We start from the raw sequence: 53,099 nt of genomic DNA on the forward strand, positions 1-53,099 counted from the left end.
CGCCTACGTCGGCGACGGCGCCAACCGCTGGCCGGCCGTGCACCGGCTGGACGCGGCCCGGCTGTACCGGCTGGCACTGGAGTCGGCCCCGGCGGGCGCCTCCCTGCACGCGATGGCCGAGGAGGGTGTGCCGTTCCGGGACATCGCCGAGGTCATCGGGCGGCACCTGGACGTGCCCGTGACCGGCGTGCCCGCGGACCGGGCCGAGGACCACTTCGGCTGGCTCGGCCGGTTCGCGGCGGTCGACGCCCCCACGTCCAGCGCGCTGACCCGCAAGCTGCTGGGCTGGGAGCCGAGCGGGCCGACCCTCCTCGAGGACCTGGACGCGGGGCACTACTTCGCCGCACAGGCGGCCCCTGAGGGCTCCTGACGTCTTCCGGTCAGCTCAGCAGACGGTCCAGGAAGCCGTTCCCGAGGACGCGGTGCGGGTCCAGGCGGTCCAGGGTGTCGACCGCCCGGACCCACGCCGCCCGGCCGAGGGAAGCGGGTACGGCGGTGCCGAGCACCTCCTCGTCGCTCCACACCGCCTCCCGTGTGTACGCCCAGCCCTTGGACCACTCGACGCGGGTGAGGGCGTACCCGCCGTCGTAGGTGTCGAACAGGAACCGCTCCAGCTCGCGCAGGAACGCCTCGGCGTACGGGGTGCCGGGCAGGGTGAGGACGTCCAGCCACACGGCCGTGTCCCACTCCGGGTGCCCCTCGCCGGGCCGGAGCGCGGACAGCAACGGGGCGCGGGCGCCGGGTACTTGACTGTCGGCGGGGTCGTCGAGCCCGGTCACCCGGATCTCGACCGAGCCGTTCACCGGGAAGCGGCCCAGGGCCGCGTAGGCGGCCTGACGCTCGCGGTAGTGGGCGGTGAACTCGTGCACCACGCGCTGCACCTGGTCCCGCCGGGTCAGCACGGCGTAGCCGTTCGCGGTCACCCGGAGCGTGGTCGGTCTGATGTACAGCAGCGTGTTCTTGGACGGCCCCCAGATGTCCGCGGACAGCGTGGCCGCCAGTCCGACGGTGGCCGCTTCGAGCTGCGCGTTGCCCAGCACCGGCGCCAGGTACCAGGCCGCCTCCGCCGCCATCCGCCCCGCCAGGTCGGCCACGAGGGTGGGGACGTTGTCCGAGAACGGGTAGTTGTACGGCGAGGTGACGTGCCGTGCGGTGAGCGGTCTGACCGGGGCGACGCTCCACTCCTTCAGCCAGGGGAACTCGGTGAAGGCGAACCAGATCGCCTCCACCCGCCCGGACCGCCGCAGGAAGGTGTCGAGGGCACGTCCGCCGGAACCGGGGGCGGCGAACAGTTCGGCGGCCGGGATGTCGGTGCGGCTGACGCAGCGCAGGTCGCTGTTGGCCCCCACCCGCAGCACGACCTCGGTGACGAGCGAGCGGCCCAGGTGGGTGAGGAGGGCGGCACAGTCCGCCTCCTCGCGGTGGAACGTCCGCAGCACATACCTCCCGCTGCCCTCGTCCCACACCACCGCCGTCAGGGACAGCACCAGATTGCTCAGTGAGCCGTAGGTGTGCCCGGGCAGCGGCTCCTCGCCCTCGGCGGGCACGGCGGTGCCGTGCGCGTCGACCGCCAGCGCGCCGCCGAGCGTGAGGTCGCCGGGCGCCGGGCAGGCGGTCAGGCCGAGGCCGTGCTCCTCCAGGAAGGTGAGCAGGGCCTCCAGCGTGACGCCGGTGCCGGCCCGGACCTCGGACGGGGAGTCCAGGCTCACCGAGGTCAGATGGGCCGCGGTGTCGACCAGCAGGACCGGCGCGTCGGCCGGCGTCCCCTCGGTGACCGTCAGCGGCGACCAGCCGTGCGAGCTGCCCCGCGCGCGCACCCGACGGCCGCCGCGCCAGGCCCAGTCGACGACTTCGAGCACCTGGTCCGGGCCGGTCGGCGCGCAGGCCCACAGCCCGTCGGCGGTGATCTCGCCGACCCAGTTGCGATACGCCGAACGGTAGAGCGGAACGTCCGTGGGAAAGCCGGGGAGTTCGGCCGCGGCGAGGGCAGGATCCGCCGACAGCAGGACCGGCACGGCGGCCAGCGCGGCGGCCCCGCGCAGGAAACCCCGGCGGCTGTAGTTGCCTATTGAACGTTCAGTCACGGGCTCACGCTAGGGGCCGGTTGACGTGCACAGCTCGTCTGTCCACTGAATTCACCCGTGTGGGTGATGAATGCTCAGGGGGCAACCGGACGGACCCCTTCCGCGCACGCCGGCGCCGGATGGCAGACTGACGCCATGGACGAACGCGTGATCGGCAGGTCCGGGCAGCGGGCATCGGTGATCGGCCTCGGCACATGGCAGCTGGGCGCCGACTGGGGCGACGTGGACGACAAGGAGGCCCTCTCCGTCCTGGAGACGGCGGCCGAGGCGGGGGTCACCTTCTTCGACACGGCCGACGTCTACGGCGACGGCCGCAGCGAGCGGACCATCGCCGCCTTCCTCAGCGGCCGGCCCGATCTGCATGTGCTGGTGGCCACCAAGATGGGCCGGCGCGCCGACCAGATCCCGGAGAACTACGTCCTGGACAACTTCCGCGCCTGGAACGACCGTTCCCGCCGAAACCTCGGCGTCGACCGTGTCGACCTGGTCCAGCTGCACTGCCCGCCGACGCCCGTGTACTCCCGCGACGAGGTGTTCGACGCCCTGGACACGCTCGTCGAGGAGGAGCGCGTCGCGGCCTACGGGGTCAGCGTGGAGACCTGCGCCGAGGCCCTGACCGCGATCGCCCGGCCGAACGTGGCCAGCGTCCAGATCATCCTCAACCCGTTCCGGATGAAGCCCCTGCGGGAGGTGCTGCCGGCCGCCGAGGCGGCGGGTGTCGGCATCATCGCGCGGGTGCCGCTGGCCTCCGGTCTGCTCTCGGGCAAGTACACCGCGGACACCGTCTTCCCGGCCGACGACCACCGCACCTACAACCGGCACGGCGAGGCCTTCGACCAGGGCGAGACCTTCTCCGGCGTCGACTACGCGACGGGAGTGGAGGCCGCCGCCGAGTTCGCCGCCCTCGCTCCCGAGGGCTACACCCCGGCCCAGCTGGCCCTGCGCTGGATCGTCGCGCAGCCCGGCGTCACCACGGTGATCCCGGGCGCCCGCAACCCCGGGCAGGCCCGCGCCAACGCGGCCGCCGCCAAGCTTCCCGAGCCCGGCGCGCGGACCTTCGCCGCGATCCGGGAGCTGTACGAACGCCGGATCAAGGACCAGGTCGAGCAGCGCTGGTAGCCCCGCCGGGGCTCCTGCCGGTCGTTTGAACGGCCGGCAGGAGGGTTACACGCACCGCATGGAGCAGGAGGCGCGGCGCACAGGGCGCGACGAGTCCAAGGAGGAGCGGGCCGACCGGATGTGGGTCGAACTCATCCAGGAGGTCCGGGTCGCCCAGACGGGTGTTCAGATCCTGTTCGGCTTCCTGCTGACCGTCGTCTTCACCCCCAAGTACGACAAGCTCGCCCACACCGACCAGGTCATCTACATCGTGACCGTCCTGCTCGGCGCCTGTGCGACCGGTGCCCTCATCGGGCCGGTGTCCCTGCACCGGCTCGTCGCCGGACGCCAGGTCAAGCCCCAGGCGGTGCGGCTGGCGTCCCGGCTGACGTTCGTCGGCCTGGTGCTGCTGCTCGCCACCATGACCGCCTCCCTGCTGCTGATCCTGCGGGTCGCCACCCACAACGGCTACGTGCCCTGGCTGGTCGTGGCCGTCGTCGCCTGGTACCTGCTGTGCTGGTACGCGCTGCCGCTGTGGTCCCGCCGCCGGCACATGTCCCGCTGAACCGGCCGCCCCCCGCCGGGCCGCTGGGCGCCCAGCCCCCCGGTCAGCCCGTGGAGAGGATCTCCGCCAGCAGCTCGTCCACCCGGACCTCCTCCCGGCCCGGAGCCACCAGCTCGTACGACTCCCGGAGGAACGCGGCGACCGCGGGCGCCCAGGCGAACACCACCGCGTGGTGCCGGCTCCCGTCCGGCCGGAGGTCGCCGAGGAAGTCCATGCGCAGCTCCTGCCACATCCCGGTCGACACCGGACACAGCCGTACGTCCCCGATGCCCACCGACCGGTCCAGGCCCTCGGCGAGCATCTCCCGGTCCAGCCGCCAGCGGGCCAGCACATGGCCGTCGTGGCCGAACACGGCGGTGACGGCGAAGGGATCGTCGGAGTCGTAGCAGAGGTGGGCCAGCACCGGACAGCGCCCCGTGCCGTCCGTCCGGAGCTGCACCACCAGGCTCTTGCACACGAGGGAGTTCACGCGAGGGCCTCCGAGAATCGACGTAGTGCCCTCTAGTACCCCTCCCGGGCCCAAGATGCTCACCCGTGCGGATGATTCCCCTGTGCACCGCTCCGTCGGCGGCGCTCCGGGCCGGTTCTCCCCGTTCAGCCCAGCGCGTCGCGCAGCGCGGGCAGCAGGGTCTTCGCCGACCAGTCCAGGTAGTCCGGCTGCGACTCGCCGCCTATCTGCACCAGCGCGATCTCCTCGAACCCGGCCTCGGCGTACGGGCGTACGGCCTCGACGAAGTCGTCCGGGTCGTCACCGCACGGCACCGACGCGGCCACGTCGTCAGGGGTGACGAACTGGGTCGCGGACTCGAAGGAGTCGGGGTGCGGCAGTTCGGAGTTCACCTTCCAGCCGAGCCCGAACCAGCGGAACTGGGCGTGCGCCCGCTTGACCGCTGCGTCCCGGTCGGGGTCGTAGCACACCGGCAGCTGGCCCACCCGCGGCTTGCCCGTGCCGCCGTGCCGGTCGAAGGCCTCCAGCAGGCCCTTCTTCGGCTCGGTGGCGATGACCAGGTCGGCCAGGTGCCCGGCGAGCCGGCAGGACTGCTCGCCGGAGACGGCGATGCCGATCGGCGGCGCGGTCTCCGGCAGGTCCCACAGCCGGGCCGACTCCACCTCGAAGTGCCTGCCGTGGTGGGTGACATGGCCGCCCTCGAACAGCGCGCGGATGATCTCCACCGCCTCTTCGAGCATCTCGTGGCGCACGTCCACCGGCGGCCAGCCACCGCCCACCACATGCTCGTTGAGGTTCTCCCCGGCGCCCAGCCCGAGCCGGAACCTGCCGTCCGACAGCAGCTGCATGGTCGCCGCCTTCTGCGCCACCACCGCCGGGTGGTAGCGGACGGTCGGACAGGTCACGTAGGTCATCAGCGGGATCCGCGAGGTGGCCTGGGCGGCGGCGCCGAGCACGCTCCACGCGTAGGGGGAGTGGCCCTGCGACCGTAGCCACGGAGAGTAGTGGTCCGAGGTCACCGAGAAGTCGAAGCCCGCCTCCTCGGCCCGCACCACATGGTCCACCAGGTCACGGGGACCTGCCTGCTCGGTCATCATCGTGTATCCGATTTGCACCATGCGCGCCGAGTCCCCGCCCTGGCGGACGGAAAACGGGTCTCACTCGCCCGGCACCCGGAAGGTCTGCAGGAACGTCTTCAGCTCCAGCCGGTCGGCCGTGTCGTCGAAGGAGTCCGCGGGGGTCACGAAGCGCAGGGAGAAGCCGCGGTGGCCGCCGAGCAGGAAACCGCGCCCGAAGGTGTGCACCCGGGCGTCACCGGTTCCGTTGAGCCACTCCATGTCGGCGGCCTTGTGGCCCTGGTAGGTGGTCGCCCGGATGTCGCCGACGCGCCGGTAGCCGTCGAGCCGTTCCAGGCCCGGCTCGACGTCGTCCCGCCAGACGGCGACCGGGTCAGGCCCGACCCGGTCGCTGTAGGTCACGGCCAGGGTGGGGGCACCGTCGCGGGTGCCGAAGGTGACCCGGTAGGCGAGGTCGCCCTGGCGCTGGGTGGCCAGCCGCTTCCAGCCCGCCGGGAGCGCGACGGAGAAGCCCTCGGGGGCCGTGTAGCGGTGGAACCCCGCCGGGAGCGTCGCGGTGGCCGAGGCCGAGGCGGACGCGGACGGTGAGGGCGAGGCGCTCGCGGATCGGGTGGGCGAAGGAGTCGGGGTGGGGGAGGCGCCGGGGCCCGCGGGGTTGCCGTCCGTGCGGTCGGGCGGCTCGACGGCCGGGGTGGTCGTGGCGGCGGGCCGGGGCGCCGAGCCCGCCGAGGAGATGCCCGGCAGCCGGTGGGTCGCGGCGAGTACGGCGGCCGAGACGGTGACCACGGCCAGCGCGGTCCCGGCGACCATCGCCCGTCTGCTCCAGCCGGGGCCGGAGTGCCGGACGGCGGCGTAGGCACCGCGCAGCCGGGGCACGGGAGCGGCTTCCAGGCCGGCGTCGGCGTCCTCGGTCAGTACGCGGGTCAGGGCCGCGCGGACCACCGGCCGGCTCAGTCGTTCCCGGGAGTCCTTGCGCAGCAGTCCCTGCACGACCTGGGTGAGCGGGCCGGTGCGCACGGGTGTGCGCAACGGCAGCCGGTCCACCCCCTTCAGGGTGGCCTCCGGCCGGCCGCGGTCGCGGAACGGGGCCCGGCCCTCGACCATCGTGTAGAGGATCGCGCCCAGCGCCCACAGGTCGGCGGCCGGCCCGATGCGCTCGTCGCGGGCCTGCTCCGGCGAGGCGTACGACGGCGCGGTGACGCGTGGCACCAGGGTCGCGCCCGCCAGACCGAACCCCGTGACGACGACCGGGGCCTGCTCGCGCACGAACACCTGGCCGGGGCTCAGCTCGCCGTGCGTGATGCCCTGGCCGTGCGCGGCCTCCAGCACGTCGAGCAGCTCCAGGCCGATCCGCGCCGCGCGCACGTAGGTGAACGGGCCCTCCTGGGAGAGGAGTTCGCCGAGCGGTATGCCGTCGATCCACTCGGTGACCGTCCACAGGGTGCCCGCCTCCTCGACCGCGTCGATCACCGAGGCGATCCGGCCGGGGCGCAGCACACCCATGGTCTCGGAGGTGCGCAGGATGCGGGCGGTGGTCCGGCGTACCGTCTCCTCCTCGGATGCCGCCGGCAGCACGCTCTGGGTCACCAGACGGGGCCGTTCCGCCTGCACGTCCTCGGCGTACCAGCAGATGCGGTTGGTCTCGCGGTCGACGACCTCGAGGAGCCGGTACCGCCCGGCGACCAACTCATGTGCGGAGACGTGCGCCTTGACCATGGTCATCCCTCGCTGAAACCCCTGTCGAGTCTTTCCCAGAGGTACGCGGGGCGTGGCGCGGTCCGTTCAAAGAATCCGGAACTCCGAGGGCGTTTCTGCCTTTTATTCAACCCTCGGGGCGCGGCGGGAAGTTACGGAAAACGGGCGATGGCCGGGGCCCGACCTGCGGGTAACCGACGGTAAAGGGCCGGGTACGCCAGCCCGGGCCTGGTCGTATGGCGCGCGGGGCCGCCGCGACGCCCGCGCCCAGCCCCCCGCCGCCGATGCTGACGAGCACGTCCGTCTCGCCTTCACGTCGAGGACCGCCGCCATCAGCGCGAGGGCGCCCCCGTGGTTGCCGCCGTTGACCGCCACCACGCCCGCCGCCCGCTCGGCCTCGGTCAGGGCCAGCAGCTTCGCGCAACCGCGCCGCCGGCGCCCTGACCCGCGCGGACCGTGCCGGTCAACACGTGTGGGCGGGCCGCCTCCCGGAGGCCGCGGCCCATCGGGCGCGCCGCCCGCCGGGGGCGTCAGTGCTGCTGCGCCTTCTGCGGGGTCAGCTCGCTCGGGCGCACCACGACGTACCCGTCTCCCTGGAGCATCAGCTGGACGGCTTCGCCGGAACCGCCGCGCAGCATCGAGCCGATGGACTGGGAGCGGTGCAGCGAGGTCTGCAGATGCGCCGTCCAGCCGACCACCGCGTCCGTGTCGACGTACACCGGGTACTGCGGTGAGACCGGGATCACCAGCGGGTTGCCCTCACAGACCAGGCCGAGCCTGCCGTACCCGCTGAAGACGCTGTTGAACAGGCCGCCGCCGGCTATGCCGGAACCCTTGACGGTCTTGATCTCGTACGACAGCGAGGCGTCGAAACACAGGACGTTGCGGCCGTTGACGGTGAACTGGTCGCCTGCTTCCACCTCCACGATGAAACAGTTCTGCGCCTCGTGCGCGAACCAGGCCTCGCCCTGCCCGCGCACCGCCATCAGCGCCAGCCCCTCGCCGGTGACGGCGCGCTTGAGCATGCCGCCCACGCCCTGGCCCCTGCGCTCGAACTGCAGATTGCCGCGGTAGGCGATCATCGCCCCCTGGCGGGCGTACATCTCGCCGTCCACCGCGTACCTGACGCACTTGGCGTTCTCGACGGACATCCCCGGCTCCACGGCCGGCTGCACCACATGCTGACTGGAAAAGAGATCACCCTTCATGCGGGGCATGGTGTCCCGGAGGCAGTCATTCCGCCAAGACCGGGCCAAGGGGGCCGGCGGAGGAGGCGGCTTCCGGGTGGCGGGCCGGCTTGCCGCAGAACGCCGGTTCAAGGGTGTCGGCCAGGGTGCCGAGCACGGTGTCGTTGTTGGAGGTGGTGGCGACGGCGGTGAGGCTGCGTCCGCCGTCCTTCGTGGTGAAGGCGTAGGTGTAGTAACCCTGGACGGCGCCCGTGTGGCCGTAGACCGACACTCCGCACGACAGGTCGCGGCGCCGCAGCCCGAGCCCGTAGGAGGTGGTGCCGGCGACCCGGGTGAAGCGCTCCATCTCCGCCAGCCGGGCCGCCGAGGTGAGCCGGCCGGCCAGCAGCGCGGAGTAGAAGGTGTTCAGGTCCCGGGTGCTGGAGATGATGGCGCCCGCGCTCTGGGCCCAGGACGCCGTCTGCTCGGTGGCGTCGACGAGCGGGGCGCCGGCCGTGTCGGGGGTCAGATAGCCGTGGGCGTACCGGCCGGGCATCCTGGTGTCGGGGTGGACGTAGAAGGTGTCGCGCAGCCGCAGCGGCTTGAAGATGCGGTTCTCGTACTCGGTGCGCACGGAGTGCCCGGTGAGCTGCTCGATGAGCAGGCCGGCCACCACGAAGTTGGTGTTGGAGTACGCGTAGGCGGCGCCGGGCGCGTTGGTGGGCGGCTTCCTCAGGGACAGGTCCACCAACTGGCGGTAGGTGAAGACCTTGTCCCGCACCGCCTCGAAGCCCTGGACGCTGTCGGCGAACATGTCGTCGGTGTAGTCGTACAGGCCGCTGCGGTGACTCAGCACGTGCCGGACCGTGATGCGGTCGTCCGGCAGCAGCCCGGGGAGATAGCGGTTGACCGGCGCGTCGAGCGCGAGCCGGTGCTCGTCGGCCAGTTGCAGCAGTACGACGGCCGAGAAGGTCTTGGTGACGCTGCCGACGCGGAAGTGGTCGTCGATGCCGAGGGCGCGTCCGGTGTCCCGGTCGGCGACGCCCCGCACCGCGCGGTGGACGGTGCCGTGGTCGTCGACGCGGGCCATGGCACCGGGCGCCCCCTGGCCCACCGCCGAGCGCAGCGCCTCCCCGAGGGCGGTCATGTCGGGTGCCGCGAGCGCGGGGGCCGGCCCCGCGGCCCGCTCCGCGGTCGCCGCCCGGGCCGGTACGGCGAGGAGCGAGAGGACGACCGCTCCGAGCGCCGTGCCGAGTACCGCTCCATGGCTCACCCTTGCCGAGACCATCCGGTTCCACTCCCATCGGGGGCCGTGTGTGATGCGAGATCGGTCACACTCCGGCGTCGGAACCTACTTCCATCTGGCGCTCTCTCCACAGTTGACACACAGTTGGTCGCCTGCCGATCACCCTGTGGAAGGCATATGTAAAGGATTGTCATAGAAGTTCGCGAAATGGATCATTCCGTCTTTACGTGAACATGACTGATCCGTAAGGGTTTCCCCGGGGCCCGACCAGCCCTCTGGCGCACAACCGCGCCATGTCTCAAGGCGGTTGGGGACCCCGGCCGCCTTCGAACGAAGGAACCCTCCTCAGTGCGTAGACCGCACATACGCAGCGTGGCGGTCGCCGTCGCGGTGACGACGGCTGCCACGGGCCTGGCCGGCACGGCCTTCGCCGGCCCCTCCACGGGGGCGGAGCGGTCCGCCGCGTCCGCCGCCACGACGGCCGCCGCGGTGGTGGAGGCGGCGCGCACCGCGGCCTTCGGCCACGCCTCGGCGACCGGAGTCTCCCAGGGCGACGAACTCCACGCCCAGGACGTCATGATCGACCCGGAGGGCGCCCGCCACGTCCGGTTCGCCCGGACCCACAACGGCCTGGCGGTGCTCGGCGGCGACCTCGTGGTCCACCTGTCCCGGCAGCTCGCCTACACAGGTGTCACCCGCGCGGCCGCCCATGCCGTCGAACCCACCGCCACCCGCGCCAAGCTGACGGCCGGCCAGGCCGAGGCGAAGGCCGCCGAGGCCGCCAAGGGCGACGTCGTCGCCAGCGAACTCGTGGTGGACGCCCGCGGCGGCGCCTCGGCCCTCGCCTACCAGGTGACCGTCACCGGCAGCTCCACCGCAGAAGGCGGCTCCCGGACCGTCGTCGTCGACGCCGTCACCGGCACGGTGCGCAGCAACACGCCCGACAACGACGAGTTCCTGTCGCCGAAGCTGCTCGACGCCCTGCGCCGCAAGGGCGAGAGCGCCGACCCGGCCACCGGCACCGGCGCGCCGAGCGAGAGCCTGCTCGCCGGGGCCTCGTCGGTGTCCGGCGTCACCCACTACCCGGCGACCGCGCACGGCACCGGCAGGACCCTCTTCGTGGGCAGCGTCGGCCTGACCACCACGCAGACCTCGCGCGGCCACTACCAGCTCAAGGACCCGACCCGCTACGGCACCGAGACCCGGGACGCCAAGGGCAGGTCCACGGAGAAGTTCAGCCAGGGCACCGCGTTCACCAGCACCACCGACGTCTGGGGCAACGGCGCGACCACCAACCGCGCCAGCGCCGCCGCCGACGCCCAGTACGGCATCACCAAGACCCTGGACTTCTACAAGAGCACCTTCGGGCGCAAGGGCATCGCCAACAACAGCAAGGCCGCCCAGGGCATGGTCCACTGGGGCAACAAGGTCGCCAACGCCTTCTGGGACCCGACCTGCAACTGCATGCTGTACGGCGACGGCGACGGCCAGACGTTCAAGAAGCCGCTCGTCGTCCTCGACGTCACCGGTCACGAGCTGACCCACGGCGTGGTGGACGCGACCGCCAAGCTGGAGCCGACCTACGTCGACTCCGACGGCAACCAGTACGGTGAGCCGGGCGCGCTCAACGAGTCGCTCGCGGACATCTTCGGCTCGAACGTCGAGTTCTACGCGAACAACGCGAAGGACACGCCGGACTACCTGATCGGCGAGAAGCTGGGCCTCGCCCAGAAGTTCCTGCGCCGCCTCGACCACCCCTCGCTCGACAAGCTCGAGGGCACGATCGACTACTGGTCGTCGGACACCTACTACACCGAGGTGCACGCCGGTTCCGGTGTCTCCTCGCACGCCTACTACCTCCTCGCGGAGGGCAGCGGCAAGAAGACGATCAACGGGGTCGACTACGACTCGCCGACCTACGACCACTCCACGGTCAAGGGCATCGGCCGGGCCAAGGCCACGGCGATCTTCTACCGTGCCCTGACCCGCTACATGGTCTCCACGACCGACTTCCACGACGCGCGCATCGCGACGCTGAAGGCGGCCAAGGACCTGTACGGCGCGACCAGCACCGAGTACAAGACGGTGGACAGGGCGTGGGCCGCGGTCAACGTCACCGCCGCGAACACCCCGGCCGCCCGTCACTGACGGCCGGCGCCCAGCGGTACCGGATGCCCCGCCCCCGCGCGGGGCATCCGCATGTCCGGCCCCGTCCGTCCACGGGTCGTCAACTGCCCCCGCAACAACCCCTGTTTCTTTTATTGACAGCGGAAAATAAAGGCCCTAGGTTCCCGGCCATGCGCTTCGCCCCGCGCGCCGAGACCTTCCCGGCGCACACGCCCGCCGCCTCCCAGGTCTTCACCACGGTCCTCTCCCACGGCCCCCTCACCCGGCTGGAGGCCGGCCGCCGGGCAGGCCTGTCACCGGCCGCCGTGACCAAGGCCGTGCGGCCGCTGCTCGAGGCCGGCTACCTGGTGGAGGACGCCGGTCTCCCGCAGGAGGAGGGCCGCCCCGCCCTCGGCCGGCCCGCCACCCTGGTCCGGGTGGACGGCACCCGGGCCCTGTTCATCGGCGTCAAGGCCACCGGCGACGAGCTGATCGCCGTCCTCACGGACCTGTGCTGCCGCGTCCTCCTCGCCCGCCGCACCCCCCTGCCGGACCGCACCCCCCGGAGCGTGCTCACCTCCCTCGCGGACCTCGTCCAGGAACTCCACGCCCACGCCGCCGGCCTCGGCGCCCCGGTGCTCGGCCTCGGCATCGCCGTCTCCGGAGACGTCGACCGTGCCGAGGGCGTGGTGCGCTACTCGCCCTTCCTGGAGTGGCGGGACGTGCCGCTGGCCGAACTCGCCGCGGCCACCACCGGGCTGCCGGTCACCGTCGACCACGACGTGCGCGCGCTGACCGTCGCCGAGCAGTGGTTCGGCGCCGGAGCGGGCCTGACCGACTTCGCCGTGGTGACCGTGGGCGCGGGCATCGGCTGCGGGCTCGTCGTCCACGGCCGGGTGGTGGCGGGCGCGCACGGCGTGGCGGGCGAGATGGGCCATGTGACCGCCGACCCGGCGGGCCCGCCGTGCCACTGCGGAAACCGAGGCTGCGTCGAGGCGATCGCCGGGGACGCCGCCATCCTCGCCCGCGTGAGCGAGGTGGCGGGCCGTCAGGTCACCGACACGGCCGAGGCCCTGGTCCTCGCCCGCCAGGGCCTGCCCGGAGTGCGGGAGGTCTACGCCCGCGCGGGCGAGGCCATCGGCCGGGGCATCGCCACCGTGGCCAACCTGCTCGGCCCCCAGCGCGTGATCATCTCCGGCGAGGGTCTGGCCGCCTACGACCTGTTCGCGGAGCACATCCGTGACTCGTTCACCGCGGCCGCCTTCGGCTCGGCCGCCCAGTGCGACGTACAGACCCGTCCGCTCCCCTTCGAGGAGTGGGCCCGCGGGGCCGCCGCGGCCGCGATCCAGTCCTTCATCACCTCAGCCCCCACGGGTAAGGGCTGAGCCGCCCCCCACCCCGAACCCCCAGGAGGTACGGCCCATGTGGTCACCCTCGTACGCCGTCCTGCCCGCCCGCGCGCTCAGAGCCGCCCTCGTGCCGGTCTTCGCCGCGGGACTCCTCACCACGGCCCCGGCCGCGCACGCCGGGGCACCCGCGCCGGTCGCCGCCACGCCCTACATGGGCTGGTCGAGCTGGAGCATGCAGTCCTCCAAGTACCCGGGCCTCAACCCGGACGGCGACTACAGCTACCTCACCGAGGCGAACGTCGACCGGCAGACCGACGCCCTGGCCGCCAAGCTGAAGAAGTACGGCTACCAGTACGTCAACATCGACGCAGGCTGGTGGCGCGACAACGCCTGGAAGCCCGAATACGACCGGTACGGCCGACAGAAGGCCGACCCGGTCCGCTTCCCCAGCGGAATGAAGGCGGTCGCCGACCGCATCCACGCCAAGGGCCTCAAGGCCGGCATCTACCTGCCCGCCGGCCTGGAGAAGGAGGCCTACGGCGACGGCAGAACCCCGATCAGCGGCGGCGACGGCTGCACCACCGCCGACATCGTCTACAGCGACCTGCGCACCACCAACGGCTGGGACAGCTCCTACAAACTCGACCTCTCCCGCCCCTGCGCCCAGAAGTACATAGACTCCCAGGCCGAGTCGATCGCCGGCTGGGGCTACGACTTCCTCAAGCTGGACGGCGTCGGCCCCGGCTCCGGCAAGAGCGGCGACCAGTACGACAACGTTGCCGACGTCGCCGCCTGGAACAAGGCCATCGCCGCCACCGGCCGGCCCATCCACCTGGAACTGTCCTGGTCCCTGGACATCGCACACGCCGCCGACTGGAAGAAGTACGCCAACGGCTGGCGCATCGACACCGACGTCGAGTGCTACTGCAACACCCTCGTCAGCTGGGAGAACTCCGTCGACGACCGCTTCGGCGACGCCCCCGGCTGGAGCCGCCACGGCGGCCCCGGCGGCTGGAACGACCTCGACTCCCTCGACGTCGGCAACGGCGCCATGGACGGCCTCACCAAGGCCGAACGGCAGACCTACGCCACCCTGTGGGCGATCTCCAAGTCGCCCCTCTACACCGGCGACGACCTCACCCGCCTCGACGACTACGGCGTCCGGCTCCTGACCAACCGCGAGGTCATCGCCGTGGACCAGGCCCCCGCCCCGCCCGCCCGTCCGGTCACCCCCTCCGACGCCCAGCAGGTGTGGGCCGCGCGCAACGCCGACGGCAGCCTCACCGTCGCCCTGTTCAACCTCGCCGACGCCCCCGCCCCCGTCACCGCCGACTTCTCCGCCCTCGGCTTCACCGGCAAGGCGGCCGTGCGCGACCTGTGGAACCAGGAGAACCTCGGCACCTACCGGAACCGGATCACCGAGGCACTGCCGGCACACGGCTCCCGCCTGTTCACCGTCACCCCGCACGGCACCGCCCCGGCCGCGACCGCCTACGAGGCCGAGTCGAGCGGCAACACGCTCGGCGGCAACGCCTCCGTGGCCGACTGCTCCGCCTGCTCCGGGCAGAAGAAGGTCGGCAACCTGTACCTGGGCGGCAGACTCCGCTTCAACGACGTGGTCGTCGACCGGCCCGGCACCTACCTGGTCGAGGTCGCCTACGTCAGCGGCGACGCCCGAGCGGTGGACATCTCCGCGGGTACCGGCCAAGCGGTCCGCCACCAGTTCCCCTCCACCGGCGACTGGGGAACCGTGGAGACGGTCAGCGTGCCCGTCGCCCTGAAGGCGGGAACCGACACGATCACCTTCGACAGCGGCTCCGGCTACGCCCCCGACATCGACCGCATCGACGTCCCCGAGTCCCCGCGGCCCACACCGGGGTCACCGCCGAGGACCTGATCGCCGGATACCGGGAGATCGCCGCCCGGGCGCACGCGGCCGGCAAGTGCGTCGTCGCGGCGACCGTCGACCCGTTCAAGGGCCGGCCGGAATGGGATCCGGCCGCCGAGGCCGTACGCCGGAAGGCCAATGAGTACATCCGCGGCGGTGTGGGGACTTCGACGCGGTCACCGACTTCGACCGGATCCTGCGCAGCCCCCACGACCCCGAGCGGATCCCGCCCTTCTTCGACGGTGGCGACCACCTCCATCCCGACGGCAAGGGCATGCGGGCCACGGCCGACGCCGTCGACCCCGGCCGCCCGGACCGCGCCCGCTGAACCCGCCCCCCGGCCGGGACCGCCCTCAGCCCGCGGACCCCGTCGGCTCCGGCGTGATCAGACCCTGCCGGTAGGCGATCGCCACCGCCTCCGTGCGGCCGGCCGCGCCCAGTTTGGCGAGGATGTTGGAGACATGGACGCTGGCCGTCTTGCCGGTGATGTACAGCTCCTCGCCGATCTGGCGGTTGCTGCGCCCGAGCGCGAGCAGGCGCAGCACCTCCTGCTCGCGGGCGGTCAGCGGCGGGGCCCCGTCCTCCCCGGCCCGGGCGCCGGCGTCCGAGAGCCGTCCTCGGCGGATCAGCGCGTCGATCCGCTCCAGCAGCGGTGTCGTGCCCAGAGCGGCCGCCGTCTCCCGCGCCGCACTCGCCCGCACCGCCGCCTCCGAGCGCCGTCCGGCCGCCAACAGAGCCTCGGCGCACCGCAGTTGGCAGCGCGCCCGCTCGTACCCGTCGCCGTCGGCGAACGCGGCGACGGCCCGTTCCCAGGCCTCCGGGTCCGGCCCCGACACCGCCCGCGTCCACTCCGCCTCGGCGCGGGCCCGCCAGGCCTGCCCCTCCGGCCCCTGCGGCCGGCCCTCCTCGCCCCGCTCCGCCATCGAGCGCGCCGCGTCCAGGAGTTCGGCGGCGGTCCGCGTCCAGCGGCGCAGCTCCCCCTCCTCGCCGGTGCGCCGCAGCTCCTCGGCCCGGTCGGCGACCGCCGCGAGAGCGAGCGCGGCGAGGCGGACCGTCGCGTCGGGCCGCCGCCCCGAGTCGTCGCTCAGCGCCGTCACCGTGGACCGCATCCGCTTCACGGCTGCCTCCGGGTCGCCGCGCAGGGCGGCGGCGTCCGTCAGGACGATCCCGGCGACGAGCGTTCCCATCCAGTCGAACGGCCCCTCCAGCAGCGCCCCGGCCCGCTCCGCCACCCCCGGCTCACCACGTGCCAGTGCCACGTACAGCGCGGGCCCCGCGGCGAATCCGGGCGCCGCCGACAGCACCGTCGCGCCGGCGGCGGCCTCGCGCGCGCACTCGTCCCAGCGGCCCAGGGTGTAGAGCACCAGCAGCTGGAGGTAGCGCATCTCCAGCGGATACGTCGAGGACAGCAGCCCCGCCCTTCGGGCCCGGTCCAGACCCTCGGTCAGCCAGTGCAGACACTCCCGCGGGTCGCCGGACTCGAAACAGCCGACGGCGAGGTTGAACAGCGCCCGCAGTTCCACCGGCGCGTGCCCGGCAGAGCGGGCCAGCTCCCGGGCCCGCCGCAGCCGCTCCCGGCCCTCCGGCGCGCGCCGGCCGCCGCCCTCCAGCCCCGCCAGCGAGATCAGGAGATCGGCCTGCGCGTCGGCGGCGCCCAGCTCCTCGGCGACCCGCAGGGCCTGCCGGGCCACCCGCAGCGCGGTCTCGTCCTCCCCGACGTGACGCGCCGCCATGACATGCGTGGCCGCCGCCCACAGCCAGGTGCGCGACGGCGGCTCCGCCGGGATCATCGCCAGCGCCTCGCTGCTGTAGCCGAACGCGGCCGTCAGACTGTCCACGCCCAGCAGGTTGCCCGCGAGGGTGTAGCGCACCCGGGCGGCCAGCTCGGAGTCGGCGTCCTGACCGACTCCCGCGAGCGCGGCCCGCGAGAGGGACACCGCCCGGTGCGCGTCACCGGCATGGGCCGCCGCGGCCGAGGCGCGCAGGGTGAGCGTGACCCGGTCCAGCCCCTCGCCCGAGGGCCGCAGGTCCGGGGCCACCGAGGCCCACAGGTCCAGGACGGTCTCCAGATGGCGCAGCTCCTCGGCGGGCGCGCCGATCCGCTGGGCGTGGCCGGCGGCCTCCAGCGAGGCGGCCAGCGCCTCGGGCAGGTCATGGCTCTCCCGGTAGTGGTGGGCGCGTTCGGCCGCGCCGCGGGCACCGCCGTCGCGTGCGGTCAGCAGCCGGGCGAACGCGCCGTGCAGCCGCGACCGCTCGCCCGGCAGCAGGTCCGCGTACACCGCCTCGCGGGTCAGGGCGTGCCGGAACGTGTACGTGTCCTCGTCCCCGGGGACCAGCAGCTGCCGTCCGACGGCCTCGCGCAGCGCCGACTCCAGCTCCTCCTCGGGCAGCGCGACCGCGTCCCGCAGCAGGCCGTGCCCGACCCGGCGCCCGGCCACCGCGGCGGTGCGCAGCACCTGCTGGGCCGTGTCGGACAGCTGCTCGACCCGGATGAGGAGCAGATCGGCCAGCCCGCTGGGCACCCCGCCGCTGTCCGTGCCGGTGGCCGCGACCAGCTCCTCCGCGTAGAAGGCGTTGCCCTCGGCCCGGGCGACGATGCCGCGCACGGCGGCGTCCGGCAACTGGCGGTCCGTCAGGGCCCGTACCAGCACGGTGACCTCGGTGTCGGGCAGCGGCCGCAGATCCAGGCGCTCCACGGCGGGCAGCCGGACCAGCTCGGCGAGCAGCGGGCGCAGGGGGTGGCGGCGGTGCAGGTCGTCGGCCCGGTAGGAGGCGAACACCGCGAGCCGCCCGCCGGTGCCGTCGCCGGCCGGCCGGTGCGGGATGCCGCGGCTGAGCAGGAACCGCAGCAGGTCCCGGGAGGACTGGTCGGCCCAGTGCAGGTCCTCCAGCACCAGCAGCAGCGGCGCCGAGCGGGCGAGGCCGGCCAGCAGTCCCGCGACGCCCTCGAACAGCCGCAGCCGCCCGTCCGGATCCCGTGTGGCGTCCGTCCCCGCGCCCAGCAGCCGCTCCACCACCGGGTGCGCGGCCAGCACCGGGGCGAACCGCTCGTCGCCGGCGAGCACGCCCAGGATCTCGGTGAACGGCAGATACGGCAGACCGACGTCACCGAGGTCGACACAGTGCCCGGTGACCACGGTCGTCCCGGCCCGTGCCGCCCGTCCGGCGGCCTCGTCCAGCAGCCGGGTCTTGCCGACCCCCGCGTCCCCGGCGATCAGCACGGCCCGCGCCGCACCGCTCCGGGCGCGCTCCAGCACGCCGGTGAGCCGGGCGAGTTCCTCGTCCCGGCCGATCAGTCGTGGCGTGCTGAAAGGGGTCTGCGACACGGCCCCATCCTCACACGGGGCACCGACAACGGGACCGCCGACCCAGGAGGGCTCAGCGCAGGGTCTCCGCCCAGTTCGCCGGCACCCGTCCGGCCGGCCCCGGTGCCGGCTGGTCCGCCGGACGGCTGGCCGGCCCGGCGAGTTCGGGCCCGGACTCGTACAGCTCGTCCTTGCCGAAGTCCCAGAACCACTCCTCGCCGGGCTCGAAGCTGCGGATCACCGGGTGCCCGGTCTCCCGGTAGTGTGCGGTGGCGTGCCGGGACGGTGAGTCGTCGCAGCAGCCGATGTGCCCGCACCGCGCACAGCGGCGCAGGTGGAACCACCACCCGCCGGCCGCCTCGCACTCCACGCAGCCGGTGCCGCTCGGCGGGACGCTCGGGTCGATGGGGGCGTCGCTGCTCATGCTGTCTCCTCGGGGCCCTCGGCGGGCGTCTCGTCAGGGCTCTCGGCGGTCAGGGGCAGCAGCACCTGGAAGCGGGTGTCGCCGGGCACCGACTCGACGCGGAGGCTGCCGTGGTGCTTGTTGACGACGATCCGCCAGGAGATGTCCAGGCCGAGTCCGGTGCCCTCGCCCACCGGCTTGGTGGTGAAGAAGGGATCGAAGATCCGGTCCTTGATCTCCGGGGCGATGCCGGGACCGGTGTCCCGGAACTCCACCAGCACCCGCTCGTGGTCGAGCGCGGTCCGCACGGTCAGCGTGCCCTCCCCGCCCGCGCCGGCGACCGCGGAGACCGCGTTGTCGACGAGGTTCGTCCACACCTGGTTCAGCTCCGCCGGATAGGCGGGGACCGGCGGGAGCGTACGGTCGTACTCCTTGACGACCCGGATGCGCGGGCCGATCTTGGCCGACAGCATCAGCAGGGTGCTGTCGAGGAGTTCGTGCACGTCGACCACCCGGTAGGGGGCCCGGTCCAGCTGCGAGTACTGCTTGGCCGCGTCGACCAGATGGGAGATGCGAGCCGTGGAGTCGTCGATCTCGTTCATCAACAGCTCGGTCTCGATCGTGTAGTTGAGCCAGCCGACCGCGCCGGGCAGGATCTCCTCGCCGACGGCCGCCGCGACCTGCTCCAGCCAGTCGATGTCGAGACCGGCCTGCACGAAGGTGGGCGCGAGCTGCCAGCCGTGGTCGATGCCGTGCTCGCCGAGCCAGTCGGCGAGCGTGTCCTCCCGGTCGGAGGCCTCCAGCGGGCTGAGCACCGGAGCCTTGGCGACCCGTTCGGCGGTGCGCTCCTGGATCTCGATCAGCTCCGCCAACGCCTCCCGGGAGAAGGGGCCTTCGGCGATCACGGCGAGCTTGTGGCGCATCTTCGCCACCCGCTCCCGCAGCGCCGAGGTGGCCCGCACGGCCGCCGCCGCGGGGTTGTTCAGCTCGTGTGTGAGCCCGGCCGAGAGCGAGCCCAGCGCCAGCAGCCGCTCCCGCTGCCCGATCGCGGCCTGGGTGTTCTTCGTACCGAAGAACAGGCCCTCCAGCAGGTGCGAGGCCATCGGGAACCACTCGCGCATCACGGCCGCGAAGGTGTCGGCCGGCAGCACGAAGAACCGCGTCGGCTCCGTCACCCGCATCGAGTTGGTGTACACCTGGCGCACCCGGTCCCCGAGGTGCGCCCGCATGGCGCCCGCGTACACCCCGCGCTGCGAGGTCCGGTTGACCTCCACGTCGTCCCCGCCGACCCGGCGGGAGAGCACCACCGTGCCCTCGATCATCACGTAGAAGCAGGTGGCGGGGTCGCCCTCGGCATACACCGGGCCGGGCCGGAACAGCTCCACCCGCCCCTCGCCGCACAGCCGCCCCAGTTGCTCGGGCGTCAGCTTCTCGAAGAGGAACAGCGAGCGGATCTCCCCCGGGCTGCACGGCATCAACTGCCCGCTCATGACTGCTCCAGGTACCGGTGGACGAGCATCACGGCCATGGCTCCCTCTCCGACGGCGGACGCGACCCGCTTGGCGGACTCGGCGCGCGCGTCGCCCGCCACGAACACCCCCGGAACACTGGTCTCCAGGTGGTACGGCGGCCGGTCCAGCTCCCACTCGGCCGGCGGGCGCCCGTCGACGCCCAGGTCCGGCCCGGCGAGGATGAAACCGCGCTCGTCGCGCAGCACCGTCCCGCCCAGCCAGTCGGTGAGCGGGGCCGCGCCGATGAACACGAACATCCACTGCGCGTCGACCTGTTCCGTCTCCCCGCTCAGTGTGTGACGCAGCGTCAGCCGCTCCAGCCTGCCCTCACCGTGCGCGGCCTCGACCTCGGTGTGACACCGCACCGAGATGTTCGGCGCCTCCTCGATCTGCTGGATCAGGTAGTGCGACATGGACGCCGACAGGTCCGGGCCGCGCACCAGCAGCGTCACCGACTTGGCGCCCCGGGCCAGGTACATCGCCGCCTGACCCGCCGAGTTGGCGCCGCCCACGATGTACACGTCGTGCCCCTGGCAGGAGGCGGCCTCGGTCAGCGCCGACCCGTAGAACACCCCGCAGCCCGTGAGGTCGTCGCAGCCCTGGGCGGCCAGCTGCCGGTACTGCACGCCCGTCGCCAGGATCACGCTGTGCGCCGCCACCGCCGACCCGTCGGCGAACCGGACGACCCGGGCCGCCCCGTTGACCTCCAGCGCCGTCACCTCGCGCGCGGAGAGGATCTCGGCGCCGAACTTGGCCGCCTGCCGCCGTGCCCGGTCGGTGAGCTGGGCGCCGGAGACGCCGTCGGGGAATCCGAGGTAGTTCTCGATGCGGGAACTCTGCCCGGCCTGCCCGCCGGTCGCCGACCGCTCCACCAGGACGGTCCTGAGCCCCTCCGAGGCCCCGTACACGGCCGCGCCCAGTCCGGCCGGACCGCCGCCGATGACGACGAGGTCGTAGAAGTCGGCCGTCGGCGTCGTGGCCAGGCCCACCCGCGCGGCCAGTTCGGGCGCCTCGGGCTCCACCAGGGGCGTACCGTCCGCGGTGATCACCACCGGCAGCCGCTCGCCGTCCTGCCCGGCGGCGGCCAGCAGCCGGCGCCCCTCGGGTTCCTCGGCCGAGTACCAGCGGTAGGGCACCTGGTTGCGGGCCAGGAACTCCCGCACGTCCGAGGAACGCGCCGAGAAGCGGTGTCCGACGACCTTCGTGCTCGGCACCGGCCGGTAGTCGCTGCCGCGCCAGGCCTGCAGCAGGTCGTCCAGCACCGGGTAGAGCTTCTCCTCCGGCGGGTCCCACGGCTTGAGCAGATAGTGGTCCAGGTCGACGACGTTGATCGCGTCGATCGCCGCGTTGGTGTCCGCGTACGCGGTCAGCAGCACCCGCCGGGCGCCCGGGTAGACGTCCAGGGCCTGTTCCAGGAACTCGATGCCGTTCATCTGCGGCATCCGGTAGTCCGCCAGGATCACGGCCACCAGGTCACCGCGCAGCTTCAGCTCGCGCAGCGCGTCGAGCGCCGACTCCCCGGACTCCGCGCGCACGATCCGGTACGACTCGCCGTAGCGGCGCCGCAGGTCCCGGGCGACGGCGCGGGAGACTCCCGGGTCGTCGTCCACGGTCAAGATGACGGTCCGCGCTGCGTCGGCGGCCTGTGCCATACGTCTCCCACCCCGTGTGATCGGACTCCCGCCCATCGTATGTTCGATCGCCCGGCTTCGCCCCGGGACCGCCGAACGGTGCGCCGGGAGTCGGGTGCGCGGTGCGCGGGGCCGGCTGGGGAAGACTGGTCCTCGGACGTGCGGCACGGCCTTCGGCCGGGGTCGCCGCCACGGTCCGGGACTACGAGGAGGACGTGCATGACCCGCCCGATCACGGCAGGTGTCGACGGGACCGAGGAGAGCCTCGCCGCTCTCGCCTGGGCGGCCCGGGAGGCCGTACGGCGGGGGCTGCCCCTGCGGGTGGTGCACGCCTGGCGGGCGCACGAGGCGCTCGCCGACCGGGACACCCAGCGCGGGTGGGTGGCGGACGGGGTGGCCGAGGCCGTGCGCACCGTCACCGGGGCGCATCCGGAGCTGACGGTGGCCACCGACGTCCTGGAGGGTGACGTCGTCGAGTCGCTGGTGGAGGCGGCGGCGACGGCCGAGACGCTGGTGCTGGGCTCGCGCGGGCACGGGGCGGTGGTCGGGTTCCTGCTGGGCTCCGTCGGCCGGCAGGTGATCGCCGAGGCCGTACGGCCCGTGGTGCTGGTGCGTGCCGGGGACCGCCCGGCGGCCGAGGCGGCCGGCCGGGACGTCGTGGTCGGCCAGCACGGCGGGCCCGAGGACAGCGAGGCCGCGCTCGGTTTCGCGTTCGAGGCGGCCGCGGCGCGGGGCGCGGCGGTCCGAGCCGTGCGGGCCTGGAACCTGCCGCCCGTCTTCGCCTACAGCCCCGCCTCGCTCCGGCTCCTCGACGACACCGGCGGCCTGGAGCCGTACGAGCGCAGGGCCCTCGCCGAGGCGCTGAAGCCGTGGCGGGAGCGGTTCCCCGAGGTGCCGGTCGCCGAACAGCTCGAGCTGGGCAGCGCCGGCCAGGTGCTGCTCTCGGCGGCCGGCCGCGCCCAGCTGATGGTCGTCGGGCGCCGCGCCCGCCGCACGGCCGTCGGAGCCCGCATCGGCTCGGTCGCGCACGGGGTGCTGCACCACGCCGACTGCCCGGTGGCCGTGGTCCCGCACGGGTGACCCGGCCGATGCCCGGCCAGGGGCAGGGAAGGAACCTCACCTCGGGGAAGGCCGCGCACGGCCCGTCGAGCAGGGTCCCCCGCCGGTGCCGCAGATGCCGGTCGAAGAAGGCGCGCGGGTAGGCCCGCTGGATCCGCGGCGCCCGCGCCGGATCGAGGGTGCCGATCCAGCCCCGGAGCTCGTCGTCGCTCATGCCGACCGCCTTCGCCAGCTGCGGCATCAGTACCTGGGTGTCGCAGTAGGAGGAGTGGACCGCTCCGTCGGCCTGGATGTTGAGCCGCCATCCGCGAAGGTGCGACCAGAACTGGGCGACGCTCGGCTCGGCGGCCCGGGTGAACACGGCGGTCATCATCATGAACGGCCGGTCCGGATCGGCGGTGATCGTCGGTTCCATCGGGCCGTCGAAGCTGAGCCCGGCCCGTACGCGCTCGTCCTCGAGCATGACCAGCGCGGTCGCCGTCCCGCCCTTCGACCGGCCGAACATGCCGACGCGGTGCAGGTCGAGAGCACCGGACAGGCAGGCCGGCAACGGCCGGTGTCCGGCGTCGGGGTTGCGTCCGGCGTCCAGGTCCTCGACGCGGTCGAGCACGAACCGGATGTCCCTGGCGAAGTCCGCGGGCCCGAGCGCGTGCTGCGGATCGCGCAGCGGGACGATCACCCGGCCGTCGGGGAACTCGCCGAACGCGTCGTCCGTGTGGTCCGCCGTGAGAACGACATGGCGGTGGCCGGCGAGTTCCTGGACGACGACGGTGGTGTCGGCGCGATGGTCGTGGGCGCCGTGCGAGAACACGACGACGGGCAGGCGGCCGCCGCGCCGCACCGGTGCGCCCTCATGGCCGGCCGTGAACGGGGCGAGCACGGCGTCGGCGGCGAAACCGGCGGACGTCAGCAGCGCCCGCACGGGGGCGGCCTCCATCCGGGGCGCCCGGGGGTACCGCTCCACGTCCCGCGCGGGATACCAGACACCGGCCATCAGCTCGCGGTGTCGCCCGGGGCCGGCGCCCGGATCCGCACGTAGCGCCGTCGTGCCCACCGGGTGCGGTCCGCTGGGTCCGGGCAGGACGAGCCGCGCCGGACCGGGAGCGGTCCGGGCCCAGGCGGGGCGGGGCGGCACCGAGCGGGACGGCGGCGCCGGCCGCCGGGGCGGCGGTGAGCAGACGACGGCGCGACAGCCCGTTCCGGCCGCCCCCGTCCAGGTGCGTGTTCGGCTTCGTGTTCATGACCGAACGCTGGCAGTCCGCGCACCCCGGAGGCATCCGACCGGGGAATGGATCCCCGTCGCCCGTGGACCCACGGGTCTACGTCCGTGGGATGAGTGAACGGGCATGCCCTACTCGGGGGTGACCGGCTCCAGTGTCGTGCGGGCCTTGGGCAGCACGTTGGTGATGTAGTCCTCGACCGCCGTGTCGAGGCCTATGTCGTGCTGCGCGTGCTCGGAGAGGTACCAGCGGTGCTCCAGCAGCTCGTGGTAGATCTCCGCCGGGTCCATGGAGCCGCGCAGTTCCAGCGGTACGGCCCGCACGGTGGGCCGGAACACGTCCCGCACCCAGCGGTGGGCCAGCACCTCGGGGCGGGCCGCGAGGGGGTCGCCGGGGGCGTAGTCGTCCTGGGTGGCCATCCAGCTCTCCAGGTCGTTGAGCAGCCGCCGGGCCTGGTTCTCCTCGGTGTCCAGGCCGGTCAGGCGCAGCAGTTGGCGCTGGTGGTGGCCGGCGTCGACGACCTTCGGCACGAAGGTGACGGTGTCGCCGTTGGAGGAGTGCTCGATCTGCATCTCGGCGACGTCGAAGCCGAGGTCGTTGAGCCGTCGTATCCGGCGCTCTATGTAGTGGTACTTGCCCGCCGGGTACACCGAGGTGCGGGTCAGCTCCTGCCACAGGCTGCCGTAGCGGGTGCAGATCTCATGGCCGAACTCGACCGGGTCGACGGAGGGGTGCAGCGCCCCGGACGCCTCCAGGTCCAGCAGTTCACCGCTGATGTTCACCCGGGCCAGGTCGAGGTCGTAGTCCCGCTGCCCGGGGCTGAGCCGGGGGTGCAGGTCGCCGGTCTCGGCGTCCACCAGATAGGCCGCGTACGCGCCCGCGTCCCGCCGGAAGAGGGTGTTGGACAGCGAGCAGTCGCCCCAGGCGAACCCGGCCAGGTGCAGCCGCACCAGCAGCACCGCGAGGGCGTCCATCAGGCGGTGCATGGTGGCCGGGCGCATGGTCGTCTCGAACATCGAGCGGTACGGCATCGAGCCGCCCAGGTGCCGGGTGATCAGCACCGGCTCCAGCGGGGCGTCCTCCTGGTCGGTGCGCCCGGTGACCACGGCGAGCGGGTCGACCGCGGGGATGCCGAGCCGGTCCAGGTCGCGCAGCAGCTCGTACTCGCGCAGCGCGGGCCGCTCCGCCAGCTCCTTGACGGCGATCACCTCGTCGCCGGCCCGGGCGTAGCGCACGACGTGCCGGGAGATGCCCCGGGGCAGCGGGACGAGGTATTCCTCGGGCCACTCCTCCAGGGGCAGGTGCCAGGGGAGTTCGAGCAGGAGCGCGGGGTGCTCCGGGGTGGTCGCGCTGATCTGCAGTGCCATGGGACGAACCTTAAGGGGTCCTCGGGCCCGGCCCGGCGGGCAGGAAGCGCTTCCCTCAGTGCACGCCGTGCGGCCGGAACTGCACGCTGATCCGAGGTCCGGCGGCTCGCGCGGTCTTGGGCACGCAGTGCTCCCAGGTGCGCTGGCAGGACCCGCCCATCACGATGAGGTCGCCGTGCCCGAGCGTATGCCGAATCGTTTCCTCGCCCCGGTGCGCGTGGGCCGGGCGCAGCAGCAGGTCGCGGGGCGCGCCCACGGAGAGGATGGCCACCATCGTGTCCTCGCGCGCTCCCCGCCCGATCCGGTCGCCGTGCCAGGCGACGCTGTCGCGGCCGTCGCGGTAGAAGCACAGCCCGGCCGTGGTGAAGGGCTCGCCGAGTTCGTCGGCGTAGTGCCGGGACAGGGCGGTACGTGCCTCGTCCAGCACGGGGTGGGGGAGGGGGGCGTGCGCCTGGTAGAAGGCGAGCAGCCGGGGGACGGCGACGACGTTGTCGTACATCTTGCGGTGCTCCGCCCGCCAGGGCACGTCCGCGGCCAGCCGTTCGAACAGGGCGTCGGCGCCGCTCAGCCAGCCCGGCAGTACGTCGATCCACGCGCCGGAGCCCAGCTCGGTCCGGCGCAGCCCGTCGAGGGGGCCGAGGCGCAGCTCGTCGGTCTGGTCGAACAGGGAGCCCTGGAGGTGCGTGGCCATGAGGCCAGCGTACCCCCGAATCGAAAGTACGTTCCATTCATGTGGCCCCGTGGGGGCACCACGTGCGAGCCCTTTCGATACATCGGTGTATCCGATACATTGTCGTATCGAACGAAGGGCGGTGACGAGGGACGGTGCCGATGGACGACACACCCAGGCGCGTCACCCGGCGCCGGGGCCGCACCCGGGCCCGGCTGCTCGACGCCGCGTTCACCGTGTTCGCCGCCAAGGGGTTCGGCCGGGTCTCCATCGAGGAGGTCTGCGAGGCCGCCGGCTTCAGCCGAGGCGCCTTCTACTCGAACTTCGCCACCCTCGACGAGCTGTTCTTCGCCCTCTACCGGGAGCGCGCCGACCTCATCGCCGGGCAGGTCGCCGACGCCCTCGCCGGGGACGGACCCGACCTCGACGTGCCCGCTTCCGTGGACCGGGTCACCGAGGTGCTCCTGCTCGACGTGGACTGGCTGCTGGTGAAGACCGACTTCCTGGTGCACGCCGCCCGGGACCCGGACGTCGCCCAGGCCCTCCTCGACCACCGGGCCCGGCTGCGCCGGGCGATCGCCGACCGGCTCTCCCGGGCCCGGGGCCACACCGAACTGCCCGCGGTCCTCGGCGACGCCGGGGGCGCCGCCCACGCCGTGGTGGCCGCCTACGACGGCGTCACCACCCAGCTGCTGCTGGACCGGGACGTCGAGACCGCTCGCGCGTGGCTGAAGCAACTGCTCACCGCACTGCTGACCGACGGCGGTCAGTCCCCCGTATGAGCACCCTCAGGAAGGACACAGTCGTCATGGACGCGGACGTCATCGTCGTCGGCGCGGGCCTCGCCGGCCTGGTCGCGGCGCACGAACTCACCAGCAGGGGCCGGCGGGTCGCCCTGGTCGACCAGGAGAACCCCGCCAACCTCGGCGGTCAGGCGTTCTGGTCCTTCGGCGGGCTCTTCCTCGTCGACTCCCCGGAACAGCGCCGCCTGGGCATCAAGGACTCCTTCGACCTGGCCTGGAGCGACTGGCGGGGCAGCGCCCGGTTCGACCGGCAGGAGGACGAGGACTCCTGGGCGGTGCGCTGGGCGCGCGCCTACGTGGAGTTCGCGGCGGGGGAGAAGCGCTCCTGGCTCCAGGGCCACGGCATCACGCTGCTGCCCACCGTCGGCTGGGCCGAGCGCGGCGACCTCAGGGCGAACGGGCACGGCAACTCCGTACCGCGCTTCCACATCGCCTGGGGCACCGGCACCGGCGTCGTCGAACCCTTCGTGCGCTACGCCCGGCAGGCCGCCCGTGACGGGCTGCTCACCTTCTACCACCGCCACCAGGTGGACGAACTGGTCATCGAGGAGGGCGCGGCGCGCGGGGTGCGCGGCACCGTGCTCGCCGACGACGACTCCGCGCGCGGGGTGGCCTCCAGCCGCGAGCGGACCGGCGACTTCGAACTCACCGCCCAGGCCGTCGTCGTCACCAGCGGCGGCATCGGCGGCAACCACGAGATCGTGCGCCGCCACTGGCCCGAGCGGCTGGGCACGCCCCCCGCCGAGATGGTCACCGGCGTCCCCGCCTACGTCGACGGCCGGATGCTCGACATCAGCGCGCGGGCAGGCGTACGACTGGTCAACCGCGACCGCATGTGGCACTACACCGAGGGCCTGCAGAACTGGGACCCGGTCTGGCCCGGCCACGGCATACGCATCCTGCCCGGCCCCTCCTCCATCTGGCTCGACGCGCTCGGCCGCCGGCTGCCCGACCCCTGCCTGCCCGGCTACGACACCCTCAGCACCCTCAGGTACCTGCGCACCACCGAGGACATCGCCCCGTACGACCACTCCTGGTTCGTCCTCACCCGGAAGATCATCGAGAAGGAGTTCGCGCTCTCCGGCTCCGAGCAGAACCCGGACATCACCGCCAAGGACCGCAAGGCGGTCCTGCGCGACCGCCTGCTCGGCAAGGGCGCCCCCGCACCGGTGCAGGCCTTCCTCGACCGGGGCGCGGACTTCGTGACCGCGTCCAACCTCGAACAACTGGTCGGCAAGATGAACGACCTCACCGACAAGCCGCTGCTGGACGCGGCCGAGGTGCGCCGCCAGATCGAGGCCCGTGACCTGCAGATGGCCAATCCCTACAGCAAGGACTCCCAGGTCCAGGGCATCCGCAACGCCCGCCGCTACATCGGCGACCGCCTCGGCCGCGTGGCCACCCCGCACCGCCTCCTCGACCCGGCCGCCGGCCCGCTGATCGGTGTCAGGATGCACGTCCTGACCCGCAAGACCCTCGGCGGCATCCAGACCGACCTCGACTCCCGCGCCCTGGGCGCCGACGGCCGGCCCGTCGGCGGGCTGTACGCGGCGGGCGAGGTGGCCGGCTTCGGCGGCGGCGGCGTGCACGGCTACAACGCCCTGGAGGGCACGTTCCTCGGCGGCTGCATGTTCTCCGGGCGCGCGGCCGGCCGGGCGGCGGCGAAGCAGACGGCCTGAGTCAGCGCCGCTCGCCGAGGAGGGCCGCCAGCACCGCCGCGTGGCTCTCCTGCGGCGTCTTCGCGGCGGTGAGCAGCGTCACCGGCCCCTCGCGGGCCCTCTCCCGCAGGCCGTCGAGGAGTCCGGCGGCCTGCGGGGCGGCGAGTTCCGCCTCGTAGCGGTGCCGGAAGTCCTCGTAGGTGCCCTCCCGCGCGTGGTACCAGCGGCGCAGCTCGTTCGACGGGGTCAGGGCCTTGGGCCACTCGTCGACGTGCGCCTCCTCCTTGGACATCCCGCGCGGCCACAGCCGGTCGACCAGGACGCGCAGGCCGTCGTCCGGCTCGGGCGGTTCGTAGATCCGGCGCACGCGGACGCTCACGGTCGGGCCCCTCTCGGGTCGCGGACGGTGCCGCGAGCGTACTGTGGACGGCCCGGTCCACCGGCCGCCGACGCGGCGTGACGTGACGTGACCTGATTCGGGGAGGAACCCGGCCGCCCGCGTGTCTAGTCTGTGGGCGTTGATCATCCGATCATCGACCACCCCCCAAGGAGCGCATGTGAGGACCCACCGCCGACAGGCCGCCGCAGGACGACGTACCGCAGTACTCCGCCGAGAGGCGGTCCTCGCCACCGTGCCCGTCGCCGTGGCCGCGCTGCTCGGTGCCGCCGGACCCGCCTCGGCCGGCACCGTCGGCGCCGCCGGCGCGGGCGACCCGTACTTCCCGCTCAGCGGCAACGGCGGCTACCACGTCGCCCACTACGACCTGACGCTGCGCTACGACACCACCACCCGCCATCTCGACGGCACGGCGGTCCTCACGGCCCGTGCCACCCAGCGGCTGACCCGCTTCGACCTGGACCTGTCGGGTCTGAAGGTCACCGACGTCGGCGTCGAGGGCGTCACCGCCGGCTTCCGCCGCAGCGGACAGGAACTCGTCGTCACCCCCCGCCGCGCCCTGGCGAAGGGCCAGGAGTTCCGCGTCACCGTCGCCTACAACGGCACCCCCAAGCCGGTCACCGACCCCGACGGCTCCGCCGACGGCTGGATCCCCACCGACGACGGGGCGTTCGTCGCGGGCGAGCCGCAGGGCGCGATGACCTGGTTCCCGTCCAACGCCCACCCCACGGACAAGTCGTCGTACGACTTCACGATCACCGTCCCCGAGGGGCGCACCGCCGTCGCCAACGGCGTCCTGCTAGGCCGGCGCACCGCCGCCGGCCGCACCACCTTCCGCTGGCGCCAGAGCGAGCCCATGGCCGCCTACCTGGCCACCGCCACCGTCGGCACGTTCCAGGTCGAGCGGTACACCACCCGCGACGGCATCCAGGTGTACAACGCCGTCGACTCCCGCGAGGCGAACGCGGCCGCGCCGGTGCTCAAGCAGCTGCCCTCCGTCCTGGACTGGGAGAGCAAGCTGTTCGGCCCCTACCCGTTCCGCTCCGCCGGGGCGATCGTCGACCACGCCCCGAGCGTCGGCTACGCCCTGGAGACGCAGGGCCGCCCCGTCTACGACGCGGCGCCCGACCTGAACACCCTCGTGCACGAGAGCGCCCACCAGTGGTTCGGCGACTCCGTCTCGCTGACCGCCTGGAAGGACATCTGGCTCAACGAGGGCTTCGCGACCTACGCCGAGTGGCTCTACAGCGAACAGCACGGCGGCGACAGCGCCCAGAAGGCCTTCGACGCCCTGTACGCCAAGCCGGCGAGCGACGGTCTGTGGGCCTACCCGGCCGGCGACCCGGGCAGCGGGCAGAACATCTTCGGCACCCCCGTGTACGCGCGCGGCGCCATGACCCTGCACGAGCTGCGGAAGGCGGTCGGCGACCGGACGTTCTTCCGCGTCCTGCGCACCTGGGCGACCGACCACCGGGCCGGGCACGGGACGACCGCCCAGTTCGTGAAGCTGGCCGAGCGGGAGTCGGGCAGGAACCTCGACGCCCTGTTCCACACCTGGCTGTACACCAAGGACAAGCCGAGCCGGCCGTAGACCCCGTCGGGGCCCCGCGCGGACCCCGTGGCCGAACCTGACGGGTTCCAAACAAGTGTCGGCCAGCATCGACTCATGATCCATCGCAGAACCGCCGTCGCCCTGCTCTCCGCCCCGCTGCTGCTCACCGGCTGCGGCGGTGGCGGGGCCGAGGCGACCGAGCGCCGGGCGGCGTCCGCCGACCGTCCGGCGCGGGCGACCACCCCCGCTGCCGCGCCGGGCGCGTCCGCCGAGGCCGCACCGCAGCGCATACCCGGCCTCGGGCCCGAGCGGTGGGCCGGCCTGCCGGGCCACTCGGAGCAGGCCGTCGTCGTCACCGGACGCGGCCCCGACTCGCCGGTCTCCAGCGTCGTCCTGCACCAGCGCACCGCCACCGGCTGGCAGCCGGGCACCAGTTGGCCCGCCCACAACGCGCTGCGCGGCTGGAGCGACCACCACCTGGCCGGCGACCTGCGCTCCCCGCTCGGCGTCTACACCCTCAGCGACGCCGGCGGGCTGCTCGCCGACCCCGGCAGCCGGCTGCCCTACACCCGTTCCGGCGGGTTCCGCTCACCCGGCACCGGCTTCGAGGGCGAGCCGCTGGACGGGTCCTTCGACTACGTCGTCGCCGTCGACTACAACCGCCGCCCCGGCACCTCGCCGCTCGACTGGACCCGCCCGCTCGGCGCCGGCCGCGGCGGCGGCATCTGGCTGCACGTCGACCACGGCGGCCCCACCCACGGCTGCGTCAGCATCGCCAAGGCCCATATGAAGCACCTGCTGCGCACCCTGGACCCGGCCCGCCACCCGGTCGTCGTCATGGGGCACGCCGACTGGCTCGCCCGCTGAGACCTAGGATCCGAACTCGTGTGCGCACATGTGCTGGTTGCCGAGGACGACGAGATGCAGGCCGAACTCATCCGGCGCTCGCTGCTCGTGGAGGGCCACACCGCCACCGTGGTGCACGACGGGGCGGCGGCGCTGGACGCGGCCCGCCGCCTGTGCCCCGACCTCGTGGTGCTGGACCTGATGCTGCCGGTGGTCGACGGCTTCGGGGTGTGCCGGGTGCTGCGCGGCGGGGACGCCGACATCCCGGTGCTGATGCTGACCGCGCGCTCCGACGAGGAGGACCTGCTGCTCGGCCTGGAGCTGGGCGCGGACGACTACATGACCAAGCCGTACAGCCCGCGCGAACTGATGGCCCGCATCCGTACGGTGCTGCGGCGCAGCGGGCGGGCGGTCGGCGCCCGGGAGGATCCGGTCGTACGGGCAGCGGGCATCGCCGTCGATCCGGTACGGCACGAGGTGCGCTGCGACGGGCGGCCGGTGGAGTGCACGCCGGCCGAGTTCCAGATCCTGCTGGCCATGGCCGGGGAGCCGGAACGGGTGTTCTCCCGGCGGCAGTTGCTGCGCTACACGCACGGCCTGGACCGGTCCTCCACCGAGCGGGCCGTCGATGTGCACATCATGAACCTGCGCCGGAAGATCGAGGCCGACCCGCGCCGCCCGGCCCGGCTGCTGACCGTGTTCGGCGTCGGCTACAAGCTCAGCGGAGGCCGGGCGTGAAGCGCCGGATACCGCTGCGCAAACGGCTCCTGGTGAGGCTGCTGTTCGTCTCGGCGCTGATCGCCGTGTGCTCGGTGGCGGCCACCGCCTGGCTCGCGGTGACCACCACCACCAGCGCGCTGAAGGAGGAGCAGGGACAGGACCTCGCCGCCGACAACACCATCCTCGCCCAGCTCAGCGGCTATGCCGCCACCCACTCGGACTGGACCGGCGCCCGGCGCACGGTCGAGGCACTGGCCGCGCGGACCGGCCGGCGCATCGCCCTGACCACCGCGGACCGCACGATCCTCGCCGACTCCGCGGCCCGCGGCACCCCGCTGCCGCCCAGCCCCGCCGCCACCGTCGACCCGCTGCGCACCGACACCTCCACGGAGCCGGGGGCACAGCTCAGCGGCGTCGACCCACGGGTGGTAGGGCCGTTCCGGCTGACGGCGGCCGAGCGCGCCCGGCTCGCGGGGGAGGCCCGGGTGCGACGGCGGTGCTTCGAGCGCGCCGGTCTCGAGGCCACCATCGAGACGATGCCGAGCGGCCGCCCGGTGGTGCGCGTCCCGGACGGCGCCAGTGGCAGCCCGCGGGCCTCGCCGTGCGAGGACGGACGGCTGAACACCCCCACCGCCACCGAGCGCCTGGCCCTGGGCGTCCTCACGAAGCTGGCCCGGCCCTGCCTGAAACGGGCGGGCGTGGACCTGAACGGCCCGCTCTTCCTCACCTACGACCCCAGCGGGAAGGATCCGTTCGGCGGCGGCTACCTGCTGGCCAGGGACCTCAAGCCGGGCGGGACCACGGTCGACCGGGCGGCGCGGAACTGCCTGCAGGGCGCCCGCCGCACCCAACTGGCGCCGTACGTCGCCCCCGTGGCCGAACTGTTCCTCGGCATCGGCGACCGGAACACCCCCCGCTTCGACATGTCCCCGGCGAACAAGGGCAAGGTCGTCGGCGCGGCCGGGCTGGTCCTCGCCGTCACGGTCGCCGTCACCGCCGTGGTCGCGGTCCGTCTCGTACGGCCCCTGCGCGCGCTCACCGAGGCCGCCCAGCAGCCGCCCGAACTGCATGTGCGGGTGCCGGTGACCACCCGGGACGAGACCGGCATCCTGGCCGAGGCGTTCAACGACCTGACCGAGCGCCGGGAACGCCTGGAGGCCCAGCGCAAGGCCATGGTCAGCGACATCGCCCATGAACTACGCAGCCCGCTGACCAACATCCGCGGCTGGCTGGAGGTCACCAGGGACGGCCTGGTCGACCCCGACCCCGCCCTGCTGTCCTCGCTGCACGAGGAGGCCGTACTGCTCCAGCGGGTCATCGACGACCTCCAGGACCTCGCGGCCGCCGACGCGGGCACCCTGCGCCTGCACCGCGAGCCGGTCCGCGCCGGGGACCTGCTCGACCAGGTGGCCGCCGCCCACCGCGTCGCCGCCGGCACCGCCGGGGTCACGCTGCGCACCGATGCCGACGCCGGCGCCTGGCTGGACGCCGACCCGGTACGGATGCGGCAGGCGCTCGGCAACCTGGTCTCCAACGCCCTGCGGCACACGCCCGCCGACGGCACCGTCACCCTGACCGCCCGCCGGGAGGGCGAGGAGATCGTGTGCACCGTCGCCGACACGGGAACGGGTATCGCCCCCGAGGACCTGCCGCACGTCTTCGACCGGTTCTGGCGCGCCGAGAAGTCCCGCAGCCGCCGCACCGGCGGCAGCGGCCTCGGTCTGTCGATCGTCCGCCACCTGGTCGCCGCCCACGACGGCACGGCGGGGGCGGCGAGCGAACCGGGCGCCGGAGCGGTGTTCACCCTGCGGCTGCCCGGCGCCGCGCCGCCCCCGGACGACGCCTGAGACGGCGGGGCGGCGGGAGGGGGGAACTGCCGGGAATCAGCCGGAACGCGGCCGGGAACCCGCGCGCCGCCTCAGCGCACGGCGCTCCGTCTCGGTCGTACCGCCCCAGATCCCGATGCCCTGGCCGGTCCCCAACGCCCAGTCAAGACACCGCTCCCTGACGGGGCAGCGCCCGCACACCGCCTTCGCCTGCCGCGCCTGCAGCAGCGACGGTCCCGTGGTGCCGATGGGGAAGAACAGGTCGGGGTCCTCGTGACGGCACGCGGCATGGTCGCGCCAGTTGTCCATCGAAGTCTCCTGCGATCGAAGTCGTCGGTGTCCGGTGAATGCGTGCTTCGGGTTCGGGTGACCGGTCGGGGCGCCGTGAAACAACGGAGTGGCCCGGGATCGCGCGAACGTCGGCATCCGGCCACGCCCGAGGTCGTCAGCGCCGCAGGGCCTGCGCCGCCGCCGCGGTCACCGCCTCCGCCACCGCCGCCAGGGCGGGGGAGTCGAGTTTCCACTGCTGCCAGTACAGCGGGACGTCCACCCACTGCCCCGGCGCGAGGTGGACCAGGCGGCCGGCCGCGAGCGGCCCGGCGGCCTGGGCCTCGGGGACCATGCCCCAGCCGAGGCCCGCGCAGACCGCCTCGACGAAGCCCTCCGAGGTGGGCACGTAGTGCCGCAGCGCGCCGGCGGCGCCGGTGCCGTCCCCGAGCCGCCGCACGAACCCGTCCTGGAAGTCGTCCCGCCGGTCGAAGACCACGACCGGGGCTTCGCCCAGCACCCGCGGCAGCGGGCCGGTGACGTACTCCCGCGCGAACTCCGGTTCGGCCACGGGCAGATAGCGCATCCGTCCCAGCGGGCGCACCGAGCAGCCGGGCACGGCGTCGGGCGAGGAGGTCACCGCCGCCATCACCAGCCCCTCGCGCAGCAGCGCCGCCGTCTGGCTCTCGTCCTCGCGCCGCAGTTCGAAAGAGAGCCGCGGCCGGCGGGGCACCCGCCGCAACGAGCCGAGGAACCAGGTCGCCAGCGAGTCCGCGTTCACCGCGACGGAGACCCGCGTCGGCTCGCCCGCTCCGCTCATCCCCAGTTCCCCGCGCGCGTCCCGCTCCAGCCGGGCCAGCTGCCGGGCGAACCGCACCAGGACCTCGCCCGACTCCGTGGGTCTGACCGGCTTGGTGCGCCGCAGCAACACCCGGCCGGTGCGCTGCTCCAGGGCCTTCACCCGCTGGCTGACCGCCGAGGGGGTCACGTGCAGGGCCGCGGCCGCCGCGTCGAAGGTGCCCTCGTCCACCACGGCGAGCAGCGTCCGCACCTGCTCCAGGGGAAGCTCTGTCATCACATCGGCTAATGGTAGGTAAGAATCTTTAGCTGTACGTCGGGTGACCGCTTCCGTAGCTTCACAGGCATGAACCCCGCCCTGACCGCAGCCGCCGCCGGATTCGGCACCGGCCTCTCCTTGATCGTCGCCATCGGCGCCCAGAACGCCTTCGTGCTGCGCCAGGGAGCGCGCCGCGACGCGGTCCTCGCCGTCGTCGGGATCTGCGCCCTGTCCGACGCGCTGCTCATCACCCTGGGAGTCGGCGGGGTCGGCGCCGTAGTGGTCGCCTGGCCGGGAGCCCTGCGCGCGGTCGGCCTGATCGGCGGTGCCTTCCTGCTCTGCTACGGCGCCCTCGCCGCCCGTCGCGTCCTCAGGCCCGGCACCGGTCTGCGCGCGGAGGGTGAGGCCACCGGCTCCCGGCGACGGGCGGTGCTCACCTGCCTGGCCCTGACCTGGCTCAACCCGCACGTCTACCTGGACACGGTCTTCCTGCTCGGCTCCCTCGCCGCCGACCGTGGCGCGCTGCGCTGGACCTTCGGCCTCGGCGCGGCCGTCGCCAGCCTGTGCTGGTTCGCGGCGCTCGGCTTCGGCGCCCGGCTGCTCGGCCGCTTCCTCGCCCGGCCCGCCGCCTGGCGGGTGCTGGACGGCCTGGTCGCCGCCACCATGATCACGCTGGGCGTCACCCTGGCCGCCGGATCCTGAGAGAACCGGTTGGAAGCGGCACGGCCGTTGCTGGGATAGTGAGGCCCGATTCGAAAAGATGTAGCAAGCAACCAGGGGCCCCGTGGACACGAGCGAGAGCAGCAGCGCCGGCACCGAGACCGGAACCGGTACGGCGGAGGGCGCGGCGCCCCCGTCCCCGCGGGGCTGGCGCCGCTGGGCGATGGACACCCGCCCGCTGCGCCGCCCCGCCTACCGCCGGCTGTGGTCGTCGACCATCGTCACCGCCGTGGGCAGCCAGCTCACCACCGTGGCCGTGCCCAAGCAGATCTACGACATCACCCACTCCTCGGCCTGGGTCGGTTACGCGAGCCTCGCCGGACTGGTGCCGATGGTGGTGTTCGCTCTGTGGGGCGGGGCGGTCGCCGACACCATGGACCGCCGCAAGGTGCTGCTCGTCACCAACACCGGCATCGCCGTGACCTCGCTGCTGTTCTGGGCACAGGCCGTCGGCGGGCTCGACTCGGTCGGCGTACTGATGGCGCTGTTCGCCCTGCAGCAGGCCTTCTTCGGCCTCAACTCGCCGGTCCGCAGCGCCTCCATCGCCCGTCTGGTGCCGGCCGAGGAACTGCCCGCTGCGGGCGCGCTCGGCGCGACCGTGCTGCAGACCGGTGCGGTGGTGGGCCCGCTGCTGGCCGGTGTCCTGATCCCGGTCGTCGGTCTGCCCGAGCTGTACCTCATCGACGCGCTGGCCCTGTGCGTCACCGTCTGGGCCGTCTTCCGGCTGCCCGCGCTGCCGCCGCTGGACGCGGGGGCGGCGCGCCGGGCGGGGGTGCGGGAGATAGCCGCCGGGTTCCGCTACATCGTCGGCCACCCGGTGCTGCTGCTGTCGTTCCTCGCCGACGTCGTCGCGATGGTCTTCGGCATGCCCCGCGCCCTGTTCCCGCAACTGGCCGCGCAGACGTACGGGTCCTACGGCGAAGGCCTCGCGCTCGGCGTGCTGTTCGCCGGCATCCCGGTGGGCGCGGTGCTCGGAGGGCTGTTCTCGGGCGTGTTCTCCCGGGCGCGGCGGCACGGCTGGATGGTCATCTGGTCGGTCGTCGGCTGGGGGGTGGCCGTCGCGGGGTTCGGACTGAGCGGCAACCTCTGGGTGGCCCTGGCCTTCCTCGCCGCCGCCGGGGTCGCCGACATGGTCTCCATGGTGTTCCGCGGGGCGATCCTGCTGTCCGCGGCGACCGACGAGATGCGCGGCCGGATGCAGGGCGTGTTCACGGTGGTCGTGGTGGGCGGCCCGCGCCTGGCCGACGTGCTGCACGGCACCGCCGGCTCGGCCTTCGGCCCCCGGGCGGCCGTGGCCGGCGGCGGCGCGCTGGTCGTCGCGGTGATGCTGGCGCTGGCCTTCGCCGTCCCGGCCCTGCGCCGCTACCGGATCTGACCGCCAACTGGCCTCACAGCGGGCCGCGCCGGCGGATCGCGTACTGCTCCAGGAGCTTGCCGCGCGTCGTCTCCAGGCGGCTGGCGAGGATCTCGGCGACCGTGCGCACCAGCGACAGCCCGAGCAGCGGGTCCTCCACGCACAGGGCGAGCACCGCCGCCCCGTCGAACTCGTAGGCGCGCACGTTGCTGAAGGCCACCGCGCCGAAGTCCCACTCGTACGGCGGGAACAGCCATGACCAGCCGAGCATGTCGCCGGCGCCGAGCGAGGCGACGACCACCCGCCGCCGGGACGTGACCTCCTGGTCGAGGTGGACGGCCCCCGAGCGGATCACCCAGAAGCGGTCGGCGGTGCCGCCCGCCTCGAAGATCCGGGTGTCCTCGGGGAAGGAGACCTCGTGGGCCTGTTCCATCAGCCGCTCGCGCTGGGCTTGCGGCAGGGCGGTCAGCAGTTTGATCGCTTTGGTCATGGCGCGGGGCTCCTCGCCGGCAGCGGTTCCGGTGTTCTCCCTACGCCCATTTCAGCCGCTGCCGCCCCGCCGGGCACCTCGAAGCGGGTGCGAATCGCCGGACGCAGGGCCATCAGGGCAGCAAAAAGCCCTGGCTGGACGGGGGAAGCCAGCCAGGGCCGTATGCGGTGGTCCAGGAGGACGCTCAAGGTCGACTCCATGTCCACGTATGCATGAACGATAAACCATCCAGCGGGGATTCCGCCGCTCCAGAGCGGGTCACGTGACCTGTTTCACCCCCGGTTCCCCGGTCCCGCCCTCCCGGCCGCCCGGGGCCACGATCTCCTCCAGCACCTGCAGGACCGCCTCGTAGGCCCCGGCCCGCACCGCCGCCTCCCGCGACCCCTCCGGATCACTCGCCCGCAGTTCCACACCGCGCGCCCGCCAGGCCCGTTCCTCCCGCTCCGCACGGTCCCGGCCGCGCCGGATGCGCCGCAACAGCTCGTCCGCGTCCACCACATCGCTCATGTGGTCCAGGTACCCCGTGACAGCGCCTCGATGACGGTGTGTTTGACATCGCCGGGAAAGGTCAGCCGAAAAGAAGAGATCTGTGCCACTTCCGGCCGCGACTCAGGGAGGGAAGGGATGCGCGAGAGGCACTGGACCGACTCCGCCGTGAAGCCCAGGGAGCCGCGGCGGGCCGAGCCACCGTGGCGGCCGGCCGACGCCCGCAGAACGGTACGGACCGTGGTGGCCGAGCGGTGCCGGGCCCGGGCGATCCCCTGCGACGCCGAGGCCCTGGAGGACGCCCTGCTGGTCACCTCGGAACTGGCCACCAACGCCATTCTGCACGGCGGCGGCATCACCGGATTCGACGTCGACGTGGACAGCCGCGGCGTGGCCGTGTCGGTGAGCGACCGCAGCGACGACGTACCGGTGGCCGCCGCGCCGGAGGACGCCCGGGGCTGTACCCGTCCGGGCGGCCGGGGCTGGCCCATCGTGTGCCGGCTGGCCCGGGACGTCCGGGTGACCGGCCTGCCGTGCGGGGGCAAGCGGATCACCGCCGTCGTACCGCTGCTGTGAACCGGTCCGGGAAGTTGCGGGCGCGGCGTTTGCGGCGGATTCGGCAGGGCAGACGGACTCTCGTGCTTCGGACCGGAGGCGCGCGCCCAGCGGGAGCGACATGGCCGTTCGGGGCCTGCCTCCGGACGGCCCTGGCGAACTCCCGCGGCGATCCCTGAGACCACTGTTCGGGCCGAGCCCGGGACATCTGTTCCGGCGCCGCCCTGTAACCGTTCAGGAGCGATTCCGCATGCTGACCGACCTGTCGACAAGCCGTCCCGGCGCGTCCGACCACACCACCGCACCTGCTACGGCTGCCTCACCCACCCCGCCCGGCCCCTCCTCTTCCGCCGCCACCTCCGCCTCCGCCCGGCGGACCCATGACGACGCCCCCGACACCGCCGCCCTCTTCGCCCGGCTGGCGGAGCTGGAGGAGGGGCCCGAGCGGGACGCGGTGCGCGACGAACTCGCCACCGCGTGGCTGCCCATGGCGCACCGGATCGCCGGCCGCTTCCGTGACCGCGGCGAGTCCGTCGAGGACCTGCGGCAGGTCGCCGCGCTCGGCCTGGTCAAGGCGATCGACCGGTTCGACCCGGAGCGCGGCGCCTTCGAGAGCTACGCCGTGCCGACCATCACCGGCGAGGTCAAGCGGCACTTCAGGGACCGGATGTGGGCGCTGCGGGTGCCCCGCCGGGTGCAGGAACTGCGCAACCGCGTCCGGGTGGCGCGCCGTGAACTCACCCAGAGCCCCGGGAGCCCCGAGCCCACCGTAGCCGCCATCGCCGAGCACACCGGGCTCACCGAGGAGGAGGTCGGCGCGGGCATGGAGGCGCTGGAGAGCTTCAGCACCCTCTCGCTCGACGCCGAACTGTCCGCCGGCGAGGACGGCTACAGCCTCGCCGACACGCTCGGGGCGGCGGACTCCTCGTTCGACGTCGTCGTCGACCGCGAGGCGGCCAAGGAAGGCCTGCGCCGGCTGCCCGAGCGGGAGCGGGCCATCCTCTACATGCGTTTCTTCGAGGACATGACGCAAAGCCGTATCGCCGACCAGCTGGGCATCTCCCAGATGCACGTCTCCCGGCTCATCAGCCGCAGCTGTGCCCGGGTGCGCGACGAGGTACTGGGCCAGCGGACCGGCGGTTCCCGGCCGTGAGACACCGAGCCGCATTGAACGACCGAGGAGTGACGCCGTGAACGCGGGTGCCCTGACCCGGCAGGGGCCGTTCGTGCCCCGGTCCGAAGCCACCGGCGCGGTGACCCGGGCGGCCGCCCGGGCGGGCCTGACCGCCTGGGGCGTGATCTACCTGCTCATCGGCGTGCTGGCGCTGCGGGTCGCCTTCGGTGACCGGCAGCGCCAGGCCGACCGCAGCGGCGCCCTGGCCGAGATCGCCGACCAGCCCTTCGGCGCGGTGCTGCTGTGGGCGCTCGGCATCGGTCTGGTCGGCATGGCGGTGTGGCGGCTGTCCGAGGCGCTGTTCGGCGCGGTGGGCAAGGACGGCCGCAAGCCGCGCAAGCGCCTCCAGGCCCTCGCGCGCTGCGTGTTCTACGCGGTCGTCTCCTGGTCCGTGCTGTCCTTCGCCGCCGGCACGGGCGGCGGCGGCCGCTCCAGCGACACCCAGTCCCGGGACATCACCGCGCAGGTCATGCGGCTGCCCGCCGGACAGTGGGCCGTGGGCGCGGCGGGCGCCGGGATCGTCGTCGCGGGTGTGTGGATCGGCGCCCGGGCGGTACGGCGCAAGTTCCACGCCGAGTTGAAGCTCGGCGAGATGTCCGCCCGGACGCGTCGGCTCGTCGACGTGGCGGGTGTCGGCGGCGGGCTCGCCCGGGCACTGGTCTTCGCCGCCGCCGGGGCGTTCGCGATCCGCGCGGCCGTCGACTTCAGCCCCGACCGCGCCAAGGGCCTCGACGACACCCTGCGCGCCTTCGCCGCGACCCCGGTGGGCCCGTCACTGCTGGCGATCGTCGCGGTGGGACTGGTGCTCTTCGGCCTGTTCGCCTTCGCGCTGGCCCGCTGGCGGAGGGTCTGACCTACATCCCCAGCGGGCGGGCCAGGCCCGCGACCGCCTCGTCCAGGCGTTGCAGATGGCGCAGGACCCGGTCGGTCACCCGGCCGTAGCGGGGGGTGCGCAGGGTGCCGGGCTGCAGCATCGAGGCGATGCTCGGGCCCGTCTCGATGCCGGAGGGGGCCCGGCCGTCCGCCAGGTGCGCGGCGATCGCCGCGATGTTGTGGACGATGCGGCGGCCCGCTCCGCGCAGCCGGGGGTCCGCCGCGATCGCCGGGTGCGTGGGCAGGAGTTCCGCCGTGGCGGCGAGGGAGCGGGCGTGGTACGCGCAGGTCTCCAGGAGCGCCACCACATAGCGGGCGGTGTCCCGGCGGGCCCGCAGCGGGGTGATCGGATGGGTCAGCGGCTGGGTGGCGGCCCGCAGATCGGCCAGCGCCTGGTCCAGGTCGCGTGCCTGTTCCACCAGGTCGGTGGGCGGCCCGCCGCTCAACTGGTCCATCGCGCCCTGGGTGACCTCGGCGAGCCGGTCGAGCACGGCGACGAGCAGGTCGTTGGTACGGCGGTCGGTGTGCACCGGCAGCACCACCGCCGCGGCGATCACCCCGCAGGCCGCGCCCAGCGCCGTCTCCTCCACCCGCAGCACCAGCACCGCGAGGCTGTAGGTGTTCAGCAGCGTGTACAGCAGTCCCAGCATCGCCGTGACGAAGAAGGACATCAGCGTGTAGGACAGCGGCGCCGTGTAGAACATGGCGAAGATGAACAGCAGCACCAGGCCGAACGCCGTCCAGGTGTGGTGTCCGACCAGCCCGGCGAGCCCGATGCCGGCCACCACCCCGAGGACCGTGCCGATCAGCCGGCGGTAGCCCTTGACCAGGATCTCCCCGGTGGACGAGGTGTTGAGGAACACGATCCAGCAGGTCAGCACCGCCCAGTACCAGCGCTGCGTGGACAGCAGCTCACCGCCCACCATGGCCAGCGACGACCCGACGGCCACCTGGACGGCGGCCCGGGTGGTGGGCCGCCGCAGCCCCGTCGCCTCGGCTTCCTGCGGCTCGGTCTCCTCGACGGTCCCGATGGCGGCGTCCTCCGCGTCCAGCTCCTCACGGGAGCGGGCCGTCGCCGGGGTGTCGTCGGACTCGTCCGGGGGACCGTCGAGGGCGGTCCGCAGCCCCAGCGCGGCCCGCGCGGCCTCGCCCAGCCCCCGGAACACGTCCTGTACGGCCGGGGAGGCGGCCGGCAGGTTCTCCTCCTCGCGGTAGCCGAGCAGCCGGTTGCGCAGCTGCGCGAGACCGGTCCCGGACGCCTCGCCGACCGGCCGCAGCACCAGCTGTCGCAGCGCCTCCAGATCCCGTCGCAGTACGGCGCCGGCCTCGTCCGGCACCGGCAGCGCGCCGCCGGAGGGCAGGACCGCGCCCGGCAGGTGCAGGGTGAGGGTGTCCGTCCGCTCGGCGCTGCGCGCGGTCAGCAGCAGCAGACCCAGCCGCTCGGCGGCGATCTCCGCGTCGGCGGTCCGGCGCTGCAGCAGCCGCGCCACCGCCGGGTCGGAGGTGCCGTCCTCCAGCCGGCCCTGGATCATCAGCGCCGCCTCGTGCAGCCGGGCGGTCCCGGTGCGCAGCTCCGCCAGGACCTTCTCCACCTCCTGCGGCCCGGCGTCCAGCAGCTCGATCTGCGTGCCGACCAGCTGGGCGAGCCGGGCGCGAAAAGCCCGCCGCAACCGGTCGAGGGTGCCCGCGGGCGTCTGCGGCAGCAGGACGAAACGCGCGGCGGCGCTGCAGGCGAACGCCACCGCGATCACGCCGTACAGACCGGGCAGCGCGCCCACCGTCGCGTGCACGAACAGCGACAGGAAGTACACCTGGAAGCCGACCAGGCCCAGCGCCGTGCCCCGGTCGCCGAACCGCCGGCCGTAGACCGCGCCGAAGATCAGCGCCACGAAGAACAGGTCGCCCGCCACCACCCGCTGGTTCAGCAGCGCGCCCAGCGACACCGAGGCCAGCGCCACGGGCAGGCCCAGCGCGAGCGTCACGGCCTGCCGGGAGCGCTGCTTCTCGCGGATGGCGAAGGTCGCCACCATCGCCGCCATGGCCCCGGCCACCAGATGGGTCACCGGGGCCCGGGCCACCGCCAGCAGCGCCAGGGCGAGAGCGATCGCGGTCACCGTACGCAGGCCCGCGGTGAGCCGGAGCAGCCCGGGATCGGACGCCGCGAGGCGGTCCCACAGTTGTGCCCGTACCGACCGCCCCGCTGTCCTCACGCGCCGTGCTCTCTCCCGTGTCAGCTCATGATCTCCACCTCAGCATGGCACGACGCCCGTGACGGCGTTACGGCAGCTCGGTCACGCCTCCCTCCACCCGCGCCCGTACCTGCTCAGGCGTCAGATAGGCGTCCGTGAACTCGAAGTCCTTCAGCCGGGCCGGTTTGCGCGCCTGGAATCCGGTGCGCACGAAATCGTCGCCCGCGACCGCGTTGAGCAGCCAGTTGGTCATCACCCGGGTCTTGGCGACGTTGGTGCGCAGCGCCGACCAGTGGTAGCCGCGGGCCACCGCCTGGGCGGGCACCCCGCGCAGCTCGATGCCCAGCGGCTTGGACACCGCGTCCTTGCCGCCGAGATCGACGACGAGGCCCAGGTCCTTGTGCACGTAGGGGTGCAGCGGCTGGTTCCGCAGCGTCGCGATGACGTTGTCGGCGACCTTCCTGCCCTGCCGCATGGCGTGCTGCGCGGTGGGCGGGCAGACCGCGTCCGGCTGTTGCTTGGCCTTGTCCGGGACCGCGGCCGCGTCGCCGAGCGCGAAGACGCCGTCGTTGCCCGGCAGGGTCATCTCGTCGGTCACCGCGAGCCGCCCGCGCACCGTCTCCGCGCCGAGCGTGGCGATCAGCGGGCTGGCGACCACGCCCGCCGTCCAGATCAGGGTGCGGGTGGGCACCACCCGGCCGTCGGTGAAGGTGACCTCCTCCGGGCCCGCCTTGTCGATCGACACCCCGAGCGAGACCTCGATGCCGCGCCTGCCCAGGATCTCCTGGGCGCTGCGGCCGAGCTTGTCGCCCAGCTCGGGCATCAGCTTCGGCGCGATGTCGATCAGATGCCACTTGATCAGGCCCGGGTCAAGGCGCGGGTAGCGCTGTACGGCCGCGTGCGTCAGCCGTTGCAGACAGGCCGCCGTCTCGGTGCCGGCGTACCCGCCGCCCACCACCACGAACTGCAGCCGCGAGGCCCGCTCCGCCGGGTCGTCGCTGGCGTCGGCCAGGTCGAGCTGGGTGATGACGTGGTCGCGGATGTAGGCGGCCTCGGCGAGGGTCTTCATGCCGAAGGCGTGCTCGGTCAGACCGGGGATGTCGAAGGTCCGGGTCACACTGCCCGGGGCCAGGACGATGTAGTCGTACGGCTCGTTGACGATCTTGTCGGTGAGGGTGCGGACGACGCAGACCTTGGCCTTGAGGTCCACGCCGATCGCTCCGCCCGGAATGATCCGGGTGCGGTACTTCTTGCTGCGGCGCAGGGAGATCGCGATCGACTGGGGCGTCAGCACACCCGAGGCGACCTGGGGAAGCAGGGGCAGATAGAGCTGGTAGGCGAACGGCGTCACCAGGGTGACGTCGGCCTCGGCGGGGGCGAGCTTCCGCTCCAGGCGGCGGACGCACTCCACTCCGGCGAAGCCTGCGCCAACCACCAGGATCCTGGGTCGTGTCACGGTGTTTCATCCCTCTCTGCGGCTCCAGGCGGTCCGACTGGACGCCGTTCGCCTGCCCCGGATCTCCGCTTCACACCACATCGATCCCACCGTGCACCGAGCCGTTCCGCCAGCTGGACGCGGCAGTCAGACGAACGCGTGGGCACCAGCATGCCCCTGATGGGACAGGAGTAACCGGCTCTCGCACAGATACACGCCGTACTGCTGTGCCGGTACGGGTCCGGGGCAGCAGGAGAGCCGTGAAACGGCCCCCCCGGGGCGTCCGGTGAGCCGTAAGGTGCCCGCCATGGCCCAGACACAGCCCGGATCGGCCTTCCAGAAGCGTCATATCGATCCCGGGAGGGTGGCCGCCCTGGCGGGCGCCCTCGACAGCCAGGACGCCAGCCCCGGCGTACGGCGGCTGCGCGCCTGGGCCGGGCGCGCGCTCGCCGTGCGGCCCGGCGAGACGGTGCTCGACGTGGGCTGCGGCACCGGCTCGCAGACCCGGGCGCTGGCCGACGCGGCCGGTCCGCAGGGCTCGGTGGTGGGCGTGGAACCCAACCCCGGGCTGCGCGCCATCGCCGAGGAGCGGGCCGCCGGCGGCCCGGCCCGCTTCACCGACGGCGACGCGTTCGCGCTGCCCGCCGCCGACGCCTCGGTGGACGTCGTCTGGTGCGAGCGGGTGCTCCAGCACCTGGCGGAGCCCGAGCGGGCGGTCGCCGAGATGGCCCGGGTCCTGCGTCCGGGCGGCCGGGTGGCGCTGATAGACACCGACTGGGCCACCACGATCCTGCACCCCTGTGACCCCGAGGTGGTGCGGGCCCTGACGGCGGGCGCCCTCGCCGGTACCGCGAACCCCTACTCGGGGCGCCGGCTGGTGGGCCAGCTGTGCGCGGCCGGGTTCGAGGTGGACGACCGGGGGTCGCAGGCCCTGATCCAGGACCACCGGTCGGTGGCCTGGCCGCTCATCCGGATGCTGGGCGAGTCGGCGGTGCGCGGCGGACTGCTCACCGAGGAGCGGCGGGACGCGGCGTACACCGCGCTGGCCGAGGCCGCCGAACGCGGCGCGCTGCACATGTCCGTGACCATGTTCGGCGTGGTCGCCCACCGCCCCGGCTGACCGGGGCGCCGCTCACCAGGGCAGGAACACGTGGATGTCCTTGCCGTCGTCGGTGACGACCACGCTGACCTGGTCGCACAGGGTGTGCACGAGGTGCCAGCCGATACCCCCGCCGCCCGTCTTCGGGTGGAACGGCCGGGGCCGGGGCTCGGTGGTACTGGTGTCGTGCATCGTCACATGGACGCCGTCGAAGGTACGGCGCATGCTCAGACCGAAGGGCCCGGGCGCGTACTGGATCGCGTTGGCGGCCAGTTCGGTGACGACCAGCAGGATGTCGTCCCAGGACTCGGGGGCGGCGGGTGGCGCGTCCCGGGAGAGGGCGCCGAGGAACTCCTCGGCGGCGAGCCGCGCGCCCGTCACATTGCGCAGCTCACCGGGGAAGGAGAACGTCCGCTCGTGGCTCTCCTCCGAAGGCGGTGTGTTGTCCCAGCGCGGCTCCGTCGCCATCTCGTCTTCCCCGGCCCCGCGAAAGAAGGGGCCGTATCGCCCCGGCCGACCGGGGCTGTCGTAGGTGCTCAGCTTTCCCACCGCTGCGAGTTCCCGTAGGCGAGCAGCGTACGCGCGTACCTCCTCATCGGAAGACGTCGTCCGGCTCGTCCCAGTCGGCCGGCTCCTGAGGGGCCGGTCGGCGTGCCGCGCGGGACCGCGCCTCGTACATGGCGTCGATCTCGGCGGCGTAGTGCCGTGCTATGGCGTCCCGGCGCGGTTTCATCGACGGCGTCAGCAGTCCGTTGTCCGGGGCGAACGGTTCCTGCAGGACACGGTAGACCCGGATCGACTCCGCGCGGGAGACCGCGCTGTTGGCCGAGGCGACGGCCCGCGCGATCTCCTCCCGCAGCGCGTTCTCCGCCCGCGCCTCCCGGCCCGCGGCGTCGCTCTGCGGCGCCAGCACCGCCCGCCAGTGTGCGAGGAACTCCGGGTCCAGGGTGATCAGGGCCCCCACACACGGCCGGTCGTCCCCGACGACCACCGCCTGATGGACCAGGGGATGCATGCGCAGCCGCTGCTCCAGCGGGGCCGGGGCCACGCTCTTGCCGCCGCTGGTGATGATGACGTCCTTCTTGCGGCCGGTGATCGTCAGATAGCCCTCCGAGTCCAGCCGTCCGAGGTCCCCGGTGGCCAGCCAGCCGCCGCGCAGCGCGGCCCGGGTGCCGGACTCGTCGTTGACATAGCCCTGGAGCACCGACGGCCCGTGCACCAGGATCTCCCCGTCGTCGGCCACCTGGATCTCGGTGCCCGGCAGCGCCCGGCCGACCGTGCCCGCCTTCTCCCGGCCCAGCGGCTGCATGGTGATCCCGCCGGCCGTCTCGGTCAGCCCGTAGCCGTCGTTCACCTGGATGCCGATGCCCTCGTAGAACAGGGTCAGCTCCCGGCTCAGCGAGGAGCCGCCCGAGGTTCCCCGCACCACCCGGCCGCCGAGCGTGTCCCGCAGTCTGCGGTACACGGTCCGCTCGTACAGGGCGTGTTGCAGCCGCAGGTCGAACCCCGGGCCGGGTCCGGTGCCCAGCCGCCGTCGCTCCTCGGCGGCGGCGAAGTCCCGCGCCGTCTGCGCCGCCCGCTCGAACAGGGCACCCCGGCCCGCCTGCTGGGCCGTGCGCAGGAACGTCTTGTAGAGCTTCTCGAACACCGACGGCACCCCGTACAGGTACGTCGGCCGGAACGTGCGCAGCGCCGACGACAGCGCGGCCCCGGTCATCTCCGGCTCATGGCCCAGCAGGACGCCTCCGCGCACGCACAGCACCTGGATCATGAGCCCGTAGACGTGCGAGAACGGCAGGAAGGCCAGCACGGACGGCTGTTCGCCCGGCGGCGCCGCGGTGTGTCCCCAGCCCGCCAGCAGGGTGTCGCCGGGGTAGGCCAGGCTCCGATGGCTGAGGGCGCAGCCCAGCGGGCGCCCGGAGGTGCCGGAGGTGTACACGATGGCCGCCGTCGCGTCCGGCAGCACGATCCGGCGCAGCGACTCCACGGTGGTCAGCGGGATGAACCTGCCCCGCTCCACCAGTTCGGCCGGCGCCCCCGTGTCCAGCTGCCAGACGTGCCGCAGCCGTGGCAGCCCCGCGCACACGGTGCCGACGGTCATGGCACCCTGCTCGTCCTCCACCACCACCGCCTCGCAGTCGGCGTCCCGCAGGATCCACTCGACCTGCTCCCGCGCCGACGCGGGATGGATCGGTACGACCTCCGCCCCCACCGCCCACAGCGCGTGGGCGAACACCGTCCACTCGTAGCGGGTGCGGGACATCACGGCCACCCGGTGACCCGGCGAGATCCCGGAGGCGATCAACCCCTTGGCGAGGCCGACCACTTCGTCCCGCAGCTCCAGCGCCGTCACCTCCTCCCACGCGCCGGCGGCGGCGTCCGGGCGGCGGGCAAGCACCGGCAGGACGGGGGTGAGGGCCGCCGTGTCGAAGACGCTGTCGGCGAGGCCGCCGGTCAGGGACAGGGCGGCCGCCGGAGCGAAAGCGACATCGCGCATACGCGGCTCCAGGGTGTACAGAGGGTGACTTTTCCGGCCGGTACGGTGGTCGGCGGTGCTCGAATGTAGCCCAGGCGGAGCCGCGGGGTCCGCCGAACGGGCAACTCAGCCCTGGGTGCGGCGCACGCACTCGGTGACGACGTCCCGCAGGCTGCCGCTGCGTTCCAGCAGCCGCCGCTGTGCCCGGGCACCGGTGCCGCCCCGCAGCAGCTCGGCCACGGCCTCCTCGGCGCGCTCCGCGTCACCGCTCTCGGTGAGCGCGTCCCCCGTGTGCTCCAGCAGGGAGCGCACGACGGCCGGGGCGGGCTCGGGGCGCATCGTCGCCGGGGAGAGCAGGTCGCCTTCCAGGCCCTTGCGGGTGGCCTGCCAGACGGCCAGCCGGAGCAGGCTCACGCTGTGGTCGGGCGGCGGCCGGCCGGCCCGCCACTCCCGCGCGGCCGTCTCCACCAGGGCGCGGGTCAGCGTGGCGATGAGCACCGCCGTGTCGGCGCTCAGGCACACGTCCGCCACCCGGATCTCCACCGTCGGATAGCGCGCGGACAGGCGCGCGTCGAAGTACGCCATCGCCTCGTCCAGGATGACGCCGGTGGCCACCATGTCCGTCACCCGGCGGTGGTATCGCCCGGGGGACCCGAACAGCTCGGTCGGCCCGGCCGACGGCCAGCGTCCCCACACCCGGGTGCGGTAGCTGTGGTAACCGGTGTCGCGGCCCTGCCAGAAGGGGGAGTTGGAGCTGATCGCGGTGAGCACCGGCAGCCAGGGGCGCAACCGGTCCAGGACCGCCACGCCCTCCTCCTCGGACTCCACACCTACATGCACATGACACCCGCACGCCAGCTGGTCCCGGGTCCCCACACCGTACCGGTCGGCCAGCCACTGGTAGCGCTCGTTCACCGTGAGACGGGGGCTGACCGGCAGCGGGGAGGTGGCGAGCGCCGCGACCGCACAGCCGATCCGGCCCGCGTGCCGGGCCGCCTCCTTGCGGCAGCGCACGATCTCGTCCCCGAGGTCCGCCATGTCGGACTGCGGATGCGTGGCGAACTCGAGCATCTGCCCGAACAACTCCTTCTCGAACACGTCCTGTCCGGGATCGTCCCGGGCGGCACGGGCGAGGACGGCAGCCGCCAGCGCCTTCGGGTCGCCGCTCTCGGGATCGACCAGAAGGAGTTCCTCCTCCACTCCGACGGTGCGCACGTGATGCCGCCCTTCTGTCCGTCCACGAGAAGCGGTCGCGGGTCCGTAGACACCCCGACTGCCCCTGGGACGGCCGCCGACACCTGCGAGGTCAGCCCTCGGGCGTCAGCCAGACCGTGGCGAGCGGGGGCAGCGTGATCCGCAGGACGCCGTCCTCGGGCTTGACCGGGCCCGGTTCACCGACGCCGCTGCCGCCGTACCGCTCGGCGTCGGTGTTGAGCACCTCGCGCCAGGCGGACACGGTGTCCGGGACCCCGAGGCCGTAGTCGTGACGGACGACGGGGGAGAAGTTCGACACCGCGAGCAGCGGGGAACCCCCGGCGTCGTAGCGCAGGAAGGCGAAGACGTTGTCGTCCGCCGCGTCGCACAGCACCCAGCGGAACCCGCCCGGGTCGGTGTCCCGCTGCCACAGCGCCGGCGTGGCCACATACCGGTTGTTCAGGTCCCGGACCAGGTCGCGTACGCCGCGGTGGTCGCCGGCCCACGGGTGGCCGGCGTCGAGCAGCCACCACTCGGGTCCCTCGGCCTCGGACCACTCGGCGCCCTGGGCGAACTCCTGCCCCATGAACAGCAGCTGCTTGCCCGGGTGTGCCCACATGAACCCCAGGTAGGCACGGTGGTTGGCGCGCCGCTGCCACCAGTCGCCGGGCATCTTCGACACCAGCGCCCGCTTGCCGTGGACGACCTCGTCGTGGGAGATCGGCAGGACGTAGTTCTCGCTGTAGGCGTACACCATCGAGAAGGTCATCTCGTGGTGGTGGTACTTGCGGTGCACCGGCTCCTTCTGGACGTACTCCAGCGAGTCGTGCATCCAGCCCATGTTCCACTTCAGCCCGAACCCGAGCCCGCCGCTGTCGGTGGGCCGCGTCACCCCGTCCCAGGCCGTCGACTCCTCGGCGATCGTGATCACGCCCGGGCAGCGCCGGTACACGGTGGCGTTCATCTCCTGGAGGAAGGCCACCGCGTCCAGGTCCTCCCGCCCGCCGAAGACGTTCGGCGCCCACTGCCCGGAGTCCCGGGAGTAGTCGAGGTAGAGCATGGAGGCGACGGCGTCCACGCGCAGGCCGTCGATGTGGAACTCCTCGCACCAGTAGACGGCGTTGGCGACCAGGAAGTTGCGCACCTCGGTGCGCCCGAAGTCGAACTCGTACGTCCCCCAGTCCGGGTGCTCGGCGCGCCGGTCGTCCCCGGGCTCGTACAGCGGGTCCCCGTCGAAGCGGGCCAGCGCCCAGTCGTCCTTGGGGAAGTGGGCCGGCACCCAGTCCATGATCACGCCGAGGCCGGCCCGGTGGCAGGCGTCCACGAAGAAGCGGAAGTCGTCCGCGGAGCCGAGCCGGGGCGTGGGCGCGTAGTAGGAGGTGACCTGGTAGCCCCAGGAGCCGCTGAAGGGATGCCCGGCGACCGGCATCAGTTCGACGTGGGTGAAGCCGAGGTCCTTGACGTACGCGGGCAGCTCCTCTGCGAGCTGCCGGTAGGTCGATCCGGGCCGCCAGGACGGCAGATGGACCTCGTACACCGAGAACGGCGCCTGGTGCACCGGTGTGTCCGCGCGGTGCTCCATCCACTCCTGGTCGCCCCACTCGTAGCACGAGGAGGTGACGATCGACGCGGTCGCGGGCGGCTCCTCCGTGCGCCGGGCCATCGGGTCGGCCTTCAGGAACCGGCCGCCGTGGCGGGAGGTGATCTCGAACTTGTACCGGGCGCCGTCGCCGACGCCCGGCAGGAACAGCTCCCACACCCCGGACGAGCCCAGCGAGCGCATCGGGTACTGGGTGCCGTCCCAGTAGGTGAAGTCCCCGGCCACCCGCACCCCCTGGGCGTTGGGCGCCCACACGGTGAAGCGGGTGCCGGTGACGCCCTGGTGGGTCATGGGATGCGCGCCGAGCGCCCGCCACAGCTGCTCGTGCCGGCCCTCCCGGATCAGGTGCAGGTCCAGCTCGCCGAGCGCGGGCAGGAAGCGGTACGGGTCGTGCACCTCCCGCTCACCGTCGTCGTACTCCACGACCAGTGTGTACGACGGCATGTCCGCACCCGGGAGTACGGCCGTGAACAGCCCGTCGCCCGCCGGGGCGAGCGGGGTGCGCGTGCCGTCGGCCAGGACGCTCACCGCGCGCGCGTGCGGGCGCAGCGCCCGCACGACGGTGCCGCCGCGCACCGGGTGGGCGCCCAGCAGGGCGTGCGGGTCGTGGTGCGTGCCGGCGAGCAGACGGCCCCGGTCGGCCGGGTCCAGGGAGCCGGCCACCGAGGGCGGGGGCCCGGCGGATTCGGGCGGTGAGGTGTCGCGCAGGGCCATGGGGTCAGCCTCTCCAGACGGCGAGCCGCTGGATCGCGGCCATCGGAACCGGCAGCCAGTCCGGACGGTGCCTGGCCTCGTACAGCACTTCGTAGACCGCCCGGTCGGTCTCGTGGGCGCGCAGCAGCGCGTGCTTCTTGCGCGGATCCCACCCGGCCCGGGCGGCGTAGCCCGCGCAGAACGCCTCCCGGCAGCGCCGGGCCCACTCCGGGCGCCAGGGGCGGCGCTGCCGGGCCGCGTAGTCGAAGGAGCGCAGCATCCCGGCCACGTCCCGCACCGGGGACTGGGCGCCGCGCCGCTCGGCGAGCGGACGGGACGGCTCGCCCTCGAAGTCGATGACGAACCAGTCCCGGCCGGCCCTGAGCACCTGCCCGAGGTGCAGGTCACCGTGGATGCGCTGGACGGGTGGCCCGGCGTCGCAGCTGGCCAGCGCGTCGAACGCGGTGCGCAGCCCGGGCACGTACGGCCGCAGGGCCGGTACGGCGTGCGCGGCGGCCTCCAGCCGCGCCGACATCGCCCGCGCGGTGGGGCCGGTCTCGTCGTGGCCGCCGGACGGGAAGGCGGTGGCCAGCGCGAGGTGCACCTCGGCCATGGCCCGGCCCAGTTCGTGCGCCTCCCTGGTGAAGTCGTCGCCCGTGCCGAGCGCGTCGAGGGCGAGCGTCCAGCCGTCGGTGGCGTCGGGCAGGAACGGCTGGAGGACGCCGAGCGTCGCCGGGCGCGGCTCGGTCGTGCGGAACCAGGCCACCGGCGCGGGCACCCGGCCGCAGCCCTGCGCGGCCAGCGCCTCCGGCACCTCCAGATCGGGGTTGGTGCCGGGCTGGATGCGCCTGAAGACCTTCAGGATGTACGCGTCGCCGTACACCAGCGAGGTGTTGGACTGCTCGGCGTCCAGCAGCCGCGGCGCGAGTCCGCCGGGCAGCCGCACCGCCGGGTCCGCCTCGAAGCGCAGCGGGCCGGCGGCGCCCGGCTGCCGCAGCCGCTCCAGCAGGAGGTGGGCGGCGCGCGGGTCGTGCAGGGCGTCGTAGACCGCGAGACCGGCCAGCGGTCCCTCCTCGGCCCGGCCGATGAACGCCCGCTCCAGGCGCGGCGCCAGGTGCTCGCGCACCCCGAGCAGCAGCTGGTAGCAGTCGCCGGCCGGGGGAGCGCCGCCGGGGGCCGGCACCGCCGAGTGACCGGCGTGCACCAGCAGGTGCAGACAGCCCGGGAACAGTTCCGTCACGGACAGCACCGACAGGTCGGTGACCGGCCGGTCCTTGCCCGCGAACCAGCGCTGCCCGGGCAGCCATTCCCGCAGCAGGCCGGCCAGCGAGGCCAGGGGCCGGTCGACGCCGCCCGTGGTTCTCGGCCGCAGGGTGGTGATGGTCTTCGGCATGGTGACGCGTCCTTTCCTCGGCACCGCACGCTCAGCGTCGTCGGCCGATGCGGGATGCGACTCGGGTGAGCCGGAACCAGTAGAAGCCGTGGCCCTGGAGGGTGAGGAGGTAGGGCAGTTCACCGATGGCGGGGAAGCGCACCCCGCCGATCAGCTCCACCGGGTGCCGTCCGTCGTAGGTCCGCAGGTCGAGTTCGGTGGGCTGGGCGAACCGGGAGAAGTTGTTGACGCACAGCACCAGGTCGTCCCCGCCGTCCTTCGCGGGGGCCTCCCGGAGGAAGGCGAGCACCGCCGGGTTGGAGGACTGCAGTTCGGTGTACGTGCCGATCCCGAAGGCGGGGTTCTGCTTGCGGAT

At 73.4% G+C, this 53,099-nt stretch carries 44 protein-coding genes and 3 pseudogenes (1 of these 47 running past the window's edge); 20 read left to right on the forward strand and 27 right to left on the reverse strand.

The features are described from left to right. Window positions 1-370: the final stretch of an SDR family oxidoreductase gene (locus ACFYMM_RS31675; protein ID WP_388392711.1), read on the forward strand. It extends 536 nt beyond the left edge of the window; 370 of the gene's 906 nt are visible here — the last part of the coding sequence; its start codon lies beyond the left edge, outside the window; it ends in the stop codon at window positions 368-370. A gap of 10 nt (window positions 371-380) precedes the next feature. On the opposite strand, the gene ACFYMM_RS31680 is transcribed toward ACFYMM_RS31675, so the two are convergent. After that, window positions 381-2,084, reverse strand: coding sequence for a cholesterol oxidase substrate-binding domain-containing protein (locus ACFYMM_RS31680; RefSeq protein ID WP_388392714.1), 1,704 nt, complete (start codon window positions 2,082-2,084; stop codon window positions 381-383). Between the two features lie 135 nt (window positions 2,085-2,219). Here ACFYMM_RS31680 and ACFYMM_RS31685 point away from each other — a divergent pair, with 135 nt between their 5' ends. Both ACFYMM_RS31685 and ACFYMM_RS31690 read left to right on the forward strand, forming a co-directional pair. After that, on the forward strand, window positions 2,220-3,203 hold the full coding sequence (locus ACFYMM_RS31685) for an aldo/keto reductase (protein ID WP_388392717.1): 984 nt from the start codon (window positions 2,220-2,222) through the stop codon (window positions 3,201-3,203). Between the two features lie 58 nt (window positions 3,204-3,261). Continuing rightward, complete coding sequence (locus tag ACFYMM_RS31690) at window positions 3,262-3,747, forward strand: DUF6328 family protein (protein ID WP_388392720.1); 486 nt, start codon at window positions 3,262-3,264, stop codon at window positions 3,745-3,747. A gap of 43 nt (window positions 3,748-3,790) precedes the next feature. Here the strand turns inward: ACFYMM_RS31690 and ACFYMM_RS31695 are convergent, their stop codons facing one another. The 6 genes and pseudogenes from ACFYMM_RS31695 to ACFYMM_RS31720 all read right to left on the reverse strand — a co-directional run bounded on the left by ACFYMM_RS31695 (window position 3,791) and on the right by ACFYMM_RS31720 (window position 9,420). Beyond that, window positions 3,791-4,216, reverse strand: a complete 426-nt coding sequence (locus ACFYMM_RS31695) for an SsgA family sporulation/cell division regulator (RefSeq protein ID WP_388392721.1) — start codon at window positions 4,214-4,216, stop codon at window positions 3,791-3,793. A 125-nt stretch (window positions 4,217-4,341) separates the two neighbouring features. Continuing rightward, window positions 4,342-5,313, reverse strand: coding sequence for an LLM class F420-dependent oxidoreductase (locus ACFYMM_RS31700; RefSeq protein ID WP_388392723.1), 972 nt, complete (start codon window positions 5,311-5,313; stop codon window positions 4,342-4,344). A 39-nt stretch (window positions 5,314-5,352) separates the two neighbouring features. Then, entirely contained in the window at window positions 5,353-6,993 is a 1,641-nt protein-coding gene (locus ACFYMM_RS31705; RefSeq protein WP_388392725.1) for a serine/threonine protein kinase, read from the reverse strand. Window positions 6,994-7,272: 279 nt separating this feature from the next. Beyond that, window positions 7,273-7,392, reverse strand: a pseudogene (locus ACFYMM_RS31710) (threonine/serine dehydratase); the annotation flags it as partial. A 104-nt stretch (window positions 7,393-7,496) separates the two neighbouring features. Further along, the gene (locus tag ACFYMM_RS31715; protein WP_388392728.1) at window positions 7,497-8,174 is read right to left on the reverse strand and encodes an AIM24 family protein; all 678 of its coding nucleotides are present in this window, start codon (window positions 8,172-8,174) and stop codon (window positions 7,497-7,499) included. A 25-nt stretch (window positions 8,175-8,199) separates the two neighbouring features. Then, entirely contained in the window at window positions 8,200-9,420 is a 1,221-nt protein-coding gene (locus ACFYMM_RS31720; protein ID WP_388392731.1) for a serine hydrolase domain-containing protein, read from the reverse strand. A 306-nt stretch (window positions 9,421-9,726) separates the two neighbouring features. Here ACFYMM_RS31720 and ACFYMM_RS31725 point away from each other — a divergent pair, with 306 nt between their 5' ends. The 4 genes and pseudogenes from ACFYMM_RS31725 to ACFYMM_RS31740 form a co-directional block, all read left to right on the forward strand. Further along, the gene (locus tag ACFYMM_RS31725; RefSeq protein WP_388392734.1) at window positions 9,727-11,526 is read left to right on the forward strand and encodes a M4 family metallopeptidase; all 1,800 of its coding nucleotides are present in this window, start codon (window positions 9,727-9,729) and stop codon (window positions 11,524-11,526) included. A gap of 149 nt (window positions 11,527-11,675) precedes the next feature. Next, window positions 11,676-12,869 (forward strand): ROK family protein, encoded by a 1,194-nt coding sequence (locus tag ACFYMM_RS31730; RefSeq protein WP_388392736.1) that lies wholly within the window; start codon window positions 11,676-11,678, stop codon window positions 12,867-12,869. Window positions 12,870-12,906: 37 nt separating this feature from the next. Continuing rightward, complete coding sequence (locus tag ACFYMM_RS31735; RefSeq protein WP_388392738.1) at window positions 12,907-14,730, forward strand: alpha-galactosidase D; 1,824 nt, start codon at window positions 12,907-12,909, stop codon at window positions 14,728-14,730. Further along, window positions 14,700-15,049, forward strand: a pseudogene (locus ACFYMM_RS31740) (SGNH/GDSL hydrolase family protein); the annotation flags it as partial. The gene ACFYMM_RS31735 and the pseudogene ACFYMM_RS31740, both read left to right, overlap by 31 nt. 25 nt (window positions 15,050-15,074) lie before the next feature. Here the strand turns inward: ACFYMM_RS31740 and ACFYMM_RS31745 are convergent. From ACFYMM_RS31745 to ACFYMM_RS31760, 4 genes are read right to left on the reverse strand one after another with little or no spacing between them, the layout of a single operon-like run. After that, window positions 15,075-18,047 (reverse strand): AAA family ATPase, encoded by a 2,973-nt coding sequence (locus tag ACFYMM_RS31745; protein WP_388392741.1) that lies wholly within the window; start codon window positions 18,045-18,047, stop codon window positions 15,075-15,077. 52 nt (window positions 18,048-18,099) lie between these two features. Further along, entirely contained in the window at window positions 18,100-18,450 is a 351-nt protein-coding gene (locus ACFYMM_RS31750) for a UBP-type zinc finger domain-containing protein (protein WP_388392744.1), read from the reverse strand. Continuing rightward, on the reverse strand, window positions 18,447-19,919 hold the full coding sequence (locus ACFYMM_RS31755) for an ATP-binding protein (protein WP_388392747.1): 1,473 nt from the start codon (window positions 19,917-19,919) through the stop codon (window positions 18,447-18,449). The genes ACFYMM_RS31750 and ACFYMM_RS31755 overlap by 4 nt, the downstream gene beginning before the upstream one ends. Further along, the gene (locus ACFYMM_RS31760; RefSeq protein ID WP_388392749.1) at window positions 19,916-21,592 is read right to left on the reverse strand and encodes an FAD-dependent oxidoreductase; all 1,677 of its coding nucleotides are present in this window, start codon (window positions 21,590-21,592) and stop codon (window positions 19,916-19,918) included. Before ACFYMM_RS31760 ends, ACFYMM_RS31755 begins: the two co-directional genes overlap by 4 nt. A gap of 198 nt (window positions 21,593-21,790) precedes the next feature. Between ACFYMM_RS31760 and ACFYMM_RS31765 the strand changes: the two genes are divergently transcribed. After that, on the forward strand, window positions 21,791-22,651 hold the full coding sequence (locus tag ACFYMM_RS31765) for a universal stress protein (RefSeq protein WP_388392751.1): 861 nt from the start codon (window positions 21,791-21,793) through the stop codon (window positions 22,649-22,651). Between the two features lie 154 nt (window positions 22,652-22,805). Here the strand turns inward: ACFYMM_RS31765 and ACFYMM_RS31770 are convergent. The 3 genes and pseudogenes from ACFYMM_RS31770 to ACFYMM_RS31780 all read right to left on the reverse strand — a co-directional run. Further along, window positions 22,806-23,624, reverse strand: a pseudogene (locus ACFYMM_RS31770) (acetylhydrolase); the annotation flags it as partial. Window positions 23,625-23,981: 357 nt separating this feature from the next. Continuing rightward, window positions 23,982-25,217 (reverse strand): DUF4032 domain-containing protein, encoded by a 1,236-nt coding sequence (locus ACFYMM_RS31775; RefSeq protein ID WP_388392753.1) that lies wholly within the window; start codon window positions 25,215-25,217, stop codon window positions 23,982-23,984. A gap of 55 nt (window positions 25,218-25,272) precedes the next feature. Next, on the reverse strand, window positions 25,273-25,908 hold the full coding sequence (locus ACFYMM_RS31780) for an alpha-ketoglutarate-dependent dioxygenase AlkB (protein ID WP_388392756.1): 636 nt from the start codon (window positions 25,906-25,908) through the stop codon (window positions 25,273-25,275). A 140-nt stretch (window positions 25,909-26,048) separates the two neighbouring features. Here ACFYMM_RS31780 and ACFYMM_RS31785 point away from each other — a divergent pair, with 140 nt between their 5' ends. After that, window positions 26,049-26,669 carry a TetR/AcrR family transcriptional regulator gene (locus ACFYMM_RS31785; protein ID WP_388392759.1) on the forward strand — a complete coding sequence of 207 codons (621 nt, stop codon included), beginning with the start codon at window positions 26,049-26,051 and terminating at the stop codon, window positions 26,667-26,669. 26 nt (window positions 26,670-26,695) lie between these two features. Beyond that, window positions 26,696-28,369 carry an FAD-binding dehydrogenase gene (locus ACFYMM_RS31790; protein WP_388392838.1) on the forward strand — a complete coding sequence of 558 codons (1,674 nt, stop codon included), beginning with the start codon at window positions 26,696-26,698 and terminating at the stop codon, window positions 28,367-28,369. A gap of 1 nt (window position 28,370) precedes the next feature. Here ACFYMM_RS31790 and ACFYMM_RS31795 read toward each other — a convergent pair whose 3' ends face one another. After that, window positions 28,371-28,727, reverse strand: coding sequence for a DUF488 domain-containing protein (locus tag ACFYMM_RS31795; RefSeq protein ID WP_388392762.1), 357 nt, complete (start codon window positions 28,725-28,727; stop codon window positions 28,371-28,373). Between the two features lie 178 nt (window positions 28,728-28,905). Between ACFYMM_RS31795 and ACFYMM_RS31800 the strand changes: the two genes are divergently transcribed. From ACFYMM_RS31800 to ACFYMM_RS31815, 4 genes are all read left to right on the forward strand, one after another. After that, a complete protein-coding gene (locus ACFYMM_RS31800) occupies window positions 28,906-30,336 on the forward strand; it encodes a M1 family metallopeptidase (protein ID WP_388392764.1) in 1,431 nt (476 codons plus the stop codon). 75 nt (window positions 30,337-30,411) lie between these two features. Beyond that, the gene (locus tag ACFYMM_RS31805; protein ID WP_388392767.1) at window positions 30,412-31,164 is read left to right on the forward strand and encodes a L,D-transpeptidase family protein; all 753 of its coding nucleotides are present in this window, start codon (window positions 30,412-30,414) and stop codon (window positions 31,162-31,164) included. Window positions 31,165-31,182: 18 nt separating this feature from the next. Further along, a complete protein-coding gene (locus ACFYMM_RS31810; RefSeq protein ID WP_388392770.1) occupies window positions 31,183-31,881 on the forward strand; it encodes a response regulator transcription factor in 699 nt (232 codons plus the stop codon). After that, window positions 31,878-33,710 (forward strand): sensor histidine kinase, encoded by a 1,833-nt coding sequence (locus ACFYMM_RS31815; RefSeq protein ID WP_388392773.1) that lies wholly within the window; start codon window positions 31,878-31,880, stop codon window positions 33,708-33,710. Before ACFYMM_RS31810 ends, ACFYMM_RS31815 begins: the two co-directional genes overlap by 4 nt. Window positions 33,711-33,746: 36 nt before the next feature. Here ACFYMM_RS31815 and ACFYMM_RS31820 read toward each other — a convergent pair whose 3' ends face one another. Then, entirely contained in the window at window positions 33,747-33,998 is a 252-nt protein-coding gene (locus tag ACFYMM_RS31820) for a WhiB family transcriptional regulator (protein WP_388392776.1), read from the reverse strand. A 136-nt stretch (window positions 33,999-34,134) separates the two neighbouring features. Then, window positions 34,135-35,031, reverse strand: a complete 897-nt coding sequence (locus ACFYMM_RS31825) for a LysR family transcriptional regulator ArgP (protein WP_388392779.1) — start codon at window positions 35,029-35,031, stop codon at window positions 34,135-34,137. 69 nt (window positions 35,032-35,100) lie between these two features. Here ACFYMM_RS31825 and ACFYMM_RS31830 point away from each other — a divergent pair, with 69 nt between their 5' ends. Together ACFYMM_RS31830 and ACFYMM_RS31835 are read left to right on the forward strand one after the other, a co-directional pair. Then, entirely contained in the window at window positions 35,101-35,715 is a 615-nt protein-coding gene (locus tag ACFYMM_RS31830; RefSeq protein WP_388392782.1) for a LysE/ArgO family amino acid transporter, read from the forward strand. Window positions 35,716-35,797: 82 nt separating this feature from the next. Next, on the forward strand, window positions 35,798-37,108 hold the full coding sequence (locus tag ACFYMM_RS31835; protein WP_388392785.1) for an MFS transporter: 1,311 nt from the start codon (window positions 35,798-35,800) through the stop codon (window positions 37,106-37,108). 13 nt (window positions 37,109-37,121) lie between these two features. Here the strand turns inward: ACFYMM_RS31835 and ACFYMM_RS31840 are convergent, their stop codons facing one another. Then, window positions 37,122-37,577: a cyclic nucleotide-binding domain-containing protein gene (locus ACFYMM_RS31840; RefSeq protein WP_388392787.1), complete on the reverse strand. Its 456-nt coding sequence runs from the start codon at window positions 37,575-37,577 to the stop codon at window positions 37,122-37,124. A 258-nt stretch (window positions 37,578-37,835) separates the two neighbouring features. Next, on the reverse strand, window positions 37,836-38,084 hold the full coding sequence (locus tag ACFYMM_RS31845) for a hypothetical protein (protein WP_388392790.1): 249 nt from the start codon (window positions 38,082-38,084) through the stop codon (window positions 37,836-37,838). Between the two features lie 117 nt (window positions 38,085-38,201). Here ACFYMM_RS31845 and ACFYMM_RS31850 point away from each other — a divergent pair, with 117 nt between their 5' ends. The 3 genes from ACFYMM_RS31850 (at window position 38,202) to ACFYMM_RS31860 (ending at window position 40,645) form a co-directional block, all read left to right on the forward strand. Then, a complete protein-coding gene (locus tag ACFYMM_RS31850; RefSeq protein WP_388392793.1) occupies window positions 38,202-38,639 on the forward strand; it encodes an ATP-binding protein in 438 nt (145 codons plus the stop codon). Window positions 38,640-38,868: 229 nt separating this feature from the next. After that, window positions 38,869-39,771, forward strand: coding sequence for a SigB/SigF/SigG family RNA polymerase sigma factor (locus tag ACFYMM_RS31855; protein WP_388392796.1), 903 nt, complete (start codon window positions 38,869-38,871; stop codon window positions 39,769-39,771). Between the two features lie 37 nt (window positions 39,772-39,808). Then, on the forward strand, window positions 39,809-40,645 hold the full coding sequence (locus ACFYMM_RS31860) for a DUF1206 domain-containing protein (protein WP_388392799.1): 837 nt from the start codon (window positions 39,809-39,811) through the stop codon (window positions 40,643-40,645). 1 nt (window position 40,646) lies between these two features. Here ACFYMM_RS31860 and ACFYMM_RS31865 read toward each other — a convergent pair whose 3' ends face one another. Next, window positions 40,647-42,875, reverse strand: a complete 2,229-nt coding sequence (locus ACFYMM_RS31865) for an FUSC family protein (RefSeq protein WP_388392801.1) — start codon at window positions 42,873-42,875, stop codon at window positions 40,647-40,649. Between the two features lie 67 nt (window positions 42,876-42,942). Then, the gene (locus tag ACFYMM_RS31870; RefSeq protein WP_388392804.1) at window positions 42,943-44,310 is read right to left on the reverse strand and encodes an NAD(P)/FAD-dependent oxidoreductase; all 1,368 of its coding nucleotides are present in this window, start codon (window positions 44,308-44,310) and stop codon (window positions 42,943-42,945) included. A gap of 286 nt (window positions 44,311-44,596) precedes the next feature. Here ACFYMM_RS31870 and ACFYMM_RS31875 point away from each other — a divergent pair, with 286 nt between their 5' ends. Beyond that, window positions 44,597-45,409, forward strand: a complete 813-nt coding sequence (locus ACFYMM_RS31875; protein WP_388392807.1) for a methyltransferase domain-containing protein — start codon at window positions 44,597-44,599, stop codon at window positions 45,407-45,409. 12 nt (window positions 45,410-45,421) lie between these two features. On the opposite strand, the gene ACFYMM_RS31880 is transcribed toward ACFYMM_RS31875, so the two are convergent. The 6 genes from ACFYMM_RS31880 to ACFYMM_RS31905 form a co-directional block, all read right to left on the reverse strand. After that, the gene (locus tag ACFYMM_RS31880; RefSeq protein WP_388392810.1) at window positions 45,422-45,856 is read right to left on the reverse strand and encodes an ATP-binding protein; all 435 of its coding nucleotides are present in this window, start codon (window positions 45,854-45,856) and stop codon (window positions 45,422-45,424) included. A 124-nt stretch (window positions 45,857-45,980) separates the two neighbouring features. After that, a complete protein-coding gene (locus ACFYMM_RS31885) occupies window positions 45,981-47,885 on the reverse strand; it encodes an AMP-dependent synthetase/ligase (RefSeq protein ID WP_388392813.1) in 1,905 nt (634 codons plus the stop codon). A gap of 105 nt (window positions 47,886-47,990) precedes the next feature. Then, complete coding sequence (locus ACFYMM_RS31890; RefSeq protein WP_388392816.1) at window positions 47,991-49,079, reverse strand: glutamate--cysteine ligase; 1,089 nt, start codon at window positions 49,077-49,079, stop codon at window positions 47,991-47,993. A 91-nt stretch (window positions 49,080-49,170) separates the two neighbouring features. Next, complete coding sequence (glgB, locus tag ACFYMM_RS31895; protein ID WP_388392819.1) at window positions 49,171-51,372, reverse strand: 1,4-alpha-glucan branching enzyme; 2,202 nt, start codon at window positions 51,370-51,372, stop codon at window positions 49,171-49,173. Between the two features lie 4 nt (window positions 51,373-51,376). Beyond that, window positions 51,377-52,744, reverse strand: a complete 1,368-nt coding sequence (locus tag ACFYMM_RS31900) for a maltokinase (protein ID WP_388392822.1) — start codon at window positions 52,742-52,744, stop codon at window positions 51,377-51,379. A gap of 31 nt (window positions 52,745-52,775) precedes the next feature. Beyond that, the coding region (locus ACFYMM_RS31905) for an alpha-glucosidase C-terminal domain-containing protein (protein WP_388392825.1) at window positions 52,776-53,099 on the reverse strand (324 nt) is incomplete at its 5' end.

This window comes from Streptomyces sp. NPDC006739 (assembly GCF_042869815.1).
Taxonomy (GTDB): Bacteria; Actinomycetota; Actinomycetes; order Streptomycetales; family Streptomycetaceae; genus Streptomyces.

Coding starts and splice junctions, on each gene's coding strand:
- ACFYMM_RS31805 (WP_388392767.1), top strand. CDS start 30,412: ATGATCCATCGCAGAACCGCCGTCGCCCTGCTCTCCGCCCCGCTGCTG.
- ACFYMM_RS31715 (WP_388392728.1), bottom strand. CDS start 8,174: ATGAAGGGTGATCTCTTTTCCAGTCAGCATGTGGTGCAGCCGGCCGTG.
- ACFYMM_RS31735 (WP_388392738.1), top strand. CDS start 12,907: ATGTGGTCACCCTCGTACGCCGTCCTGCCCGCCCGCGCGCTCAGAGCC.
- ACFYMM_RS31730 (WP_388392736.1), top strand. CDS start 11,676: ATGCGCTTCGCCCCGCGCGCCGAGACCTTCCCGGCGCACACGCCCGCC.
- ACFYMM_RS31690 (WP_388392720.1), top strand. CDS start 3,262: ATGGAGCAGGAGGCGCGGCGCACAGGGCGCGACGAGTCCAAGGAGGAG.
- ACFYMM_RS31825 (WP_388392779.1), bottom strand. CDS start 35,031: ATGACAGAGCTTCCCCTGGAGCAGGTGCGGACGCTGCTCGCCGTGGTG.
- ACFYMM_RS31750 (WP_388392744.1), bottom strand. CDS start 18,450: ATGAGCAGCGACGCCCCCATCGACCCGAGCGTCCCGCCGAGCGGCACC.
- ACFYMM_RS31880 (WP_388392810.1), bottom strand. CDS start 45,856: ATGGCGACGGAGCCGCGCTGGGACAACACACCGCCTTCGGAGGAGAGC.
- ACFYMM_RS31775 (WP_388392753.1), bottom strand. CDS start 25,217: ATGGCACTGCAGATCAGCGCGACCACCCCGGAGCACCCCGCGCTCCTG.
- ACFYMM_RS31875 (WP_388392807.1), top strand. CDS start 44,597: ATGGCCCAGACACAGCCCGGATCGGCCTTCCAGAAGCGTCATATCGAT.
- ACFYMM_RS31785 (WP_388392759.1), top strand. CDS start 26,049: ATGGACGACACACCCAGGCGCGTCACCCGGCGCCGGGGCCGCACCCGG.
- glgB (WP_388392819.1), bottom strand. CDS start 51,372: ATGGCCCTGCGCGACACCTCACCGCCCGAATCCGCCGGGCCCCCGCCC.
- ACFYMM_RS31700 (WP_388392723.1), bottom strand. CDS start 5,313: ATGGTGCAAATCGGATACACGATGATGACCGAGCAGGCAGGTCCCCGT.
- ACFYMM_RS31840 (WP_388392787.1), bottom strand. CDS start 37,577: ATGACCAAAGCGATCAAACTGCTGACCGCCCTGCCGCAAGCCCAGCGC.
- ACFYMM_RS31850 (WP_388392793.1), top strand. CDS start 38,202: ATGCGCGAGAGGCACTGGACCGACTCCGCCGTGAAGCCCAGGGAGCCG.
- ACFYMM_RS31845 (WP_388392790.1), bottom strand. CDS start 38,084: ATGAGCGATGTGGTGGACGCGGACGAGCTGTTGCGGCGCATCCGGCGC.
- ACFYMM_RS31685 (WP_388392717.1), top strand. CDS start 2,220: ATGGACGAACGCGTGATCGGCAGGTCCGGGCAGCGGGCATCGGTGATC.
- ACFYMM_RS31900 (WP_388392822.1), bottom strand. CDS start 52,744: ATGCCGAAGACCATCACCACCCTGCGGCCGAGAACCACGGGCGGCGTC.
- ACFYMM_RS31820 (WP_388392776.1), bottom strand. CDS start 33,998: ATGGACAACTGGCGCGACCATGCCGCGTGCCGTCACGAGGACCCCGAC.
- ACFYMM_RS31790 (WP_388392838.1), top strand. CDS start 26,696: ATGGACGCGGACGTCATCGTCGTCGGCGCGGGCCTCGCCGGCCTGGTC.
- ACFYMM_RS31755 (WP_388392747.1), bottom strand. CDS start 19,919: ATGAGCGGGCAGTTGATGCCGTGCAGCCCGGGGGAGATCCGCTCGCTG.
- ACFYMM_RS31720 (WP_388392731.1), bottom strand. CDS start 9,420: ATGGTCTCGGCAAGGGTGAGCCATGGAGCGGTACTCGGCACGGCGCTC.
- ACFYMM_RS31885 (WP_388392813.1), bottom strand. CDS start 47,885: ATGCGCGATGTCGCTTTCGCTCCGGCGGCCGCCCTGTCCCTGACCGGC.
- ACFYMM_RS31830 (WP_388392782.1), top strand. CDS start 35,101: ATGAACCCCGCCCTGACCGCAGCCGCCGCCGGATTCGGCACCGGCCTC.
- ACFYMM_RS31855 (WP_388392796.1), top strand. CDS start 38,869: ATGCTGACCGACCTGTCGACAAGCCGTCCCGGCGCGTCCGACCACACC.
- ACFYMM_RS31780 (WP_388392756.1), bottom strand. CDS start 25,908: ATGGCCACGCACCTCCAGGGCTCCCTGTTCGACCAGACCGACGAGCTG.
- ACFYMM_RS31705 (WP_388392725.1), bottom strand. CDS start 6,993: ATGACCATGGTCAAGGCGCACGTCTCCGCACATGAGTTGGTCGCCGGG.
- ACFYMM_RS31760 (WP_388392749.1), bottom strand. CDS start 21,592: ATGGCACAGGCCGCCGACGCAGCGCGGACCGTCATCTTGACCGTGGAC.
- ACFYMM_RS31765 (WP_388392751.1), top strand. CDS start 21,791: ATGACCCGCCCGATCACGGCAGGTGTCGACGGGACCGAGGAGAGCCTC.